This is a genomic window from Geobacillus uzenensis (genome assembly GCF_002217665.1).
GTDB lineage: Bacteria > Bacillota > Bacilli > Bacillales > Anoxybacillaceae > Geobacillus > Geobacillus subterraneus.
Map to the genome: position 1 here is coordinate 115,344 of NZ_NEWL01000001.1, position 57,671 is coordinate 173,014.

The 57,671-nt window shown below is 53.9% G+C and carries 55 protein-coding genes, 1 tRNA gene and 4 pseudogenes (1 of these 60 only partly in view); 55 read left to right on the forward strand and 5 right to left on the reverse strand.

Translation table 11 applies throughout. From position 1 onward, the window contains the following. Positions 1 to 137: 137 nt before the first annotated feature. From B9L21_RS00490 to B9L21_RS17160, 3 genes and pseudogenes are all read right to left on the reverse strand, one after another. Positions 138 to 1,136 (reverse strand): annotated as a pseudogene (locus tag B9L21_RS00490) (IS1634 family transposase); the annotation flags it as partial. A gap of 59 nt (positions 1,137 to 1,195) precedes the next feature. Then, entirely contained in the window at positions 1,196 to 1,996 is an 801-nt protein-coding gene (locus B9L21_RS00495) for an HD-GYP domain-containing protein (RefSeq protein WP_225995600.1), read from the reverse strand. A gap of 222 nt (positions 1,997 to 2,218) precedes the next feature. Next, complete coding sequence (locus B9L21_RS17160) at positions 2,219 to 2,380, reverse strand: hypothetical protein (protein WP_225995601.1); 162 nt, start codon at positions 2,378 to 2,380, stop codon at positions 2,219 to 2,221. A gap of 174 nt (positions 2,381 to 2,554) precedes the next feature. On the opposite strand from B9L21_RS17160, the gene hpf reads away from it, so the two are divergent. The 18 genes and pseudogenes from hpf (at position 2,555) to B9L21_RS00585 (ending at position 19,168) form a co-directional block, all read left to right on the forward strand. Next, entirely contained in the window at positions 2,555 to 3,103 is a 549-nt protein-coding gene (hpf, locus tag B9L21_RS00500; RefSeq protein WP_063164754.1) for a ribosome hibernation-promoting factor, HPF/YfiA family, read from the forward strand. Between the two features lie 82 nt (positions 3,104 to 3,185). Continuing rightward, positions 3,186 to 4,016: a hypothetical protein gene (locus B9L21_RS00505; RefSeq protein WP_063164755.1), complete on the forward strand. Its 831-nt coding sequence runs from the start codon at positions 3,186 to 3,188 to the stop codon at positions 4,014 to 4,016. A gap of 109 nt (positions 4,017 to 4,125) precedes the next feature. Beyond that, a complete protein-coding gene (gene secA, locus B9L21_RS00510) occupies positions 4,126 to 6,639 on the forward strand; it encodes a preprotein translocase subunit SecA (protein ID WP_063164756.1) in 2,514 nt (837 codons plus the stop codon). A 93-nt stretch (positions 6,640 to 6,732) separates the two neighbouring features. Next, a protein-coding gene (gene prfB, locus B9L21_RS00515; RefSeq protein WP_143424826.1) for a peptide chain release factor 2 occupies positions 6,733 to 7,837 on the forward strand; the annotation gives its coding sequence in 2 pieces (ribosomal slippage) (positions 6,733 to 6,807 and positions 6,809 to 7,837; 1,104 coding nt in all). Between the two features lie 114 nt (positions 7,838 to 7,951). Continuing rightward, positions 7,952 to 8,206 (forward strand): hypothetical protein, encoded by a 255-nt coding sequence (locus B9L21_RS00520; protein ID WP_063164758.1) that lies wholly within the window; start codon positions 7,952 to 7,954, stop codon positions 8,204 to 8,206. Further along, positions 8,175 to 8,435: a type II toxin-antitoxin system RelE family toxin gene (locus B9L21_RS00525; protein ID WP_063164759.1), complete on the forward strand. Its 261-nt coding sequence runs from the start codon at positions 8,175 to 8,177 to the stop codon at positions 8,433 to 8,435. Before B9L21_RS00520 ends, B9L21_RS00525 begins: the two co-directional genes overlap by 32 nt. A 135-nt stretch (positions 8,436 to 8,570) precedes the next feature. Continuing rightward, the gene (locus tag B9L21_RS00530; protein WP_063164760.1) at positions 8,571 to 9,434 is read left to right on the forward strand and encodes a YitT family protein; all 864 of its coding nucleotides are present in this window, start codon (positions 8,571 to 8,573) and stop codon (positions 9,432 to 9,434) included. Positions 9,435 to 9,496: 62 nt separating this feature from the next. After that, entirely contained in the window at positions 9,497 to 9,835 is a 339-nt protein-coding gene (gene cccB / locus B9L21_RS00535; RefSeq protein WP_063164761.1) for a cytochrome c551, read from the forward strand. Positions 9,836 to 10,313: 478 nt separating this feature from the next. Further along, the gene (gene ftsE, locus B9L21_RS00540) at positions 10,314 to 11,000 is read left to right on the forward strand and encodes a cell division ATP-binding protein FtsE (protein WP_063164762.1); all 687 of its coding nucleotides are present in this window, start codon (positions 10,314 to 10,316) and stop codon (positions 10,998 to 11,000) included. Next, positions 10,990 to 11,883, forward strand: a complete 894-nt coding sequence (gene ftsX / locus B9L21_RS00545) for a permease-like cell division protein FtsX (protein WP_063164763.1) — start codon at positions 10,990 to 10,992, stop codon at positions 11,881 to 11,883. Before ftsE ends, ftsX begins: the two co-directional genes overlap by 11 nt. A gap of 31 nt (positions 11,884 to 11,914) precedes the next feature. Continuing rightward, positions 11,915 to 13,210, forward strand: a complete 1,296-nt coding sequence (locus B9L21_RS00550; protein ID WP_063164764.1) for a murein hydrolase activator EnvC family protein — start codon at positions 11,915 to 11,917, stop codon at positions 13,208 to 13,210. A 396-nt stretch (positions 13,211 to 13,606) separates the two neighbouring features. Next, the gene (gene merA / locus B9L21_RS00555; protein WP_225995602.1) at positions 13,607 to 15,319 is read left to right on the forward strand and encodes a mercury(II) reductase; all 1,713 of its coding nucleotides are present in this window, start codon (positions 13,607 to 13,609) and stop codon (positions 15,317 to 15,319) included. Continuing rightward, on the forward strand, positions 15,295 to 15,801 hold the full coding sequence (locus B9L21_RS00560; RefSeq protein ID WP_143424827.1) for a TlpA family protein disulfide reductase: 507 nt from the start codon (positions 15,295 to 15,297) through the stop codon (positions 15,799 to 15,801). Before merA ends, B9L21_RS00560 begins: the two co-directional genes overlap by 25 nt. A gap of 11 nt (positions 15,802 to 15,812) precedes the next feature. Then, entirely contained in the window at positions 15,813 to 15,971 is a 159-nt protein-coding gene (locus B9L21_RS18225; protein WP_366663853.1) for a hypothetical protein, read from the forward strand. 44 nt (positions 15,972 to 16,015) lie between these two features. Then, positions 16,016 to 16,273, forward strand: a pseudogene (locus B9L21_RS00570) (MerR family transcriptional regulator); the annotation flags it as partial. Positions 16,274 to 16,358: 85 nt separating this feature from the next. After that, positions 16,359 to 16,791, forward strand: a pseudogene (locus B9L21_RS00575) (DoxX family protein). Next, positions 16,778 to 17,485: a pirin family protein gene (locus B9L21_RS00580; protein WP_063164766.1), complete on the forward strand. Its 708-nt coding sequence runs from the start codon at positions 16,778 to 16,780 to the stop codon at positions 17,483 to 17,485. The pseudogene B9L21_RS00575 and the gene B9L21_RS00580 overlap by 14 nt, the downstream one beginning before the upstream one ends. A 237-nt stretch (positions 17,486 to 17,722) precedes the next feature. Next, positions 17,723 to 19,168, forward strand: coding sequence for a S41 family peptidase (locus tag B9L21_RS00585; protein ID WP_063164767.1), 1,446 nt, complete (start codon positions 17,723 to 17,725; stop codon positions 19,166 to 19,168). Between the two features lie 280 nt (positions 19,169 to 19,448). Here the strand turns inward: B9L21_RS00585 and B9L21_RS00590 are convergent, their stop codons facing one another. Next, positions 19,449 to 19,967, reverse strand: a complete 519-nt coding sequence (locus tag B9L21_RS00590; RefSeq protein WP_063164768.1) for a MerR family transcriptional regulator — start codon at positions 19,965 to 19,967, stop codon at positions 19,449 to 19,451. Positions 19,968 to 20,188: 221 nt separating this feature from the next. Between B9L21_RS00590 and B9L21_RS00595 the strand changes: the two genes are divergently transcribed. The 27 genes and pseudogenes from B9L21_RS00595 (at position 20,189) to B9L21_RS00725 (ending at position 46,998) form a co-directional block, all read left to right on the forward strand. Then, positions 20,189 to 21,361, forward strand: a complete 1,173-nt coding sequence (locus B9L21_RS00595) for a PDZ domain-containing protein (RefSeq protein ID WP_063164769.1) — start codon at positions 20,189 to 20,191, stop codon at positions 21,359 to 21,361. A gap of 14 nt (positions 21,362 to 21,375) precedes the next feature. Further along, on the forward strand, positions 21,376 to 21,597 hold the full coding sequence (locus B9L21_RS00600) for a CsbA family protein (RefSeq protein WP_063164770.1): 222 nt from the start codon (positions 21,376 to 21,378) through the stop codon (positions 21,595 to 21,597). Positions 21,598 to 21,773: 176 nt separating this feature from the next. Beyond that, positions 21,774 to 23,753, forward strand: a complete 1,980-nt coding sequence (uvrB, locus tag B9L21_RS00605) for an excinuclease ABC subunit UvrB (RefSeq protein WP_063164771.1) — start codon at positions 21,774 to 21,776, stop codon at positions 23,751 to 23,753. Positions 23,754 to 23,760: 7 nt separating this feature from the next. Next, complete coding sequence (gene uvrA / locus B9L21_RS00610; protein ID WP_063164772.1) at positions 23,761 to 26,628, forward strand: excinuclease ABC subunit UvrA; 2,868 nt, start codon at positions 23,761 to 23,763, stop codon at positions 26,626 to 26,628. A 129-nt stretch (positions 26,629 to 26,757) separates the two neighbouring features. Then, complete coding sequence (locus B9L21_RS00615; RefSeq protein WP_063167266.1) at positions 26,758 to 27,084, forward strand: DUF4870 domain-containing protein; 327 nt, start codon at positions 26,758 to 26,760, stop codon at positions 27,082 to 27,084. Positions 27,085 to 27,226: 142 nt separating this feature from the next. Further along, positions 27,227 to 27,589 (forward strand): phage holin family protein, encoded by a 363-nt coding sequence (locus B9L21_RS00620; protein WP_063167267.1) that lies wholly within the window; start codon positions 27,227 to 27,229, stop codon positions 27,587 to 27,589. Between the two features lie 111 nt (positions 27,590 to 27,700). Further along, positions 27,701 to 28,639, forward strand: a complete 939-nt coding sequence (hprK, locus tag B9L21_RS00625; protein ID WP_063164773.1) for an HPr(Ser) kinase/phosphatase — start codon at positions 27,701 to 27,703, stop codon at positions 28,637 to 28,639. 213 nt (positions 28,640 to 28,852) lie between these two features. After that, positions 28,853 to 29,662, forward strand: a complete 810-nt coding sequence (lgt, locus tag B9L21_RS00630; protein WP_063164774.1) for a prolipoprotein diacylglyceryl transferase — start codon at positions 28,853 to 28,855, stop codon at positions 29,660 to 29,662. Between the two features lie 44 nt (positions 29,663 to 29,706). Next, positions 29,707 to 30,645: a nucleoside recognition domain-containing protein gene (locus tag B9L21_RS00635; protein WP_063164775.1), complete on the forward strand. Its 939-nt coding sequence runs from the start codon at positions 29,707 to 29,709 to the stop codon at positions 30,643 to 30,645. Next, positions 30,642 to 31,310: a pyrophosphatase PpaX gene (gene ppaX, locus B9L21_RS00640; RefSeq protein ID WP_063164776.1), complete on the forward strand. Its 669-nt coding sequence runs from the start codon at positions 30,642 to 30,644 to the stop codon at positions 31,308 to 31,310. The genes B9L21_RS00635 and ppaX overlap by 4 nt, the downstream gene beginning before the upstream one ends. After that, positions 31,307 to 31,804, forward strand: coding sequence for an acyltransferase (locus B9L21_RS00645; RefSeq protein ID WP_063164777.1), 498 nt, complete (start codon positions 31,307 to 31,309; stop codon positions 31,802 to 31,804). Before ppaX ends, B9L21_RS00645 begins: the two co-directional genes overlap by 4 nt. Positions 31,805 to 32,017: 213 nt before the next feature. Beyond that, positions 32,018 to 32,768, forward strand: a pseudogene (locus tag B9L21_RS18230) (hypothetical protein). A 371-nt stretch (positions 32,769 to 33,139) separates the two neighbouring features. After that, entirely contained in the window at positions 33,140 to 34,324 is a 1,185-nt protein-coding gene (locus tag B9L21_RS00655) for an ATP phosphoribosyltransferase regulatory subunit (protein ID WP_063164779.1), read from the forward strand. Between the two features lie 214 nt (positions 34,325 to 34,538). Continuing rightward, positions 34,539 to 35,162 (forward strand): ATP phosphoribosyltransferase, encoded by a 624-nt coding sequence (gene hisG / locus B9L21_RS00660; RefSeq protein WP_063167268.1) that lies wholly within the window; start codon positions 34,539 to 34,541, stop codon positions 35,160 to 35,162. Between the two features lie 83 nt (positions 35,163 to 35,245). Continuing rightward, complete coding sequence (gene hisD, locus B9L21_RS00665; RefSeq protein WP_063164780.1) at positions 35,246 to 36,529, forward strand: histidinol dehydrogenase; 1,284 nt, start codon at positions 35,246 to 35,248, stop codon at positions 36,527 to 36,529. Then, a complete protein-coding gene (gene hisB / locus B9L21_RS00670; protein WP_063164781.1) occupies positions 36,529 to 37,116 on the forward strand; it encodes an imidazoleglycerol-phosphate dehydratase HisB in 588 nt (195 codons plus the stop codon). The genes hisD and hisB overlap by 1 nt, the downstream gene beginning before the upstream one ends. Positions 37,117 to 37,343: 227 nt before the next feature. Then, positions 37,344 to 37,985, forward strand: coding sequence for an imidazole glycerol phosphate synthase subunit HisH (gene hisH, locus B9L21_RS00675; protein WP_063167269.1), 642 nt, complete (start codon positions 37,344 to 37,346; stop codon positions 37,983 to 37,985). Continuing rightward, positions 37,985 to 38,722: a 1-(5-phosphoribosyl)-5-[(5-phosphoribosylamino)methylideneamino]imidazole-4-carboxamide isomerase gene (gene hisA, locus B9L21_RS00680; protein ID WP_063164782.1), complete on the forward strand. Its 738-nt coding sequence runs from the start codon at positions 37,985 to 37,987 to the stop codon at positions 38,720 to 38,722. Before hisH ends, hisA begins: the two co-directional genes overlap by 1 nt. After that, a complete protein-coding gene (hisF, locus tag B9L21_RS00685) occupies positions 38,719 to 39,477 on the forward strand; it encodes an imidazole glycerol phosphate synthase subunit HisF (protein WP_063164783.1) in 759 nt (252 codons plus the stop codon). The genes hisA and hisF overlap by 4 nt, the downstream gene beginning before the upstream one ends. Further along, a complete protein-coding gene (hisIE, locus tag B9L21_RS00690; RefSeq protein ID WP_063164784.1) occupies positions 39,474 to 40,115 on the forward strand; it encodes a bifunctional phosphoribosyl-AMP cyclohydrolase/phosphoribosyl-ATP diphosphatase HisIE in 642 nt (213 codons plus the stop codon). Before hisF ends, hisIE begins: the two co-directional genes overlap by 4 nt. A 422-nt stretch (positions 40,116 to 40,537) precedes the next feature. After that, positions 40,538 to 42,010, forward strand: a complete 1,473-nt coding sequence (locus tag B9L21_RS00695) for a tetratricopeptide repeat protein (protein ID WP_063164785.1) — start codon at positions 40,538 to 40,540, stop codon at positions 42,008 to 42,010. Positions 42,011 to 42,085: 75 nt separating this feature from the next. Continuing rightward, entirely contained in the window at positions 42,086 to 43,042 is a 957-nt protein-coding gene (gene trxB, locus B9L21_RS00700) for a thioredoxin-disulfide reductase (protein WP_063164786.1), read from the forward strand. A 253-nt stretch (positions 43,043 to 43,295) separates the two neighbouring features. After that, on the forward strand, positions 43,296 to 43,772 hold the full coding sequence (locus B9L21_RS00705) for an NUDIX hydrolase (RefSeq protein WP_063164787.1): 477 nt from the start codon (positions 43,296 to 43,298) through the stop codon (positions 43,770 to 43,772). A gap of 18 nt (positions 43,773 to 43,790) precedes the next feature. Continuing rightward, on the forward strand, positions 43,791 to 44,687 hold the full coding sequence (rapZ, locus tag B9L21_RS00710; RefSeq protein ID WP_063164788.1) for an RNase adapter RapZ: 897 nt from the start codon (positions 43,791 to 43,793) through the stop codon (positions 44,685 to 44,687). Further along, positions 44,684 to 45,637: a gluconeogenesis factor YvcK family protein gene (locus B9L21_RS00715; RefSeq protein WP_063164789.1), complete on the forward strand. Its 954-nt coding sequence runs from the start codon at positions 44,684 to 44,686 to the stop codon at positions 45,635 to 45,637. The genes rapZ and B9L21_RS00715 overlap by 4 nt, the downstream gene beginning before the upstream one ends. Positions 45,638 to 45,763: 126 nt before the next feature. After that, complete coding sequence (gene whiA, locus B9L21_RS00720) at positions 45,764 to 46,726, forward strand: DNA-binding protein WhiA (RefSeq protein WP_063164790.1); 963 nt, start codon at positions 45,764 to 45,766, stop codon at positions 46,724 to 46,726. A 14-nt stretch (positions 46,727 to 46,740) separates the two neighbouring features. Beyond that, a complete protein-coding gene (locus tag B9L21_RS00725; protein ID WP_011232533.1) occupies positions 46,741 to 46,998 on the forward strand; it encodes an HPr family phosphocarrier protein in 258 nt (85 codons plus the stop codon). 126 nt (positions 46,999 to 47,124) lie between these two features. Here B9L21_RS00725 and clpP read toward each other — a convergent pair whose 3' ends face one another. Further along, positions 47,125 to 47,715, reverse strand: a complete 591-nt coding sequence (gene clpP, locus B9L21_RS00730) for an ATP-dependent Clp endopeptidase proteolytic subunit ClpP (protein ID WP_063167270.1) — start codon at positions 47,713 to 47,715, stop codon at positions 47,125 to 47,127. A 344-nt stretch (positions 47,716 to 48,059) separates the two neighbouring features. Between clpP and B9L21_RS00735 the strand changes: the two genes are divergently transcribed. The 10 genes from B9L21_RS00735 to B9L21_RS17815 all read left to right on the forward strand — a co-directional run. Continuing rightward, a tRNA-Arg gene (locus tag B9L21_RS00735) sits at positions 48,060 to 48,131 on the forward strand. A 195-nt stretch (positions 48,132 to 48,326) separates the two neighbouring features. After that, positions 48,327 to 49,634 carry an RNA polymerase factor sigma-54 gene (gene rpoN, locus B9L21_RS00740; protein WP_063164791.1) on the forward strand — a complete coding sequence of 436 codons (1,308 nt, stop codon included), beginning with the start codon at positions 48,327 to 48,329 and terminating at the stop codon, positions 49,632 to 49,634. A gap of 33 nt (positions 49,635 to 49,667) precedes the next feature. After that, on the forward strand, positions 49,668 to 49,913 hold the full coding sequence (locus B9L21_RS00745; protein WP_063164792.1) for a glutaredoxin family protein: 246 nt from the start codon (positions 49,668 to 49,670) through the stop codon (positions 49,911 to 49,913). A gap of 123 nt (positions 49,914 to 50,036) precedes the next feature. Continuing rightward, positions 50,037 to 51,056, forward strand: coding sequence for a sugar-binding transcriptional regulator (locus B9L21_RS00750; RefSeq protein WP_063164793.1), 1,020 nt, complete (start codon positions 50,037 to 50,039; stop codon positions 51,054 to 51,056). 44 nt (positions 51,057 to 51,100) lie between these two features. Then, complete coding sequence (gap, locus tag B9L21_RS00755; RefSeq protein WP_063164794.1) at positions 51,101 to 52,108, forward strand: type I glyceraldehyde-3-phosphate dehydrogenase; 1,008 nt, start codon at positions 51,101 to 51,103, stop codon at positions 52,106 to 52,108. A 121-nt stretch (positions 52,109 to 52,229) separates the two neighbouring features. Continuing rightward, a complete protein-coding gene (locus B9L21_RS00760) occupies positions 52,230 to 53,414 on the forward strand; it encodes a phosphoglycerate kinase (RefSeq protein WP_063164795.1) in 1,185 nt (394 codons plus the stop codon). Positions 53,415 to 53,475: 61 nt separating this feature from the next. Further along, positions 53,476 to 54,237 carry a triose-phosphate isomerase gene (gene tpiA, locus B9L21_RS00765; RefSeq protein ID WP_063164796.1) on the forward strand — a complete coding sequence of 254 codons (762 nt, stop codon included), beginning with the start codon at positions 53,476 to 53,478 and terminating at the stop codon, positions 54,235 to 54,237. Further along, on the forward strand, positions 54,230 to 55,765 hold the full coding sequence (gpmI, locus tag B9L21_RS00770) for a 2,3-bisphosphoglycerate-independent phosphoglycerate mutase (protein ID WP_063164797.1): 1,536 nt from the start codon (positions 54,230 to 54,232) through the stop codon (positions 55,763 to 55,765). The genes tpiA and gpmI overlap by 8 nt, the downstream gene beginning before the upstream one ends. A 26-nt stretch (positions 55,766 to 55,791) precedes the next feature. Then, positions 55,792 to 57,084: a phosphopyruvate hydratase gene (gene eno, locus B9L21_RS00775; RefSeq protein WP_033021489.1), complete on the forward strand. Its 1,293-nt coding sequence runs from the start codon at positions 55,792 to 55,794 to the stop codon at positions 57,082 to 57,084. A gap of 437 nt (positions 57,085 to 57,521) precedes the next feature. Next, positions 57,522 to 57,671 carry the 5' portion of a hypothetical protein gene (locus B9L21_RS17815; RefSeq protein ID WP_225995609.1) on the forward strand. Its footprint extends 21 nt past the window's final position, so 150 of the gene's 171 nt are visible here — the first part of the coding sequence; it begins with the start codon at positions 57,522 to 57,524; the stop codon falls past the right edge of the window.

The window sequence follows — 57,671 nt, forward strand, 5'->3', positions numbered from 1 at the left end:
GTAGTCTAACTCACATTTCGCACCCTAACAAGGTCAAAACAAAGGATTTTTTATTTAGTTTTTCAGAATAACTTTTTGACCAACACGACAAGCGATGGCAATCCTTTTTTTACCATCGCTAGTCGTTCCATATGACGTTACACGTAAATGCTCTCATCCATTCCCAATCCTTGCAGAATCCTTCGCTGCTCGTAGGTGAGCGGTTTTCCTAGCGCGCGTTGGATGCGTCCATCCGGCAGCTTGAGGAGGACGACTTTCACATACTCAAACAACTGAAAAATCGCTTGCCCGGTCGGTCGGGTCAGCTTGCGGCCTCCGGCGCCCTTTAACGGGCGTTCTGGTGTGATGAACTGACGCACCCGGCGCTGAAAGACGCGGTAAATCGCCAAGGCCAAGAGAAATAAATAGCCCAACACCGCCACCCGTTCTGGCTTTTTGACGTAAATCTCGTCGGTGAAGAACGGATCTTTGAGAAAGGAGAAGTTCATTTCCACCGAGATTTGCCCTTTATACAACTTCAAGATTTCTCGAGCATCCATCGTTCGGCCTTTCCATTCCTTCGGAACGGTCGTGACGAGGACAAACCGGGACGCTTTCCGTCTTGCCTGTTCCCATGCCTGTTGGTGGAATTCGACGTCCAGGCGCAAAAGATACAGCGTCTCCACCTCGGGTTCCACCCCTTTTTTCGGCCGGCCGCGCCGTTTTTTCGGGCGCACGATCTCTTCGACCGCGGCCTTGACCCGATGAAACCGGGGGCGAAGGGACGCCTTGAGGGACGCCAAGGCTTGTTCGGCGTCTTCGCGGCAGGAGAAGGGGTGACGCTCCCAACGGGCTTGTTCCTCGCGAAGAAGCTCCGCTTCTTTGACCCGCTCTTTTTCGAGCGTTTTTCCTTTGCGCTGGTCGAGTGCGCTCGATTCGACGACGATCAGCCGAACGGGGTGGCCTTCATACGTCGAGGCCGTTTCCCATACCCGGTACGCCGCGCCGTTTTTCTCGGCCAACGAAAAGGAGTCGCTCCACGCTGGATCGGGTTGGACATCCGCTTCCGCCAGAGCAGCTTTGACGATTCGGAGCGACGATGGGCCTCTCGTGATCAAAAAGGCGTTGGCGGCTTTCGTCTGCGCCAGAGTGTCTTTCATAAATCTCACAAATTTGAACATCCATGGTGGACAAACTCCTTTGCATTCCTTGTGTGTCAAGGATTCATTCCACATCGATGCAAAAAAATCCTCCCGATTTTCGTCGGAAGGGTGCGAAATGTGAGGTCTAACATGCCGCCGGCGGCGGATAAGTATTCGGCCGCTTCGTGCGGAGAATATTGCTTCCGATGGTAGCGCGCCGATGTCAAGGCGTCAAAGACGTCGGCGATGGCGACGATGCGCGCGTATTCGTGAATGTCCTTGCCCGATAAGGCGCGCGGGTAGCCGCTGCCGTCACACCGCTCGTGGTGCTGCAAGGCGCAATGGGCGGAAAAGAGCGAAATGTTGCGCTGGCGCCGCAGCAGTTCGAAGCCGAGGTACGTATGGCGGCGGATGATGTCCTGTTCCTCTTCCGTCAGCGCCCCTTTTTTCCGCCAAAGCCCATCAGGAAGCTGGGTCATGCCGATGTCAAACAGCAGCGCGCCGATGCCAAGGTCGAGCAGCTGCTCGGGGCGGTAGCCTTTGGCGATGCCGATGACGCCCGCGATCGTGGCGACGTTGACCGAATGGTGGAAAAAGTAGCCGCTTGAGATGACCAAGTCGGATAGGTTAATCAACAAGTTCTCCTGTCGGAGCAAATAGTCCAAAATGTCTTTGAACACGTTTTCGTACTCTTTCCCTAAATCGAGCGAGGAGACGCGGCGGAGCAGCTTTTTTTGCTCGATGAGGGCCGTCATCGTGTCGTACACTTTTTTCACCGCCTGCTGGCGTACGGTTGGACTGATGAGCGGGCGCGGGCGGATGTCATATGTTTGCTTGTCATCGATATAAATGTACTGTAGATGAGTATTTTTCATTACAGTAATTTCCATTCCCTAAGAGACAAACAGGGGACCCCTTAGGCGACATGGAGCTGTTTTTTGATCACATCAATGGGAATATCTTGCTTTGCGGCGTCATAGATATTCATGAGACATGAACCTCCTTGTGGGTAGTTGGTAGCACATCTATTCTAACCAAGGAATCGGGTTCATGTCTCCTTTTTTGTTTAGTTTGTAAATTTATGTTAGCAAATTTGCTCATCTACAGTAAATGTATTGAACCCCTTTTTGCGCTAAAGAGCGAATGTAGCTGTTTGTGAGCCGCACGCCGCGCGAGAGCAGCACGCCGCCGTTGGCAGAAAACAGGTCGACCGCGAGCACGTCGCCGCTTTTTGCATGGGAAATATGGACCTTTCTCATTCGTTTACACACTCCGTATGCCTAACATCATAAGAAAAAATGCCTATGCTTATATTACCATATTTTCCTATGATTTTCACAAAATCTTCAAAAATATTTTTGATTGAAGCAGGGGTTTGATGGGTAAGTAAAGAATGTAGGGAGTTATAGTTTGAAAATAAGGAGTGGTCAGCGATGATGTATAACATTCGCGGAGAAAACATCGAAGTAACGCCAGCTTTGCGCGAGTACGTGGAGAAAAAAATCGGGAAACTGGAACGCTACTTTGATGGCACCGATGACGTGCATGTGCACGTTAACTTGAAAGTATACAACGACGGACAAGGCAAAATCGAGGTGACCATTCCGATTCCGCATCTGTTGTTGCGCGCCGAGGAGCGCCACGACGATATGTATGCGGCCATTGATTTAGTAACCGATAAATTGGAGCGGCAAATCCGCAAGCATAAAACGAAAGTCAATCGGAAGCTGCGCGACCGCGAGAAGGAAGTGAAGCTGGCCGCCCCTGTGCCAAACGGCGCTGCTGCGGCGGAGAGCGAAGATGAATTTGAAATCGTGCGCACGAAACATTTCAGCTTAAAACCGATGGACAGCGAGGAAGCGATTTTGCAGATGAATTTGTTAGGACACAATTTCTTTATTTTTACGAACGCCGAAACGAATCGGACCAACATCGTCTACCGCCGCAAAGACGGAAGATACGGATTGATCGAGGCGAATTGAACAACTCTTCTATGCGCATCCCCTGCTTTTTTTGGCAGGGGATGTTATAATATGTGTGAAAAGAGCAAAAGGGGGGAGAACGATGGAGGAACTGTTGCGTCAAATATTGTCCAAGTTGGATAACATGGAAAAAGGATTTTTGGCGTTTCAAGAAGAAACTCGCCAACGGTTCACGCAGATTGATGAACGGTTTACCCGAATTGACGAACGGTTTACCCGAATTGACGAACGGTTTGCGCAGATTGATGAACGGTTTGCGCAGATTGATGAACGGTTTGCCCAGATTGATGAGCGATTTGCCCAGATTGATGAGCGATTTGCCCGTATTGACGAACGGTTTGTCCAGATTGACGGGCGGTTTGCGCAGATTGATGAGCGATTTGCCCAGATTGATGAGCGATTTGCCCAGATTGATGAGCGATTTGCCCAGATTGATGAGCGATTTGCCCAGATTGATGAGCGATTTGCCCGTATTGACGAACGGTTTGTCCAGATTGACGGGCGGTTTGCGCAGATTGATGAGCGATTTGCCCGGATTGACGAATGCTTTGCTCAAATGAATGAGCGTTTTGTGCAGATCGATGGCCGTTTGGCAGACATGAGTGGGCAAATTGGTTCACTGACGACTCGTGTTGAAGCGCTTGAAGGCCGCGTCGATGAAATGAACAAGCGCATTAGCCGCCTTGAACAAGAAACGGGAGAGGTGAAAGTACGATTAGACCGTGTAGAAGCGGAGTTGGCGGAAGTGAAAGAAACGCTTCATCGCGTCGAAACGCAGCTTGTGGATGATGTGCAAATATTGCTTCGCAAAATTCATGAAAAAGTAGAGGAGAAAAGTTTTGAAATTTATGCGCTGAATCGGCGCCTTCACCATGCGGAAGCGGCGATTGAGCAGCTTCAGTCCAAGGCGTGATCCCCTCTCTTGGACATGCCCCTCTCTCAGCCTGTACAACAGTTGTCACTGATCCCTGTAAATGATATGATGAATAAGTAAGTCCATTGAAAAACAAGGAGCGTTTCCTATGCTTGGAGTCTTAAAAAAGGTATTCGACCCGAACAAGCGCCAGTTGGCACGGCTTGAGAAGATCGCAGACCAAGTCGATGCGCTCGGGCCGGAGATGGCGCGATTGTCGGATGAACAGCTGCGGCAAAAGACCGAGGAGTTTAAAGCCCGCTACCGGCAGGGCGAATCGCTGGATGATCTGCTTGTGGAAGCGTTCGCGGTTGTGCGCGAAGGGGCGAAGCGCGTTCTCGGCTTATATCCATATAAAGTACAAATTATGGGCGGTGTCGTCCTCCATGAAGGCGACATCGCCGAGATGAAAACCGGGGAAGGGAAAACGTTGACGGCGACGATGCCGGTCTACTTAAACGCCTTGACTGGGCGCGGGGTGCATGTGGTCACCGTCAACGAATATTTGGCGTCGCGCGACGCGACGGAAATGGGTGAGCTGTACAAGTTTTTAGGATTGACAGTCGGCTTGAATTTAAGCGGCATGTCGCGCGAGGAGAAACAGGCGGCGTACAACGCCGATATTACGTACGGGACGAACAACGAGTTCGGCTTTGACTATTTGCGCGACAACATGGTGCTGTATAAAGAGCACATGGTGCAGCGCCCGCTTTATTTTGCCGTTGTTGACGAGGTTGACTCGATTTTGATCGATGAGGCGCGGACGCCGCTCATCATTTCCGGAACGGCGCAAAAGTCGACGAAGCTGTATGTGCAGGCGAATGCGTTCGTGCGCACGCTCCGCAAAGATGTTGATTATACGTATGATGAAAAATCGAAAAGCGTCCAGCTGACCGAGGAAGGGATGAACAAAGCCGAGCGGGCGTTTGGCATCGACAACCTATTTGATTTGAAACATGTCACGCTCAACCATCATATTCAGCTGGCGCTGCGGGCGCATGTGACGATGCAGCGCGATGTCGATTACGTCGTGCAAGACGGCAAAGTGATCATCGTCGACCCGTTCACCGGGCGCTTGATGCACGGCCGCCGCTACAGCGACGGGCTCCATCAGGCGATCGAGGCGAAGGAAGGCTTGGAGATTCAAAACGAGTCGATGACGCTTGCCACGATTACATTCCAAAACTACTTCCGCATGTATGAAAAATTGGCGGGGATGACCGGGACGGCGAAAACGGAGGAAGAGGAGTTCCGCAACATTTACAACATGCGCGTCGTCGTCATTCCGACAAACCGTCCGGTCATTCGTGAAGACCGTCCTGATTTGATTTACCGGACGATGGAAGGGAAATTCCGCGCGGTCGTTGAGGACATCGCCGCCCGCCATGCGAAAGGGCAGCCGGTGTTGGTCGGCACGGTGGCGATCGAGACGTCGGAGCTATTGTCTGAGATGCTGAAAAAACGAGGCATTCCGCATAACGTCTTAAACGCGAAAAACCATGCGAAAGAGGCGGAGATCATTGCCCAAGCGGGGCAGAAAGGCGCGGTGACGATCGCGACGAACATGGCCGGGCGCGGGACGGACATTAAGCTCGGCGAAGGGGTCAAGGAGCTTGGCGGGTTGGCTGTCATTGGCACGGAGCGGCATGAAAGCCGACGGATCGACAACCAGCTGCGCGGCCGTTCCGGACGCCAAGGCGACCCGGGGGTGTCGCAGTTTTACTTGTCGCTTGAAGACGAGCTGATGCGCCGCTTCGGCTCCGAGAGCTTGATGGCGATGATGGATCGGCTCGGCATGGACGATTCGCAGCCGATTCAAAGCAAAATGGTGACACGGGCGGTCGAGTCGGCGCAAAAACGGGTGGAAGGCAACAACTTTGACGCCCGCAAACAGCTGCTTCAGTACGACGATGTGCTGCGCGAACAGCGGGAAATCATTTATCGCCAGCGCTTTGAGGTCCTTGATGCCGACAATTTGCGCGGCATTGTCGAAAAAATGATCCAGTCAGTCATCGAGCGCGTTGTCAACGCTCATACGCCGAAAGAAGATTTGCCGGAAGAGTGGAACCTAAAAGGGCTCGTTGATTATCTCAATGCCCACTTGCTTCCGGAGGGCGATGTGACGGAAAGCGATTTGCGCGGCAAAGAGCCGGAAGAAATGATCGAGCTCATTTGGAAGAAAGTGAAAGCGCGCTATGATGAAAAAGAAACGCACATTCCGTCCGAGCAAATGCGCGAATTTGAACGGGTCATCGTGCTGCGCGCTGTCGATATGAAATGGATGAACCATATCGATGCGATGGAGCAGCTCCGCCAAGGCATCCATTTGCGCGCTTACGGACAGGTTGATCCGCTCCGCGAATACCAAATGGAAGGCTATGCGATGTTTGAAAACATGATCGCGTCGATCGAAGAGGAAGTCGCGACGTATATGATGAAGGCGGAAATCCATCATAACCTCGAGCGCCAGGAAGTGGCGAAAGGCGAGGCGGTTCACCCGAAAGAAGATGGCGAGGAGCCGAAGAAAAAACCGGTCCGCAAGGCGGTGCGCGTCGGCCGCAACGACCCGTGCCCGTGCGGCAGCGGGAAAAAATATAAACATTGTTGCGGAAGAGCGGTATAACCGTTTATAAATAATTAAGGGAGGCATCGCCTCCCTTTTGAATGGCAAATACAAATCAGGCGCATACGATATTCATGATGAGGTGAGGACAACATGATCGATTTGGTGGAAATTAAGCAAGAGTTAGAGAAAATGGCTAAGCGATTAGCGGAAATCAGGGGGTCTCTTTGACCTCGAAACAAAGCAGGCGCGCATTCGTGAACTAGAAGAGCAAATGGCCGCACCCGGCTTTTGGGATGACCAGAAAGCGGCGCAGGCGGTCATTTCCGAAGCGAATGCGCTCAAAGAACGAGTCGGCGAGTTTGAATCGCTTGAAGAACGGTTTGAGAACTTGGAAGTGACGTACGAGTTGTTGAAAGAGGAGCCGGATGACGAGCTGCAGGCTGAGCTTGTAGCAGAGGCGAAAAAATTGACGAAAGACTTCAGCGCGTTTGAGCTGCAGCTGTTGCTCAATGAGCCGTACGACCAAAATAACGCCATTTTGGAGCTTCACCCGGGCGCGGGCGGCACGGAATCGCAAGACTGGGCGTCGATGCTGCTGCGCATGTACACGCGCTGGGCGGAGAAAAAAGGATTTAAAGTCGAAATGCTTGATTATCTCCCGGGCGAGGAAGCCGGGGTGAAAAGCGTCACTTTGCTCATTAAAGGGCATAACGCGTACGGCTACTTAAAGGCGGAAAAAGGGGTGCACCGGCTTGTGCGCATCTCCCCGTTTGACGCCTCAGGCCGCCGCCATACGTCGTTCGTGTCATGCGAAGTCGTGCCGGAGATGGACGACAACATTGAAATTGAGATTCGTCCGGAAGAGCTGAAAATCGACACGTACCGCTCCAGCGGCGCGGGCGGGCAGCACGTCAACACGACCGACTCGGCGGTGCGCATCACCCACTTGCCGACCGGGATTGTCGTCACGTGCCAGTCGGAGCGGTCGCAAATTAAAAACCGCGAAAAAGCGATGAATATGTTAAAGGCGAAGCTGTATCAAAAGAAAATGGAGGAGCAGCAAGCCGAACTCGCTGAACTGCGCGGCGAGCAAAAAGAAATCGGCTGGGGCAACCAAATCCGCTCCTACGTCTTCCATCCGTACTCGCTCGTGAAAGACCACCGGACGAACGTCGAGGTCGGCAACGTGCAAGCGGTGATGGATGGGGAAATCGATGTGTTCATAGACGCGTATTTGCGCGCGAAGTTGAAGTAAAGGGCGATCATCGGATCGTCCTTTTTCGTTTCAAAAATCATTTTTCTGATTTTGACGCATCTGCATCCCCGTGGTATGCTGAAGGTAACGAAAGGCAAAAGGAGGGCGGTGGCTTTGGCGGTGCGCAAACAAGTGCTTTACGAACTGATTGAACGGTTGGATGAAACGGATCATCAAACAGCGTACGATTTTTTGATGTACTTGCTTGATCAGTCCAGAAAGGAACGAATGGTATGGGAGCGGATTGACGAAACAGATGAAGAAGAAGCGTTGACGGAAGAAGAGCGCCAGCAGTTGCAAAGCGATGAAGGATATATCATCGGAGGAGAAGCCAAGCGTGAATTCGGGCTACAAGTTGATCTACCGTAAGGCCGCAGTCAAATTCATCGCTAGGCAAGAAAAAGAGGTTCAAGAACGGTTGGCCTCTGGGTTGCAAGGTCTGCTAGTGATCCCACCGCAGGGGGATATTAAAAGGTTGAAGGGGCAGGATGGATTATATCGGCTGCGAATCGGAACATATCGTGTGTTATTTCGTATCGATCATGAAGAACGAATCATCTATATTGAGGCGATCGGCAACCGTGGGGATGTGTATTGAGGCTTGTATTTTTTGTTAGGGCGATCATCGGATCGTCCTTTTTTTCTTTAGCATAGCAGATCGCTATCGCGTTAACCGGCTGTCATTTACTTCAAAAAACGGGCATGCTATACTCACAGAGGAAGGTGGGGAAGCATGCGGAGAAAAAGAGACAAAGCGATGTCTCCAGCGGTGGAGGCGGCCTTGGAGTATGTGTACGTGCTTGTTGGTGCAGCGATTGTCGCCGTCGCGTTTAACGTGTTTTTGCTGCCGAATCGGATCGCCTCTGGCGGAGTGAGCGGGATTAGCACGATTGTGGATGCGCTGTTTGGCATCGAGCCCGCCTATGTCCAATGGGCGCTCAACATCCCGCTGTTTATCGCCGGCGTCGTCCTTTTAGGCCGGCAGTTTGGCGTCAAGACGTTTGTCGGAACGGTATTTTTGCCGCTTGTCGTCTATATCACGAAAGGGATGGAGCCGGCGACGGCGAATCCGCTTCTTGGCGCGTTGTTTGGCGGCATCGGCGTCGGGCTTGGCCTCGGTATAGTGTTTCGCGGCCGCGCCTCGACGGGCGGCACCGATTTGGCCGCCCAAATCATCCATAAATATACCGGACTGTCGCTTGGGATGTGCGTCATTTTTATTGACGGCTTGATCGTGTTAACCGCAGCGTTCGTGTTTGATATTGAACGGGCGCTTTATGCCTTGATCGCCTTGTATGTGACAAGCAAAACGATCGACCTCGTCCAAGTCGGGCTCGGCTACTCAAAAATCGCTCTCATCATTACAAAGGAAGAAGAAAAAGTGCGGCGCGCCATTTTGCATGAAATCGACCGCGGGGTGACGCGGCTGCCCGCGTATGGCGGCTATACGGAACATGAACGGCCGGTGTTGATGTGCGTCGTCGCTCAATCGGAGTTCACAAAATTGAAACAAATCGTGCGAACCATTGATCCGACAGCGTTTGTCGTCGTTGCCAACGCCGCTGAAGTGCTTGGAGAGGGATTTCAACGTACGTAAAACGGAAAAAATCGGTTATAATAACGAAAGAAGCGAATTTTTGTTTTTAGGGGGAGTTCATGATGAAGTGGAAATTAGCAACCGTGTTCCTTGGCGCTTCGCTGGCGCTTGCAGCATGCGGCGGCGGTGATGACAACGCCGGGGAGCAAAACGGCGGCAATAACAACGGCGGAGGGGATACCGTTGCTGCTGCTGAGCAAATTTATCAGCAAAACTGTGCATCATGCCACGGTCAAGACCTTTCAGGAGGGGTCGGTCCGAACTTACAAAAAGTAGGAAGCAAATATTCGACAGATGAAATTAAAGATGTCATCGTCAACGGCCGCGGCGCTATGCCTGCAGGGATCATCCAAGGCGAAGACGCCGACAAAGTGGCAGAATGGCTCGCCGCGAAAAAATAAGGCATGAACCAAGCACCGTCCAGTTTCCTTTCAGGAGCTGGGCGGTCTTTTTTGCCGATGTGACAGACGGGCTTACGTTCCCTCCTCCCCCTAACGGACGCTTTTTCCTATAAGGTCGGGATCAGCTGGAAGCTGCACACAATGAAAAGCCGACGTAACGAGATGTCAATATGGCCCGAGAATAGGATCGCTCATTGCCTCACCCACTTTTGATGGCGCGGTTGTCGATGATGCCGACAAGGCCGTTGGGGAAAGGGCTGCAGCGGCTACGGTGTGCAGCGCGGTCGGGAAGTTGCCCCTTCCTCCCACATGTGTATAGAACTTTTCTCCTAGTTTTGCTATTGTCTCCTATTTGAAATATAAATGTAAAATTCGACAGCAAAAAATCGTGTTATAATAAACCTTGCGGAATTTTGCGAGATTCATTCGAAACAGCTCGAGAAATGACAGCAAGCGAGTCGAAACATAGGTGATTATGATGATTGAAATGCAAGATGTGTACAAAACATACCCGAACGGAGTCGTGGCGCTAAACGGCGTCAACGTCCGCATCAAGCAGGGAGAATTCGTCTATGTCGTTGGGCCTAGCGGTGCGGGCAAATCGACATTTATTAAAATGATGTACCGTGAAGAAAAGCCGACGAGCGGTAAAATTATGGTCAACGGCGTCAATCTCGCCAACATAAAAGACAATAAAGTTCCGTTGCTGCGCCGCAACATCGGCGTTGTGTTTCAAGATTTTAAGCTGCTTCCGAAGCTCAACGTCTATGAAAACGTCGCTTTTGCCTTGGAAGTGATTGAAGAATCGCCGAAAGTGATCCGCAAAAAAGTGATGGAAGTACTCGATTTAGTCGGCCTCAAACATAAAGTCCGCTCTTATCCGAACGAACTGTCCGGCGGCGAACAGCAGCGTGTCTCGATCGCCCGCTCGATCGTCAACTCCCCGAAAATCGTGATTGCTGATGAACCGACAGGAAACTTGGACCCCGAAACATCGTGGGACATTATGCAACTGTTTGAGAAAATTAACGATCGGGGCACGACGATTGTGATGGCGACCCATAATAAAGAGATCGTCAATGCCACCCGCCGGCGCGTCATCGCGATCGAAAACGGGAAAATCGTCCGTGACGAAGCGAAGGGGGAATACGGCTATGACGCTTAACACGTTCAAGCGCCACGTTCGGGAGAGCGTAAAAAGCCTCGGCCGCAACGGCTGGATGACGTTTGCATCCGCGAGCGCCGTCACGGTGACGCTATTGCTTGTCGGAGTCTTTTTTGTCGTCATGTTCAACATTAACTATTTTGCAAAAAAAGTGGAAGATGATGTTGAAATTCGCGTCCATATCGATTTGACCGCTGACAGCAAAGAGAAGGATGCGCTGCGCCAGCGAATTGAAGCCATTCCTAACGTCAAAGAAGTTCGCTACTCGTCAAAAGATGAGGAGCTGAAGCGGCTGATTGAGAGCATGGGTGAGGAAGGCTCATCGTTCCGCCTGTTTGAGCAGGACAACCCGTTAAGCGATGTGTACGTCGTGAAGGCCGCTCATCCGCAAGATACCGTCGGCATTGCGAAGCGAATTGAAACATTCCCATCCGTTCATAAAGTCAATTATGGACAAGGGACGGTAGAAAAGCTATTTAATGCGCTTGAAGTCATGCGCAACGTCGGGCTGGTGCTCATTCTCGGCCTGTTGTTTACGGCGATGTTTTTAATTTCCAACACCATTAAAATTACGATTTTTGCCCGTCGCCGCGAAATTGAAATTATGCGGCTCGTCGGGGCGACGAACGGGTTTATCCGCTGGCCGTTTTTCCTCGAAGGGCTATGGCTTGGGGTGCTCGGTTCGATCGTTCCGATTGTTGTGCTGGCGCTCGTCTATTACAATGTGTACCGTCTGTATGAACAGCAATTTTCGCTGCAGCTTTTTGAACTTTTGCCGTTTTCCCCATTCATTTGGCAACTGAGCGTCTTGTTGTTGGCCATTGGTGCCGTGATCGGCGTTTGGGGAAGCGTCATGTCCGTGCGCAAGTTTTTGAAAGTATAAAAATAAGTTTGAGAGGGAGAGGGGACAAGCGATGAAAAAGAAAAAGATGCTGGCACTCGCTGTCGCAGCAGCGCTCGGGTTGGGCGTTCTTCCGCCGGCAGCGGACGCTGTCAGCAATCGCGATATCGAGCAAAAACGGAGCGAAATCGATGCGCTGCGCTCCAAACGGTCGGATGTCGAAGAGAAAATCAGCGAGGCGCAAAAAAATATTGAAACTCTCCAATCGCAGCAAAAACAAGTGGCCAATGACATTGAAAAGCTCAATATCGCCATTGAGGAAACGAGCGGCAAAATTCGCAACGTTAGTGCGGACATCAGTGAAACCGAACAGGCGATCGACAAGCTGAAACAGGAAATTGCCGAGATTCAGGAGCGGATTGAAAAGCGGAATGAGATTTTAAAAGCGCGCCTGCGCTCGCTCCAAGAAAGCGGCGGGGCGATCAGCTACCTGGAAGTGCTGCTTGGCGCCCAAAGCTTCAGCGACTTCATCGACCGTATGAGCGCGGTGACGACGATCATGGAAGCTGACCAGCAAATCATCCGTGAGCAAGAAGCGGATAAAGCGCTCAAAGAGAAAAAAGAAACCGAACTCACGCAAAAGCGGAACAAACTGCAAGCGGACCTGCAGGAGCTAAAACAGCTGCAAGCCCAACTCGCCGCCCAGCTTGAACAGAAAAACCGCTTAATGTCGGATTTGAAGCAAAAAGAGGAAGAAGAGCATGAGCACAAAATGGCGCTTGAAGAGGAAAAAGAGCTGATCGCCAAACAAGAAGCAGCCGTGAAGCAGCAGCTCGCCGAACTGGAGCGGCAAAAACGCGCTGAGGAAGAAGCAGCGAAACAGCGTGGACGTACATATTCACCGCCGGCATCGAAAAGCGGCGGGGAAGCGCCATCCGGCGGCAGCGTCCCGCCGGTATCGAGCGGGGCGTTCACCCGTCCGGCCAACGGACCGATCACGTCCGGTTTCGGTTACCGGTTTGGTGGCACGGACTTCCATCTGGGAGTCGATATTGGCAAGCGGGCTCCGGTCGTTCCGGTCGTTGCCGCCGCCGACGGGGTCGTGTTCCGTTCCTACTATTCTAGCAGCTACGGCAACGTCATTTTCATCAGTCACGTCATTAACGGCCAAGTGTATACGACCGTTTACGCCCATCTCGAGGCGCGGTTGGCGGGAGGAGGACAGCGTGTCCAAAAAGGACAAATCATCGGCTATATGGGCAACACCGGGCAGTCCTTTGGCCCGCACCTTCACTTTGAATTGCATCGCGGCGGGTGGAACGTCGGGAAAACAAATGCGGTCGACCCGCGCAATTATATTGCGTTCTAACACGATTAAATCAATATGTATGCGCAACTTGTCTATCGATTTGCGGTGGACGAGTTGCGCATTTTTTGCAGTGTTGAGGCTGCCTAGAAGGCGGTGATTGATGTGGAAGTGTGCGCAGCATCTGTATTTTCTCAAATCGAGAAACCTTGCTAAGCCTGATCTTTGCTTCTCACCACCACGGTTTGTTTTTTGTTTCACTGATGATGATAGTTGGAAGGCGAGAGCTAACGCGACCGGGCGAAACGGATGGTTGTTCCCCGGGGAAAACGGGAAATGGCCGCGGAGCGTGCTGCGTTCCCTTCCGAATGAATCATGAGAGCGAATGATATGGATTCTTGTGGAAGGTTCGTACAAAATAGGAAAGAGACATTTGGCGGATAAGGAGTGTTTTTCATCATGAAAACGTATCGAATGACCGTTCAAGGCATGACATGTACCGGTTGTGAACGACATGTCGCTGCGGCACTGAACGAGATCGGAGCCAAGCAGATTGACGTCAGCTTCCGGCGTGGGGAAGCGGTATTTGCGCTGCCCGAGGACGCCGACATTGACATGGCGAGACAAGCGGTCAAAAACGCTCATTACGAGCCGGGGGAGGCAGAGGAGATCTCCGCGCCAGCCAGCCCTGCCATCGCTGGCGAAGGAGAGTACGACTACATCATCATTGGTTCTGGCGCGGCAGCCTTTTCCTCGGCGATTGAAGCGGTGAAATACGGGGCGAAAGTCGCCATGGTCGAACGAGGAACCGTCGGGGGGACGTGCGTCAATATCGGCTGCGTGCCATCTAAGACATTGCTTCGGGCCGGGGAAATTTATGCGTTGGCGCGGAATCACCCGTTTCTCGGGCTTCATACATCAGCCGGTCCGGTCGACTTGGCGCCGTTGGTGAAGCAAAAAAATGAATTGGTCAAGCAGCTTCGCCAAGCGAAATACGCCGATTTAATCGGGGAGTACGGGTTCGACTTCATCCAAGGGGAAGCCCGATTTGTCGATGGTCAAACGATTGAAGTCAACGGCCAAACGCTGTCGGCGAAACGGTTTTTGATCGCCACTGGCGCTTCTCCAGCTGTGCCGAACATTCCGGGGCTTCATGAAGTCGACTACTTGACGAGCACGACGTTGCTTGAGTTGAAAAACGTGCCGAAGCGGCTCGCGGTCATCGGTGCCGGATCTATAGGGCTGGAACTCGGGCAGCTGTTCCACCATCTCGGTTCAGAAGTGACGCTGATGCAGCGAAGCCCGCGCCTGTTGAAAGGGTATGACCCGGAAATTTCTGAAGCGGTGACCCAGGCGCTCATAGAACAAGGCATCCGCGTCATCACCGGCGCCTCGTTTGAACGGGTCAAACAAGAAGGAGACACGAAAAACGTGTATGTGAACGTCGATGGCCGCATCGGGGTCATTGAGGCGGATGAACTGCTCGTAGCGGCGGGGCGGACGCCAAATACAGCGGCGTTGAACTTGGAGGCGGCCGGCGTCAAGGTTGGGGCGCGCGGGGAAATTTGGACGGACGAATATACGCGGACGACAAACCCGGCGATTTACGCGGCAGGCGATGTGACGCTCGGCCCTCAGTTCGTCTATGTCGCGGCCCATCAAGGCGCCGTTGCCGCGGCCAATGCCATAGGCGGGCTAAATCAGCGCTGGGATACGGCCGTCGTTCCGGCGGTGACATTCACCCGCCCGGCGGTTGCGACGGTCGGTTTGACTGAGCAGCGGGCAAAAGAAAACGGATATGAGGTGAAAACGTCCGTTCTTCCGCTTGAGGCAGTGCCGCGCGCCATCGTCAACCGGGAAACGACCGGCGTAGTGAAACTCGTCGCCGAGGCGAATACCGGCAAACTGTTAGGCGCTCATGTCGTCGCCGACCATGCCGGTGAGGTCATTTACGCTGCAGCGTTGGCGATTCAATTCGGATTAACGATCGACGACCTTCGTCGCACGTTGGCTCCGTATTTAACGATGGCGGAAGGGCTGAAGCTGGCGGCGCTGACGTTTGACCAAGATGTCTCGAAACTGTCGTGCTGTGCGGGGGAAAGCCTTCGAACGGAGGCCACGGTTTCACGGAGCGTTGGAATCGATTGTTGTTGCGGTTGCAACGAAGCTTAATGGGGAGCGATCCGTTTGGCGGGGTTCTCCTCCTCATCACAGTTTTGGCGGTGGGATGGTTGAGTGTAAACAAGACTGCAACAAGAGAGGACACCATCCACATTCGCGTGAAAGATATTGAGGGAAATACGGTCAACATCAATGACCAAAAGCCAACCGTCCTGTTCTTTATGGCCGCCTGGTGCGTTTCATGCGTTGATATCGAACAGAATTTGAAGGAAGTAGCAAAGGAAAGGAACGTTCAAGTGGTGACCGTCGATGTGGATCCCCAGACGGATGCAAAGGAAGATTTAGCAGCGTTTCAGCGAACGTATGGGGAGGATTGGCCGCATGTGTTTGATGCTGATCTTTCCCTTGTCAAGTTATTTAGGGTGAACTCGCTTGATGGCGTGGCTGGATGCTGTAGCTTGCCCCAAACTGGCGGGATCTCATTGAGAACAAGGAGATTTGCCCAAAATGCTCTGCTGGAGGGTTGCCAATAGACGAAGGGGAGATGAGAAAAGTTTTGAACAAGGATAGTGGGGGCTTGGTTATCGAAAGGGAAGGTTACTTTCGATGCCTTAATTCGCATTGCCCCGTTTCCTTGTTCAGCAGGGTCGATGATATGAGGTTTTGGATGTGGGATATTGTCCCCAATGAACGGTGGAAATAAAAGTACGATGGGAAACTCTAGTAACTTTCAGCGAGGGTGATGATATGGGAACGTATCGCATCGGTAAACTAGCGGAAAAATGCCATGTCAATAAAGAAACGATCCGATACTACGAACGGAAAGGGCTCATTCCAGAAACCGAGCGGACCGAAGGCGGATATCGGTTGTATACGGAAGAAACGATCCGGCGCATCCAGTTCATTAAGCGGCTGCAAGGGCTCGGATTCACCTTGGCGGAAATTCATAAACTGCTTGGCATTGTCGATCGGGACCATGACCGATGCAAAGATATGTCCCATTTTTTTCGCTTGCCTTTTCCCCTTTGATTTTTATATAATTATTTTGAATTCAAGAATTATGTATTAATAGTATTGGGAGAGCGTCATTATGATAAGTCTTGGTTTGCTCGTCATCCGGGTTGTCTTCGGCTTGACATTTGCTGCGCATGGAGCGCAAAAACGGTTCGGATGGTTTAGGGAATATGGGCTGCAAGGAACAGCCGGATGGAGTCGCTCGGGCTGAAGCCCGGGAAAGCGATGGCAGCGGTGGCCGGCTTGAGTGAACAGGCCGACGAGCTGTTGTTTGCGATTGGATTGTTGACGCCGCTGACGGCGCTCTTCATGATTATCCCGATGGCTGTTGCGATCGTGAAGGTACATGGGCCGAACGGGTATTGGGTGACGCAAAACGGTTATGAATAAATATAGCCATTATCACTGTAGCGCTCGGGGTGGCGCTTGCCGGACCAGGGCGGTACGCGCTTGATGCTGTTATGATTTCAATAATGAAGGAAGGAGAGGAAAAGGATGATTCAGATTGACCGGGCTTCATCCCGTTATCATGCCGATTACGGTTGGCTGAAAACGTACCATAGTTTTTCGTTTGGCGAGTATTACGACCCGAACAACATCCAGTTTGGACCGCTGCGGGTGTTAAACGACGATTTCGTCGCACCGCTTGCCGGTTTTGGCGCTCACCCGCACCGGGAGATGGAAATTGTGTCGATCGTGTTGAAAGGGTACTTGCAACATGAAGACAGCACCGGGCATAAGGCCGTAACGACGTTTGGTGGTGTGCAGCGGATGTCTGCCGGCACCGGCATCGTTCACTCGGAAGTGAATCCGTCGGCGACCGAAGAAGTGAACTTTTTGCAGCTTTGGTTTTTGCCGGAAGAACACGGGTTAACGCCTTCGTACGAGCGGACCGAGTTTCCGGTCGAGAAGATGAAAAATGCGCTGCTGCCGGTCGTGGCCAAACAGCCTTCTTCGCCGGGGATTGCTCATATTCACCAAGATGTAACGATTTACTTGTCTGACTTAGAGAGAGGGAACGAACTGACGTTTACCCAGCCAGAGGAACGGAAAATCTTTGTCTTTGTCATTGATGGCGATTTGACATTACAAGGTGATGCTTTATTGCAGACGCGCGATGCAGCCCGCATAACGGAAACGCCGGCGCTTCGCTTGTCGACGAACGAAGGAGCGCGGTTCATGCTCATTGACTTGCCAAACTAAAACGTAAAGGAGGGGCATCTTTCGCCAATGCGGCGGGGATGCCTCTTTTTTCCGTGTCCGTATGAGTTGAGAAATCAAAAACGAGCGTGTAAACTAATAGCAGGGATGGACGGCGGTTCCCCTATGGCGAGAACGGGGAAGCATACTCAGTACAAGCCTGACATATGATGGAGATAAGGGCATGGCACGGCGTTAGGCGGTGCTTTTCCTTTATGTACAGGGTGAGGAGGAAACAACGTGAAAAAAACGACGACGGCCGCATTGATGGCCATATCGATGCTCATCGGGGCCGGCGGGACGTATGCTGGCTTGCAGCTGGCCGGCGGGGCGGAGGACAGTCCGATGTCAGCGGTCATGTCCGCTGAACCGTCCAAAGTAACAAACGATAACGAAGAGATGAAAAAAATCCGCCAGGCGTATGAGCTGATCAAAAGCCGGTACGTGGAAAAGGTCGATGAGGAACAATTGACGGAAGGCGCCATTCAAGGCATGATTGGCACGCTTGATGATCCATATTCCGTCTACATGGATGCGGAAACGACCGAACAGTTTAATGAGTCGCTCGACTCGTCATTTGAAGGGATCGGCGCTGAAGTAAGCATGATCGACGGGAAAGTGACGATCGTCGCGCCGATTAAAAACTCACCGGCAGAAAAAGCGGGACTGAAACCGAACGACCAAATTTTGCGCGTGAACGGGGAAAGCCTTGAAGGGCTCGATTTGTATGAGGCGGTGCTGAAAATCCGCGGCAAAAAAGGGACGACGGTGGAGCTTGAGATTCTCCGCCCAGGCGCGAAACATGTCATGAAAGTCAAAGTCGTCCGTGACGAAATCCCAATCGAAACGGTGTATGAGGCGGTCAAAACGCATGACGGCAAAAAGGCCGGCTACTTGCAAATTACGTCGTTTTCGGAAAACACGGCCGCTGACTTTAAAAAGAAATTGGCGAAGCTTGAAAACGAAAAAATCGACGGGCTTATTATCGACGTACGCGGCAATCCAGGCGGCTATTTGCAAAGCGTCGAGGAAATTTTAAAAGAGCTCGTCCCGAAACAGAAACCGTATGTGCAAATTGAAGAGCGCGATGGCGACAAACAAAAATTTTATTCTGAGTTAACGGTGAAAAAACCGTATCCGATCGTTGTGCTCATCGACCAAGGCAGCGCGTCGGCGTCAGAAATTTTAGCCGGCGCGATGAAGGAAGCAGGCGGCTATAAGCTCGTCGGCGAGACGACGTTCGGCAAAGGGACGGTGCAGCAGGCCATCCCGATGGGCGACGGCAGCAACATTAAGCTGACGCTCTACAAATGGTTGACGCCGGATGGACATTGGATTCATAAAAAAGGAATCAAGCCGGATGTGGCGGTTGCGCAGCCTGAGTTTTTCCACGTCACTCCGCTCCATGTGGAAAAACCGTTCGCGTATGATATGAATGATGAACAAATTGCCAGCGCGCAAAAAATGTTAAAAGGGCTCGGGTTTGACCCGGGTCGTACGGACGGCTACTTCAGCAAAGAAACGGAAACAGCGGTGAAAGCATTCCAAAAAGCAAATCAGCTCCCGGCCACCGGACGGATCGATGAAACGACGGCTGACGTACTGCAAGCGAAAATTATGGAAGCGATCCGCGACCCGAAGCACGACGTACAGTTGAAAGCAGCATTAGATGTGTTATTCCCATAAACAGCGTCGGAGCTCCCAGCCTAGGGGGCTCTTTTCTATGAACATCCCGCGCCGGCGAGCGGTGATTTTCATCCCCGGTTGGAGGGCAAACCATTTTCTATGAGCATGCGCGCACCTTGATCCGTCGCCGTTACGTTTCGGGGAAAGCAAACGTTGCCCATAGAACGTTTCGCCGGACATGCGTCTTTCTTATGCCGCTGTCATGGGGATGTCCGGATGGAGCGCGAACGTTTTTTGCCAAAAAAAAAAACGCCCTGCACAGGGCGGAACGCCTGGGACGTCAAGCAAACAACCCCATCACCCGCCCGAGACCGCGCCGTTTCCGCTTTGGTTCGTCCGGTGTTTCATGGGAGGAAGGCGGCCGATTGTTCAGCTGCTGTTCGAGACGGGCGACAAGCTGCTCGAGGGCGGTGAGGCGGGCAGTGATTTCTTCCATTTCCCGGCGGTGATGAAGAAGCTGAATCGAAACAACGTCATCCGCTTTTTGTTCTAATTGTTGTTCGAGTTGATCAAGGCGCGAGGCTACCCGGGTTAATTGTGGTTCGACATATCCTTGAAACAAAGCGTCAATGGGAACGTTCCGCGGCGGTGTCGAGGGACGGTCAGGTGCCGGAGGCGCTTCGAGTGCCGCGCCTTGTTCAAATTTGACCCGTTCGAGCAAGGCGACTGTTTTTTCATCAAACAAATAGTGGCCAGCTTCGTTTTTCCGCAGCGGAATGTCATATTTCCGCACCCAGCGTTGAACCGTTTTCGGCGAGACTCCAAGTCGGGCGGCGACATCGGCTGTTTTTAATTCCATCGTTCCACTCCTCCTTTTTCATCTTCTGTTATATCCTTTTTCGATCTCCATTGAAAATCCTGCCTAGCCGACAAAACTAGTGCCGATTCGGCAAAGAAAGTGGAAAATGGCGCAAATTCGCCATAAGCGGCAAAAAAGATTACAACAGGCATGGGATTTGTCGTTGCCATTTGGTAGAATAGAAGATAAAGACTCGTGAACGAAGCAAGGGGGGGAAGCGGATGGCAGCATGGGGGTTGGAACTGCTTGAAGGCATCGCGGCCGTATGGCGGCAGCCGCTCCTTTATTATGGCGTCTTTTTAGCGATTGTCGCCGGCTGGCGGCGGATGAAGCGGGAGCGCCGTGACTTTCATGTGCGCATCCATCATCCGTGGCAAGAATGGCGCGGGCTCTGGACATGGGGATGGGCAGCCGGCGCGGTGTTGTCCGCGGCGGCGATCATCGTTGGGATCGCGTTGCCGCGCGAGGCGGTGTGGATGGTGACCGCGCTGACCGTTGTCATCGGCTTAACGATGGAGGCGCGCCTATTGTCGCCGGCGTATACGGTTGGCGGTGCGCTCGTGCTGCTCGGTTTAGCCGGGCCAAGCGGGATGGTGGGCCGCATATTCCCCGATGGCGCAACGGCGGGGACGTCTTTGACTTTGTTGCTTGTGCTGCTGCTGTTGGCGGAAGGATGGCTCATCCTCCGCTCGCGGAACGGGGCCGTCTCACCGCAGCTGGCCAAAAGCAAGCGGGGGATGACAGTCGGCATGCAATGGGCGCAGCGCTTTTGGTTTGTGCCGCTCGTGCTCCCGGTATCCGGCGGTGCGCTGCCGCCGGCCTCGTGGTGGCCGCTTCTTCCGGCCGGGGACGGGTATTCATTTTGGCTTGTGCCGTTTCTTCTCGGCTTTTCGCAACGCCGGCAGCACATCATGCCGCCGGAAGCGGCGCGGGAGGAGGGACGGCGTGTGCTTCGGCTTGCGCTTCTTGTCACTCTGCCGGCTGTTTTTAGCGTGTGGTACGCACCGCTGGCGTTTGTCGCAGGAGTTATGGCGATCGTCGGCCGCGAGTGGATCGCTTTTTCCGGGCACCGCGATGACCGCGCCCGCCCGCCCCGTTTCGCCCGCCATTCGCAAGGGCTGGTGATCGTCGGCGTGCTCCCCGGCTCGAAAGCGGAGAAAATGGGGCTGCAAATCGGAGAAATCATTATGAAAGCGAATGGCGTCCCCGTGCGGACGGAGGCGGAGTTTTACGAAGCGCTGCAGCGCAACCGGGCGTTTTGTAAGCTTGATGTTGTCGGGCATAACGGCGAAGTCCGCTTTGTCCAAGGGGCGTTGTATGAAGATGAGCACCATGAGCTGGGCTTGCTGTTTGTGCGCAATCGGGACGCGTCGGCGTCCGAAGCTGTTTCGTAAAGGAGACTGAGCATATGTGGTTTCTCGCGGCACTCATCATTCCGTGCCTGCTTGTCTTGTTGTTTACCCGGGTGACTTATAACCGATACATCGCGTTGTTATTGACGATCGCGTTGCTTGTCGCTTCGTATGTCAAAGGGTATACGGACGAACTGCATGAAATTGTCGCCGATATTGCATCGACGATCACCGGCTTCTTGTTGGCCGGACGGATGTTGGACAATTTGAAGAAGTGACGGACAGGCGGGCCTCGAAGCGGCCCGCTTTTTCACGTTCTGTACGCAGGCAAACGAAGAGGGAGCAATGGAAATCGCTGCGTTGATTGGCACGAATATCAGTTCGCGTTTTTTGTGCATCTGCCAAGGGGATGTGATACAATGGGGAGAGACGGATCGGAGAGGGAGGAGAAACGGTGGACGACCGTTTTCAATTAGTGTCATCGTATCAACCGCAAGGCGATCAGCCGCAGGCGATTGAACAATTGGTTGACGGTTTAATGCGCGGAGTGAAGCACCAAACGCTGCTCGGGGCGACGGGAACGGGCAAAACGTTCACCATCTCGAACGTCATCGCCCAAGTGAACAAGCCGACGCTTGTGATCGCCCATAACAAAACGCTCGCTGGACAGTTGTACAGCGAGCTGAAGGAGTTTTTCCCGTACAACGCCGTCGAATACTTTGTCAGCTACTACGACTATTATCAGCCGGAAGCGTATGTGCCGCAAACGGATACGTATATTGAAAAAGATGCGAAAATTAACGACGAGATCGATAAATTGCGGCACTCGGCGACATCGGCGCTGTTTGAGCGGCGGGACGTCATCATCGTCGCCAGCGTGTCGTGCATTTACGGCTTAGGGTCGCCGGAAGAATACCGCGAGCTTGTCGTTTCGCTGCGCGTCGGCATGGAGATCGAGCGCAACACGTTGCTGCGGCGGTTGGTCGATATCCAGTACGACCGCAATGATATCGACTTCCGGCGCGGCACGTTTCGCGTCCGCGGCGATGTCGTCGAGATTTTTCCGGCGTCGCGCGATGAGCATTGCATCCGCGTCGAGTTTTTTGGCGATGAAATCGACCGCATTCGCGAAGTCGACGCCTTGACCGGTGAAGTGCTCGGCGAGCGTGAGCACGTCGCCATTTTCCCGGCGTCGCACTTTGTCACGCGCGAGGAGAAAATGCGGCTTGCGATTCAAAACATCGAACAAGAGCTCGAGGAGCGACTTGCCGAGCTGCGCGAACAAGGAAAGCTGTTAGAAGCGCAGCGGCTCGAGCAACGGACGCGCTATGACCTTGAAATGATGCGCGAAATGGGCTTTTGTTCCGGAATCGAAAACTACTCGCGCCATTTGGCGCTCCGACCGCCGGGTTCAACGCCGTATACGCTGCTTGACTATTTTCCGGACGATTTTTTGATCATCATCGATGAATCGCACGTCACGCTGCCGCAGCTGCGCGGCATGTACAACGGCGACCGGGCGCGCAAGCAAGTGCTCGTCGACCATGGCTTTCGCCTGCCGTCGGCGCTCGATAACCGTCCGCTTACCTTTGAAGAGTTCGAGCAAAAAATCAACCAAATTATTTATGTCTCCGCGACGCCGGGGCCGTATGAGCTTGAACATAGCCCGGGTGTGGTTGAACAAATCATCCGCCCGACCGGGCTTCTCGATCCGACGATTGACGTTCGTCCGATCGCCGGGCAAATTGACGATTTGATCGGGGAAATTCGCGAACGCGTTGAGCGGAACGAGCGGACATTGGTGACGACGCTGACGAAAAAAATGGCGGAAGATTTAACGGATTACTTAAAAGAGGCGGGATTGAAAGTCGCCTATTTGCATTCGGAAATTAAAACGCTTGAGCGCATTGAAATCATCCGTGATTTGCGGCTTGGCAAATATGATGTGTTAGTCGGCATCAACTTGCTTCGCGAAGGGCTCGATATTCCGGAAGTGTCGCTTGTCGCCATTTTGGACGCCGACAAAGAAGGATTTTTGCGTTCGGAGCGCTCGCTCATCCAGACGATCGGCCGCGCGGCGCGCAACGCGAACGGCCATGTGATCATGTACGCCGATACGGTGACGAAATCGATGGAAATCGCCATTCAAGAGACGAAGCGGCGCCGGGCGATTCAAGAGGAATACAACCGCAAACATGGCATCGTGCCGCGCACGATCCAAAAGGAGATTCGCGATGTGATCCGCGCGACGTATGCGGCCGAAGAAACGGAAACGTACGAGGCGAAGCCGGCGGCCGCCAGCATGACAAAACAAGAACGGGAAGCGCTCATCCGCCAGCTGGAAGCGGAGATGAAAGAAGCGGCCAAAGCGCTCGACTTCGAGCGGGCCGCCCAGCTGCGCGATGCGATTTTCGAGTTGAAAGCGGAAGGATGATGGCCGGGTGAACGGAACGGATAAAATTATCGTCAAAGGGGCGCGTGCCCATAACTTAAAAAACATTGACGTTGAAATCCCGCGCGGACAGCTCGTTGTGTTGACCGGGTTGTCTGGGTCGGGCAAGTCGTCGTTGGCGTTTGACACGATTTACGCGGAAGGGCAGCGGCGCTACGTCGAGTCGCTATCGGCGTACGCCCGCCAGTTTTTAGGACAGATGGACAAACCGGATGTCGATGCGATCGAAGGGCTGTCGCCGGCCATTTCGATCGACCAAAAAACGACGAGCCGCAACCCGCGCTCCACGGTCGGCACGGTGACGGAAATTTACGATTATTTGCGGCTGCTGTTCGCCCGCATCGGCCGGCCGTTCTGCCCGACGCACGGCATCGAAATTCAATCGCAGACGATCGAGCAAATGGTCGACCGGCTGCTCGCGTACCCGGAGCGGACGAAAATGCAAATTCTTGCTCCGATCGTCTCGGGAAGAAAAGGGACGCATGCGAAAGTGCTTGACGATATCCGCAAGCAAGGGTATGTGCGCGTCCGCATTGACGGCGAGATGCGCGAGTTGACCGAAGACATTGAGCTGGAAAAAAACAAAAAACATTCGATTGATGTCATCGTCGACCGGATCGTGATCAAAGACGGCATCACATCAAGGCTCGCCGATTCGCTGGAGACGGCATTGAAGCTCGCGGACGGCAAAGTGATCGTTGACGTCGTCGGCCAGGAGGAGCTGTTGTTCAGCGAAAAGCACGCCTGCCCGTATTGCGGCTTTTCGATCGGGGAGCTTGAGCCGCGCCTGTTTTCGTTCAACAGCCCGTTTGGCGCCTGTCCGGACTGCGACGGGCTCGGGGTGAAGCTCGAAGTCGATCCGGACCTTATCATCCCGAACGATGAATTGACATTGAAGGAGCACGCCATCGCTCCGTGGGAGCCGCAAAGCTCGCAATATTACCCGCAGCTGCTTGAGGCGGTGTGCCGCCATTACGGCATCCCGATGGACGTGCCGGTAAAAGAGCTGCCAAAAGAGCAGCTGGAGAAGATTTTGTACGGCAGCGGCGGGGAGCCGATTTATTTCCGCTATACGACCGATTTTGGCCAGGTGCGCGAACAATATATCCAGTTTGAAGGCGTCATTCCGAACGTCGAACGCCGTTACCGGGAGACAAGCTCCGATTACATCCGCGAACAAATGGAAAAATATATGGCCGAACAGCCGTGCCCGACGTGCCAAGGCTATCGGCTGAAAAAAGAAAGCCTCGCCGTCTTGGTCGGCGGCAAGCATATCGGCGAAGTGACCGCGATGTCGGTGACCGAAGCGCTCGCCTTTTTTGACGGATTGGAACTGACGGAAAAAGAAGCGCAAATCGCCCGCCTCATTTTGCGTGAAATTCGCGACCGGCTCGGCTTCTTGCAAAACGTCGGCCTCGACTATTTGACGCTCAGCCGCTCAGCGGGCACGCTTTCCGGCGGCGAGGCGCAGCGCATCCGGTTAGCGACGCAAATCGGCTCGCGGCTGACGGGGGTGTTGTACGTGCTCGATGAGCCGTCGATCGGACTGCATCAGCGCGACAACGACCGGCTGATCGCGACGTTAAAAAGCATGCGCGACCTTGGCAATACGCTCATTGTCGTCGAACATGACGAAGATACGATGCTTGCGGCCGACTATTTGATTGACATCGGCCCAGGGGCGGGCATTCACGGCGGCGAGGTCGTCGCGGCCGGCACGCCGGAAGAGGTGATGAATGATCCGAACTCGCTCACCGGTCAATATTTATCCGGGAAAAAATTCATCCCGATCCCGGCCGAACGGCGCCAGCCGGACGGACGGTGGCTCGAGGTCGTCGGCGCCCGCGAGCACAACTTGAAAAACGTCTCGGTGAACATCCCGCTCGGCACGTTCGTCGCTGTCACCGGGGTGTCGGGTTCAGGCAAAAGCACGCTCGTGAACGAGGTGCTTTATAAGGCGCTCGCGCAAAAGCTGCACCGGGCAAAAGCGAAACCGGGGGAACATCGCGACATCCGCGGGCTTGAGCACCTCGACAAAGTGATTGACATCGACCAGTCGCCGATCGGCCGCACCCCGCGGTCGAACCCAGCGACCTACACCGGGGTGTTTGATGACATTCGCGACGTGTTTGCTGCCACGAACGAAGCGAAAGTGCGCGGCTACAAAAAAGGGCGCTTCAGCTTCAACGTCAAAGGCGGGCGCTGCGAGGCGTGCCATGGCGATGGGATCATCAAAATTGAAATGCACTTTTTGCCGGACGTATACGTCCCTTGCGAAGTATGCCACGGCAAACGGTACAACCGCGAGACGCTTGAAGTGACATACAAAGGGAAAACTATCGCCGACGTGCTGGACATGACGGTCGAAGATGCGCTGGACTTTTTCGCTTCGATTCCGAAAATTAAGCGCAAGCTAGAGACGTTGTATGATGTCGGCCTCGGCTATATGAAGCTCGGCCAGCCGGCGACAACGCTCTCCGGCGGCGAGGCGCAGCGCGTCAAGCTCGCTGCCGAGCTGCACCGCCGCTCGAACGGCCGGACGCTCTACATTTTAGACGAGCCGACGACCGGGCTGCACGTCGATGACATCGCCCGTCTGCTTGATGTGCTTCATCGGCTGGTCGACAACGGCGATACGGTGCTTGTCATCGAACACAACTTGGACGTCATTAAAACGGCTGATTACATCATTGACCTAGGTCCGGAAGGCGGCGACCGCGGCGGGCAAATTGTCGCGGCCGGCACGCCGGAACACGTGGCTGGGGTCGAAGCTTCCTACACCGGCCGCTATTTGAAACCGATTTTGGAGCGCGACCGGGCGCGCATGCAGGCGTGGTATGAGGCGGCAAAGGCGTAACGCTTTTGCCGTTTTTTTATCATGTTTGAAGAAAACGGTGAGCGCCACGCCTTTTGTGCCGGCAACAGGAAACTTTTCCCGGCGGTCATCGTATATACAGGTAGAGACACAGGGAAAGGAGATACTGAATTGTCGACCAATAAAGTCCTATCTGCTCTTTGCTATTTCAGCGTCTTTTTCGCGCCGTTCATTTTGCCGATCGTGACGTATTTTGTTGTGGAAGATCCCGAGGTGAAACACCACGCGAAACGGTCGCTCGTCTCTCATTTAATTCCAGCTATTACCATTGGTTTGTTTCTGGCGTTGGCCTTTGTTCCTGTGATGTTTGGTCAATGGGGAGAGGAATCGTTCTTGTTTGGCGGCGGCATCGCCTGGTTCGGGTTTCTCGTTGCCGGATTGGTGAACTTCGTTGTCGTCATTTGGAATGTCATCAAAGGAATTCAAGTGTTAAAATAAAAAAGAGAGGGAATGGGTATGCCTTTTGCGTAAGCGAATCGGCGATGTGCGGGTCATGACGCAATGGTTCGCCTTTTTAGGCAACATCAGAAAGAGGCCGCCGCGGCCTGGAAAACGATCTTACAGCAAAGATGGTGATGCGATGCTCCATTGGTTGATTGGCGTGTTTATTAATACGGTGCTGCTTATGGCGATTGACGGGTATTTTGACGATATTCATTTCAGCGGCATTGGCGCCGCGTTTTTGGCGAGCTTGATTTTGGCGGTGTTAAATGCCGTTGTCCGTCCGGTGCTTATTTTATTGACGCTGCCGGTGACCGTATTGACGCTCGGGTTGTTTTTGTTTGTCATTAACGCCATCACGCTCATGATGACAGCGGGGCTCATGGGCGATGCGTTTCAAATTGGAGGGTTCGGCACGGCGCTGCTCGCATCGATCGTCTTGTCGTTTTTCCACCTGCTCGTGCAAAAAGCGATTATCGAGCCGCTGCGCGATCGGTCGTAATGGAGACGGGATGGACCGTCTCCATTTTGTTTCCCCCGATGTTTTCCATTCAACGTTGAAACAAAACGTGCTACAATGGAAAAAGATGAAGAAAGGGGAGAACGGCCGATTATGCCAAAAGTGCGGACAAAAGACATCATCGAACAGTTCCAGCTTGAGCTCGTCAGCGGCGCCGAGGGCATTTACCGCCCGATTACAACAAGCGACTTGTCGCGGCCGGGAATTGAGATGGCCGGCTATTTCGCCTATTATCCGGCAGAGCGGCTGCAGCTGCTGGGGCGAACCGAGCTGTCGTTTTACGAAACGCTGACTCCGGAAGAAAAACGGGCGCGAATGGAGCGGCTTTGTACCGATATTACGCCTGGGATTATCGTTTCCCGGGGGCTTGAGGTGCCGCCCGAACTGATCGAAGCGTCTGAGCGCCAGTCGGTGCCGGTGATGCGCTCGACAATGAAAACAACCCGGCTCTCGAGCCGGTTGACCAACTATTTGGAAAGCAAGCTTGCTCCGACAACGGCGGTGCACGGCGTGCTCGTCGATGTGTACGGCGTCGGCGTATTGATCACAGGCAAAAGCGGCGTCGGCAAAAGTGAAACGGCGCTGGAGCTCGTCAAACGCGGCCATCGGTTGGTCGCCGATGACTGCGTCGAAATCCGCCAAGAAGATGAAGATACATTGATCGGCAGCGCGCCGGAGCTGATTGAGCATTTGCTTGAAATTCGCGGCCTCGGCATTATTAATATGATGACGCTGTTCGGCGCGGGGGCGGTGCGGACGCATAAGCGCATTTCGCTCGTCGTCGACTTGGAGCTTTGGGATCCGGAGAAGCAGTACGATCGGCTCGGGTTGGAAGAAGAGAAAGTGAAAATTTTGGATACCGAATTGCCGAAATTAACGATTCCGGTCCGCCCAGGGCGCAACTTGGCGGTCATCGTCGAAGTGGCGGCGATGAACTTCCGGCTGAAGCGGCTCGGGGTCAACGCGGCTGAGGAGTTTTCGGCGCGATTGAGCGATGCGATTGAAGACGGAGAGCATGATGAAAGCCGGTAATGTTCTTTGGTTTCTGTCGCCGTTGATTTCTAACAATTCAAAACACTAAACGTTTCTCAACAGAAAAATGCCTTTTTAAGCTGTCTATTTGATTCAATCACCGGCCCTTTCAGATGAACAAGGAAATTCCGATCAGGATGGCCATTGACAGAAGATCGAGCGATGGCAGCGAGGCTGCGTCGGCCATCCGTCACCGCAAAGGAGGCGTTCAAGATGGAACCGGCCATTGCGCCGTTGGACCGTGTGTTTTTGCATTTGGGACCGATTACGATTTATTGGTATGGTGTCATTATCGGCACAGGCGTTTTGATCGGGTTGTGGCTGGCAACGCGCGAATCGGTGCGACGCGGCTTGCCGAAAGAGACGTTTGTCGATTTGGTGCTGTTTGCTGTGCCGATTGCCATTGTCTGCGCGCGGGCGTACTACGTGCTGTTTGAATGGGACTATTATTCAAAGCATTTGTCCGAGATTCCAAAAGTTTGGCAAGGCGGCCTCGCCATTCACGGCGGTTTGATCGGGGCGGTGGCGACGGGCGCGGTGTTCGCCCGCGCGCGCGGGCTGTCGTTTTGGAAGCTCGCCGATATTGCCGCACCAAGCATCATTTTAGGGCAGGCGATCGGGCGCTGGGGCAATTTTATGAACCAAGAGGCGCACGGCGGTCCGGTGTCACGTGAGTTTCTGGAAAACTTGCATTTGCCGGATTGGATCATTAACCAAATGTATATTGACGGCCAATATTGGCACCCAACGTTTTTATATGAATCGCTTTGGAACGTCGCCGGCTTTTGCCTCCTGCTTTGGCTGCGGCGCGTCAATTTGCGGCGCGGCGAGCTGTTTTTGTCGTACTTGATTTGGTACTCGCTCGGCCGCTTTTGGATTGAGGGAATGCGCACAGATAGCTTAATGCTTACCGAACATTTGCGCATGGCGCAAGTGATGTCCATTGCCCTCATTGTTTTTGCCGTCGCCTTGTGGATCGTGCGCCGGGTGAAAGGATGGGCAAACGAACGGTATGCGGATTGAAGAGATCCGTTGGGCGGAGAAGATAAGCAAAGGAGAGAGGAGATATGATTGGAACGTTGCAGCGCGGCGTCATCGCCGGGCTGAAGACGTCATGGGCGCTCGGCAAAATCATTTTTCCAGTGACGCTCATTCTGGCGTTGTTGCAGCCGACGCCGCTTTTTTCATGGCTCATTGACCTTGTGACTCCCTTAATGAAATGGTTTGGCTTATCCGGCGATGCGGCCGTGCCGCTTGTGCTCGGCAATTTGCTTGGTCTGTACGCGGCGATTGGCGCGATGCTGACGATCGAGTTTACAGTGAAAGAAGTATTGATTTTGGCGATCATGCTTTCTTTTTCCCATAACTTGATCGTCGAGTCATCGGTCGCCTCACGCACGGGCATGAGTGTGACGCTCATGGTTATCGTGCGCATCGGGCTCGCCGTTGTATCCGGGTTGCTGATCGCCCATTTATGGGACGGGGGGCAGGAAATCGCCCAATACGGCTTTATGCCGAAGGAAGATGCGCCGCCGGTCGGCTGGGTGGCGATCGCGTTGGCGGCGTTGAACAAAGCGGCGACCGGCATCGTGCAGCTGGTCGCGATTGTCATTCCGCTAATGACGGTCATTCAAGTATTGAAAGAACGCCACTGGATTGAGGCGTTTTCGCGCTGGATGGCACCGGTGACCAAGATGCTTGGCATGAGCCCGAACACGTCGCTCACCCTTGCCGCCGGCTTTGTGTTCGGCCTCGCGTATGGCGCTGGCGTCATGATTCAAGCCGCAAAAGAAGACGGCGTCTCCAAACGCGACTTAACGTTGGCGTTCATTTTTCTCGTCTCATGCCATGCGGTGGTGGAGGATACCCTCATTTTCATTCCGCTTGGCATTCCGGTATGGCCGCTGCTGGTCATCCGCTTAGTGACGGCCGTATTGCTGACGATGGCGGTGGCGTTTCTTTGGCGCCGCCTTGAACAACCGAAAAGAAAGGAAGCCGCTTCATGATGATTCGCACGATTTTATTTGACCTTGATGGAACGTTGATTGATACGAATGAGCTCATCATCCAGTCGTTTTTGCATACGCTGGAGAAGTATTATCCGGGCCGCTACGGGCGTGAGGACGTCTTGCCGTTCATCGGCCCGTCGCTGTACGAGACGTTCAGCTCGCTCAATCCGGAGCGGGTCGAGGAGATGGTGAAGACGTACCGCACGTTCAACCATGCCCGCCATGACGAATTGATCCGCGAGTTTGACACCGTGTATGAGACGATTGAAACGCTGCACCGCCATGGATTTCGCCTTGGCGTCGTGACGACGAAAATGCATGACACGGCGCTCATGGGCTTGCGGAAAACGCGGCTTGAGCCGTTTTTCTCATGTGTCATCGGTCTTGATGACGTCAACCGCCCCAAACCGGACCCTGAACCGATTCATAAGGCGCTTGAGGCGCTTCAGTCGAAACCAGACGAAGCGCTCATGGTCGGCGACAACTACCACGACATTTTGGCCGGCAAAAACGCCGGCGTCAAAACGGCCGGCGTTGCCTGGGCGATTAAAGGCCGCGGGTATTTGGAACAATATGAACCGGACTATATGTTGGAAAAAATGAGCGATTTGCTGGCCATTGTCGGCATCAACGAACGGAAGGAGGAAGCGTCCTCCCGGTGAGACGAACGACCAAATACCCCGTCCACGGGGCGAACTCGCTCTGGCAATTGTACCGCACTGTCTCGTTTTGGAAAGTGCTGAAAAACGTCATCGTGATCCAAATCGGGCGCTACACGCCGTTTTTGCCGCTGAAAAACTGGCTGTACCGCACGTTTCTCGGCATGAAAATCGGCGAACAAACGGCGCTCGCCTTTATGGTCATGCCGGATATTCTCTTCCCGGAAAAAATCCGCATCGGCCGCAACTGCGTCATCGGCTACAATACGACGATTCTCGCCCACGAATATTTAGTGGACGAATACCGCCTCGGCGATGTGGTAATCGGCGATGAGGTGATGATCGGCGCCAATTCGACCATTTTGCCCGGCGTGGTGATCGGCGACCGCGCCGTCGTCGCCGCCGGCACCATCGTCCATCAAGACGTCCCGCCCGGAGCCATGGTCGCCGGCTGCCCGATGCGCATCGTCCGCACGAACGAACCGCCTTCCGAGTAACGGGGGCGGGTTTTTGTTTGCGGAGAGAAAAGATTCTGAAAAAATGGTAAAATGAATGAACAAACTATTTTTATCTTAATTAGGCGAGAAGACTCCCACTTCAACGAAGCGAAGCGGAGTAAGTGGGAGATGAATCACCTTAACTATATTTTGCTGAAAATAGGATAGATTCAGTAAAATATAGTATCATATAGTTAGATGGGAGGTGAAAACATGTATTTTTGTATCAAACAACAGCTAAATGGTTTGACCAAAGAAGAATACTTGACTCTTCGAGAACTGTGCCATATTGCCAAGAACATGTACAACGTCGGATTGTACAATGTCAGACAATACTATTTTGAACACAAGGAATTTCTTAATTATGAGAAAAACTATCATCTTGCCAAAACTAACGAAAACTATAAGCTGTTAAACAGCAACATGGCACAGCAAATTTTAAAAAAGGTCGATAACGATTCCGCCTGTGTTGCTGGACAAAAAGATTAAGCAGATTGAAATCATTCCTAAGCATCATGCCAGGTTCTTTGAGATTCAGTACAAATATGAAATGCCTGAAGATCAAAGAGAATTAAACGACCAAAAAGCACTGGCTGTTGCTGGACAAAAAGATTAAGCAGATTGAAATCATTCCTAAGCATCATGCCAGGTTCTTTGAGATTCAGTACAAATATGAAATGCCTGAAGATCAAAGAGAATTAAACGACCAAAAAGCACTGGCCATTGCTGTATTGAAAATCAAATTGGCAAACTTGTCATTGGCTATGCGGAAACATGGCAACGCAATATTAATCTAGGAAAAAAGACAAATCAAAACTTTGTCAATATTCCTCTCGGTAACATAAAAGAAAAATTAGAATATCTTTGTGAATTTTACGGCATTGAATTCTTGAAACAGGAAGAATTGAGTGTCTTATGCTCTAGCGGCGAAGTGGACACGCCTCAAAGAATAAGGATTGCTTGAAGCAGTCAAACTTCTTTGGAAGCCCCCACTTCAAATTTTCGCTAGAAAATTAAGTGGGGGTAGTTCACGAAGTAAGAGTTCTCTGTTCCACGACGAAGGTTCTCTTTCGTATCCGGAAGCATGACTTCTTGTCGCTTCTACATATTCGACGATTCGGAGTTTTTTTGTGCCTTGGAGATTTCGTGAGCAGCCGTATGCACAAGGTGGAGCGAAATGGACAGGCGTTTCTTCGTCTGGAAGAGTCCTTATCCATTTTATTGCGGATGGCGCGTTTCCTCTTGACGCTGTGGACGCAAAGGAGTAAACTACTAATAACTTCACTTCTCTACCATATTAGCAAACTAAAGCATTTTGATAAAGGGCGTGGGAACATGGCAAAAAAGCTGTTCATGTTTGAAAAACCGTTAGGCATGCGCGATACGCTGCCGTTTTTATATGAAATGAAAAAGCAAGTGCGCTCGGTGATGGCGGAAGAAATCGAGCGCTGGGGCTATGAGTTTATCGAGACGCCGACGCTTGAGTATTATGAAACGGTCGGGGCGGCGTCGGCCATTGACGATCATCGGTTGTTTAAGCTCTTGGACCAGCAAGGGCATACGCTCGTATTGCGGCCCGATATGACGGCGCCGATCGCCCGGGTGGCGGCGTCAAGGCTGTATGAAGACGGCAATCCGCTCCGGTTGGCGTACAACGCCAATGTGTTTCGCGCGCAGCAGCGCGAAGGCGGGCGGCCGGCGGAGTTTGAGCAGATCGGCGTCGAGCTGATCGGCGATGGCACGGTGGCGGCCGATGCCGAGGTGATCAGCCTGATGGCCGCGCTGCTGAAGCGCGTAGGGCTTGGCCGCTTTTCGGTGGCGGTCGGCCATATCGGCTATGTGAACGCGTTGTTTTTGGAGATTCTAGGGAATGAAGAGCGGGCGAGTGTGCTGCGCCGCTTCTTATATGAAAAAAATTATGTCGGCTACCGCGAGCATGTGAAGTCGCTGCCGCTTTCGTCCATTGATCAAAAACGTCTTCTCGATCTTCTTTCCTTGCGCGGCGGCTGCGAGGCGATCGAGGCGGCAAAAGCGCTGGCTTCGAGCGGGGAAGGACAGCGAGCTGCTGATGAGTTGGCCGCGCTGTTAGCAGCGCTCGAGACGTACGGGGTGACTGAGACGGTAAAACTCGATATGGCGTTGGTCAGCCATATGAGCTATTACACCGGCATTTTGTTTGAAGTGTACGCCGAGCAAGTGGGATTCCCGATCGGCAATGGCGGGCGGTATGATGAGTTGTTGGCGAAGTTTTCCCGCCCGGCGCCGGCGACGGGGTTTGGGCTGCGCGTTGATCGGCTGATTGAGGCGATTGGCGAGACGGATGTGCGCGAGGAGATCGAGTGCATCGTCTTTAGCCAAGAGCGGTTGGCGGAGGCGGTCGAGCTCGCCGAGGCGAAACGGGCGGAAGGACGCCGCGTCGTCTTGCAGCACATCGCCGGCATTCGCGATATTGACGCCTACAGCCAGCGCTACCGGTCGATCGTGTATTTGCTTGGCCGAAGCGGGCGCGACGGGCAATGAATGGCGCAAAAAACGAGGATCGATCCATGCGCGGCGGGACGGAGCGAACGGGAACGATCAGAACGGCTGCAGATGATACAGGAGACGGAACGGTCAAGGCAACGAGAAGCACTTGGCCGCGCTAGTTAGGGCCGGGGAGAACGGCGTGGCGAAAAAGCGCCAACGGGGCTGGGGCGCTGCGTTTGCACATGACGACAAGCAGGGAGGAAGAGCGATGCTGACGATTGCGATGCCGAAAGGGCGCATTTTTGAAGAGGCGGTCGAGCTGCTGCGCCGGGCGGACTATGCGCTGCCGCCGGAGTTTGACGAATCGCGCAAGCTCGTCATTGACGTGGCCGAGGAAAAGATGCGCTTTATTTTGGCGAAACCGATGGATGTGGTGACGTATGTGGAACACGGGGTAGCGGATTTAGGCATAGCGGGAAAAGATGTCTTAATGGAGGAAGAACGGAACGTCTATGAGCTGCTCGATTTGCACATCAGCCGCTGCTATTTGGCGGTCGCGGGGCTGCCTGGCGTTGCGATGAATGAAATTGCGCCAAGGGTGGCGACGAAATATCCGAACATCGCGTCGACGTATTTTCGCGAACAAGGGGAACAAGTAGAAATCATCCGCCTGAACGGCTCGATTGAACTCGCTCCGCTGATCGGCCTAGCCGACCGGATTGTCGATATTGTCTCGACAGGGAGGACGTTGAAAGAAAACGGGCTTGTCGAGCTTGAGCGGATCGCTGACGTGACGTCGCGCCTCATCGTCAATCCGGCGAGCTATCGGTTAAACGGTGAGGAGATCGAGCGGCTGGTCGATCGGCTCGCATCGGTCATTCCCGAACGGTGAGGCAAACGGAACGGTGCGCAGACGAGGGACGCGGAAGACGGAGGAAACGTCCAAAAAGACATCGGATGGAAAGGAGAAAAGCCATGAAAATCGAACGAATCCAAGGCGGCGTCTCGCTAAGGCGCACGATTGAAAGCGGAACGGACGAGCAGCGCCGCGCGGTGCTTGATATTATCGCCGCGGTGCGCGCCCGGGGCGATGCGGCGCTGAAAGAATATACGGAACGGTTTGACGGCGTCAAGCTGGATTCGCTGCGGGTGACGAAAGCGGAAATGGAACGCGCGCATGCGTCCATGAGCGCGGAGATGCTGGAGATCATTCGCGAAGCGGCGGCCCACATTCGCGCCTATCATGAGCGGCAAAAGCGCCAATCATGGTGGATGACGAACGAAGACGGCACGATTCTCGGGCAAAAGGTGACGCCGCTTGATGCGGTCGGGCTGTATGTACCGGGCGGGACGGCCGCCTATCCGTCGTCCGTGCTGATGAACGTCATTCCCGCACAAGTGGCGGGAGTGGAGCGGATTGTCATCACCTCGCCGCCAAACAAAGACGGCACGCTCCCGGATGGCGTGCTGGCGGCGGCGCATGAACTTGGGGTGACGGAAATTTACAAAGTTGGCGGCGCGCAGGCGATCGCGGCGCTGGCGTATGGAACGGAAACGATCCGGCCGGTCGATAAAATTTTCGGACCGGGCAACATTTATGTGGCGTTGGCGAAACGGGAAGTGTTCGGGCATGTAGCGATCGACATGATCGCCGGGCCGAGCGAAATTGTCGTATTGGCCGATGAGACGGCGCATGCGGATGAAATCGCGGCGGATTTGTTGTCACAGGCCGAGCATGACGTGCGGGCGTCAGCCATTTTGGTGACGCCGTCGATGAAACTCGCTTTAGCGGTGGCGAGCGAGGTGGAACGGCAGCTTGAGACGCTGCCGCGCCGCGAGATCGCCCAAGCGGCGCTGGAAACCTACGGGGCCATTTATGTGACCGAGACGCTTGATGAGGCCGTTGAGGCGGTCAATGAGCTGGCGCCCGAGCATTTGGAAGTGATGACGGCGGATCCGATGGCGCTATTAGGGAAGCTTCGCCATGCCGGGGCGATGTTTTTCGGCCGCTTCAGCTCCGAGCCGGTCGGCGACTATTTTGCCGGGCCGAACCACGTGCTGCCGACGAACGGCACGGCGAGATTCTCAAGCGGCTTGAGCGTCGATGAGTTTGTGAAAAAATCAAGCGTGATCGTTTACAGTGAAGCCGCATTGAAACAACATGGCGACAAAATCGCCGCGTTTGCCCGCCTCGAGGGGTTGGAGGCGCACGCACGCGCGGTTGAGATGCGGCTGAAACGGGAAAGAGGGGAACGATAATGGCGAGAGAGGCGACGATCGCAAGAACGACGAAGGAGACAAGCATTCAGCTGGCGTTTTCGCTAGACGGTGAAGGGAAGACGGAGCTCGAGACCGGGGTGCCGTTTTTGACCCATATGCTTGATTTGTTTGCGAAACACGGCCAGTTTGACTTGTTTGTTGACGCGAAAGGCGATACGCATATTGACGATCACCATACGACCGAAGATATCGGCATTTGCCTCGGTCAGGCGATCAAAGAAGCGCTCGGCGACAAAAAAGGAATCAAGCGGTACGGCCACGCGTTTGTACCGATGGATGATGCGCTGGCGCAAGTCGTGATCGACTTGAGCAACCGCCCGCATTTGGAATTTCGCGGCGAATTTCCGGCGGCGAAAGTCGGCACGTTCGATGTCGAGCTCATTCATGAGTTTTTATGGAAACTGGCGCTGGAGGCGCGGATGAACTTGCATGTCATCGTCCATTATGGGCGCAATACGCACCATATGATCGAAGCGGTGTTTAAAGCGCTCGGACGGGCGCTCGATGAAGCGACGATGGTCGACCCGCGCGTCAAAGGCGTCCCGTCGACGAAAGGGATGCTCTAACCGATCGAGGGGGCGCTTCCTGCGGGGAAAGTTCCGCGGGTGCAGAGAAGACGGACGGATCGAGGGGGCGCCCCCTGTGGGGAAAGTTCCGCGGGCGCAGGGAAGGCGGCCGGTCGCCAAGGAGAGGGTTGCGGGTTGCGCATGAAAGGAGCGCCGTGAAAAGCATGCCGCCATACCGTTGTTCATTGAACAAGGGGATGGCATGGATCAGCGAAGAAAGGAATGGGATGACGATGATCGGGATCATCGATTATGGCATGGGCAACTTATACAGCGTCAGCAAAGCGCTCGAGCGGCTCGGCTGCCCGTATATCGTGAGCGGTGACAACGAGGAGCTGGCGCAGGCGCGCGGGCTCATTTTGCCCGGCGTCGGTTCGTTCCGCGATGCGATGCACATTTTGCGTGAAACCGGGCTGGCCGATTTCATCCGCGCGGCGGCTGAAAACGGCACGCCGTTGCTCGGCATTTGTTTAGGGATGCAGTTGTTGTTTGACGAAAGCGAGGAAAACGGGCCGACAAAAGGGCTCGGGCTGCTTCGCGGCCGCGTCGTCCGCTTTCCGGGCGTGACGGACGACGGCGAGCCGTACAAAGTGCCGCACATGGGCTGGAATCAGCTTCGCTTTCATCGTCCGTCGCCGCTTCTTGACGGTGTCGAGGAAGGGCATGTGTATTTTGTCCATTCGTATTACGTCGTCCCGGGTGACGAAGAGGTCGTGCTCGCCAGCAGCGAGTACGATGTCGACGTCCCAGCGGTCGTCGGGCGCGGCCACGTGTTTGGCACACAGTTTCACCCGGAAAAAAGCGGCGCGGTCGGCATGCACATCTTACGCAACTATGTCGGCATCGCCACAGGAAGGGAGAATGGTTGATGGCATCGTTTACGATTTATCCGGCGATCGATATGCGCGGCGGCAAATGTGTCCGCCTGCTGCAAGGCGATTACAATAAAGAAACGGTGTACGGCGATTCGCCGGTCGCGATGGCCGAACAGTTCGCCGCCCAAGGGGCGGAGTGGATTCATATGGTCGATTTAGATGGGGCGAAAGAAGGGCGGCGCGTCAACGACCGGTTTGTGATTGAAGCGGCCCGCCAGCTTTCGGTGAACGTCCAAGTCGGCGGCGGCATTCGCACCGAGGACGATGTCGCCTACTATTTGGAGCGCGGCGTCGCCCGCGTCATTTTAGGAAGCGCGGCGATTGCCGACCCGCCGTTTGTGAAAAAGATGCTACAAACATACGGCCGCCGCATCGTGATCGGCATTGATGCCCGCGATGGCTTTGTGGCGACAGAAGGCTGGCTTGCGACATCCAATGTAAAAGCGGAAGAGCTCGGAAGGATGCTTGCCGAGGCGGGGGCGGAGACGTTTATTTTCACCGATATTGCCACCGACGGCACGCTGTCGGGGCCAAACATCGCTGCGGCGGTCCGTTTGGCGGAGGCGACGGGAAAAGAAGTGATTGCCTCTGGAGGCGTGCGCTCGCTTGATGATTTGCGCGCCCTTCGCGAATACGCCGGTCAAGGCATCGGCGGGGCGATCGTCGGCAAGGCGCTGTACACCAACCAATTTACGCTCGCGGAAGCGGTAAAGGCGGTGAACGAGCGGTGATTACGAAACGCATCATCCCGTGCTTGGACGTAAAAGACGGCCGCGTTGTCAAAGGGGTGCAGTTTGTGCAGCTGCGCGATGCCGGCGACCCGGTCGAGCTGGCGAAGGCGTACGATGAGCAAGGGGCGGACGAGCTCGTGTTTTTGGACATTTCCGCCTCGCACGAAGGGCGGAAAACGATGGTCGATGTCGTCGAGCGCGTCGCCGCCCAGCTCGCCATTCCGTTTACGGTCGGCGGGGGGATTCATTCGCTTGACGATATGAAACGCATGTTGCGCGCGGGCGCGGACAAAGTGTCGCTCAATACGGCCGCGGTGCTTCACCCGTCATTAGTGACCGAAGGGGCGGACTTTTTCGGCTCGCAGTGCATCGTCGTCGCGATTGATGCGAAATACGATGACACGCTTCAGTCATGGCGCGTCTATACGCACGGCGGCCGCAACGCAACAGAATGGGAAGTCGTCGCCTGGGCGAACGAGGCGGTGCGCCTTGGCGCCGGGGAGATTTTGCTGACGAGCATGGATGCCGACGGCGGGAAAAACGGTTTTGACCTCGAGTTGACGCGGCGGGTGAGCGAAGCGGTCCCGGTTCCGGTCATCGCCTCGGGCGGCGCCGGCAAGGCCGAGCATTTTTGGGAAGCGTTCGAAAAAGGAAAAGCAGACGCGGCGCTGGCGGCGTCGATTTTCCATTACAAAGAGACATCGGTCGGTCAAGTGAAGGCGTACTTAAAAGAGAGAGGGGTCAACGTTCGATGAGAACGGACATTCGCTTTGACGACAACGGGCTGGTGCCCGCGATCGTTCAAGATGCACAAAGCAAAGAAGTGCTCATGCTCGCCTATATGAACCAAGAGTCGCTCGAAAAAACGCTCGAGACGGGGGAAACGTGGTTTTACAGCCGCTCGCGCCAAGCGTTATGGCATAAAGGGGCGACGTCGGGAAACGTGCAGCGGGTGGTCGACATCCGCTACGACTGCGACGCCGACACGCTCCTCGTGTTGGTGGAGCCGGCGGGTCCGGCGTGCCATACGGGGACGTATTCGTGCTTTTCCCGCTCGCTTGACGGCGCAGCGCGCACGCCGGCGGCCGACCGGTTCGCGATTTTGCATGAGCTGGAACAAATCATCGCCCAGCGCGACGCCGAACGGCCGGAAGGAGCGTATACGACGTATTTGTTTGAAAAAGGCGTCGATAAAATTTTGAAAAAGGTCGGCGAAGAAGCGGCCGAAGTGATCATCGCGGCGAAAAACCGAAGCCACGAGGAGCTGAAATGGGAAGCGGCCGATTTGTTGTACCATTTGCTTGTGCTTTTGCGCGAGCAAAAACTGCCGCTTGACGCGGTGCTGGCGACGCTTGCTGAGCGGCATGCGCAAAAAACAAAAGCGAAAGGGTGACGAGCGAACGGGAGGACCGTTCGCTTTTGGAATGAAAAGAGGATGCCCGTCACACAGCTGCTGGATCCATAGTCTGTTTCCATAAGCGGTGTGCATGGGCATCCTTTTTGATCGTGCAAAAGTTTATTGCATGGTCGGTGGCTGTTTATAAGAAGAGCGGATAGGGAAACCAAGCCGATGGTCAGCTCCCGATGCCATTGCCGTTGCCAGGTGCGCCGCCTTTGTCATCCGCTGAATGATTGGTCGGTCAGGCCGAGGCGCAGCCGGCGCATGCCGTTTCATCGACTAGTATCGCATCACGAACATTCGCGCCGTTCGATGATCGGATTGGCAGGCGCGTTAGGTTGAAAGTTTTTTGCTTGTTTCCGCCGCCAGTGTGGTATACTGTTGTTCGACGAATGTTACGGACGACGGAGGACAGAATGGGAAAACAACTGAAGCGATCATCACGAAAAGCAATGATTGTACCGTTTATCCAAAGTGCGGATTATTTTTTTAAAAAAGGGATGAAGGCATACGAGCGGGGCGACCTCCATAAAGCGAGGAAATATTTGGAACGCGCTGTCCGGCTCGATGAGCGCGATGCATCGTTCGCCTTGCAGCTGGCTCTTGTGTTGTCCGAGCTTGGCGAATATCAATTTTCCAATCAATGGTTGATCAAAATTCTTCATGATTTAGATGAAACGATGTATGATTGCTTTTATTTTTTGGCGAACAATTTGGCCTGTCTTGGCTTGTTCCGTGAAGCGGCGAAATATGCGGAACAGTATTTGACATATGAACCGGACGGGGAGTTCGCTGATGACGCCGCTGATTTGTTGGAGCTGCTCAAACTCGACCGCCACGATGTAAGCGAAGAGCAAGAGCAGCTGATCACCATGCAGGAGCGGGCCCAGCATTTGCTTGAGCAAGAGCAGTTTGCCGAAGCGATCGAGGCGTTAGAGGCGATCGTTTCCCGATACCCGGAATTTTGGTCGGCGCACAACAATTTGGCGCTTGCCTATTTTTACAGCGGCGACGTGGAGAAGGCGAAGCAAAAGCTGCTTGACGTGCTGAGGCGCGATCCCGGCAATTTGCATGCGCTTTGCAACGCGCTCGTTTTCGCCTATCACTTGCATGACCAAGAACAGGTGGCTGCTCTTTGCGAGATGTTGGCTTCCCTCTACCCGTTTTTCCGCGAACACCAATATAAGCTTGGGGCTACTTTTGCTCTTGTCGGGCGGTTCGACTCGGCGTTTCGCTGGTTGTATCGCCTGTATAAAAACGGTTTTGAGGGTGACGGCCCCTTTTACTACTGGCTCGCTTACGCCGCGTATCATACCGGGCATGAATCGTTAGCCCGGCAAGTATGGGAAACGCTCACTGCCCTTCATCCAGAAAAGCGCGGCGAGGAGCCGTGGGCCGCTCCGACGCTGCTCGATGAAGCGCTTCTCCGCATTGTTCAGCTGTTTGAGGGGGAGGAGCTGGCTGACCGGCTGTCTGGATTGTATTTGTTCAGCCGCTCGCCGCAAGCGGAAAAGACCGCGTTGGCGCTCGCTGTCTGCCGCCTCTTGCCGGCCGATCCGCGTCTGCGCCCGTTTATCGATTCGTTTTTGTTCGGGCTGGATGACGGGCGATCCGCTTGGGCGGCGAAGATCGGCCGCATGATCGATGTGCTTTTGGCAAATAATGAGGAAAAGGAGGCGCTCTGCCGCTTCGCCTTCGCCGTGGCTGTTCACCCGTCAGCCCAAGGTGAACCGTTTGCGAACGGCGCTGCATGGGCGGCAGCGATCGAATATGTTTGGCGCCAGCAGCAAGGGGAACATGTGACGCAAAAAGGGATGGCGGCGAAATACGGCGTTTCCGCGGCGACCGTGCAAAAGTACGTGCAAAAAGTGCGCCGACTATGGTCGTGAGCAAATCAATAGACGCCGTACACGGACTTTTATACGATGGAGATGGAGTGATTATCGAGCGAAGGAGTGGACGTTGTGGCAGACGAAAAAATCTATGACGTCATTATTGCCGGAGCCGGGCCGGCGGGGCTGACGGCGGCTGTGTATACGTCACGCGCCAATTTGTCGACGCTCATGATCGAGCGCGGCGTGCCGGGCGGGCAAATGGTCAATACGGAGGAAGTCGAGAACTACCCGGGATTTGAAACGATTTTAGGGCCGGAATTGGCGACAAAAATGTTTGAACATGCGAAAAAGTTCGGAGCGGAATACGCCTACGGCGATGTCAAAGAAATTATCGACGGCGAGGCGTATAAAACGGTCGTTGTCGGCGACAAAGAGTATAAAGCGCGCGCGGTGATTATCGCCACCGGCGCCGAATACAAAAAGCTCGGCGTGCCAGGGGAAGCGGAGCTTGGCGGCCGCGGCGTTTCGTATTGTGCAGTTTGCGACGGGGCATTTTTCAAAGGAAAAGACTTGGTCGTCGTCGGCGGCGGCGACTCGGCGGTCGAAGAAGGCGTCTATTTGACCCGTTTTGCCAATAAAGTGACGATCGTTCACCGCCGCGATCAACTGCGGGCGCAAAAAATTTTGCAAGACCGGGCGTTTGCCAATGAAAAAGTCGATTTTATTTGGAATCATACAGTGAAACAAATCAATGAAAAGGATGGCAAAGTCGGCAGCGTGACGCTCGTCCATACCGAGACCGGGGAAGAGCGCGAATTCCCGTGCGACGGCGTCTTTATTTACATCGGGATGGTGCCGCTCTCCAAGCCGTTTGTCAATCTTGGTATCACGAACGAAAACGGTTATATTGTCACGAACGAGAAAATGGAAACGAAAGTGCCGGGCATTTTCGCTGCCGGTGATGTGCGGGAAAAAACGCTCCGGCAAATCGTCACGGCGACCGGCGACGGCAGCATCGCCGCGCAAAGTGCCCAACATTACGTCGAGGAACTGAAAGAAAAATTGAATACGCAAGGGGTTAGCTGAGCCGGTAATCAAACCGCAACGAAACCGTAATGGTTATTTAATCCAGCTGTAACACGAATGCAACACAGTTGTCGTATGCTATAAGTAAGTAATTGACCCCCTTTTATATAGATCTTTATGGATTGGCGTGGGCGTTTTCCCACGCTTCTTTTTTGTCCCTTGGCGCTTCGTTTCCGACGGTTTGTCGGCGGGAGTGGCTTAACTATTTATGGATTTATGGTAAAATGGAAATGATGATGGATGTGTTTGTGCCATGTTTGGGGTGAAGAAATTGCAACGGGTAACGAATTGCGTATTATATAAAGACGGCCGGGTGTTGCTTTTGCAGAAGCCGAAACGGGGCTGGTGGGTCGCCCCGGGCGGCAAAATGGAGCCCGGCGAGACGGTGCGTGAAGCGTGCATTCGCGAATATCGGGAAGAGACGGGCATTTATTTAAAACACCCGCAGCTGAAAGGGGTGTTTACCGTCGTGATCAAAGACGGGGAGCGAACGGTGTCTGAATGGATGATGTTTACCTTTTTCGCGGAGGACTTTATCGGTGAAAATGTCGCGTCTTCCGAAGAGGGAACGCTCGCTTGGCACGATGTCGAGACGCTTTCGGCGCTGCCAATGGCCCCAGGTGACTACCATATTTTAGACTACGCCTTAAAAGGTCAAGGAATGATGTACGGCGCATTTGTGTATACGGAGGAATTTGAGCTGCTTTCGTATCGCCTTGATCCGAGTTAACGGAGAGGAGAGAAGGAGATGGGGCAAAACGGGACGGTGCAACCGATCCAGCTCGTGATTATTACCGGCATGTCCGGAGCGGGGAAAACGGTGGCGATTCAAAGTTTTGAAGATCTCGGCTTTTTTTGCGTTGACAATTTGCCGCCGACGCTATTGCCGAAGTTTTTGGAGCTTGTGAAAGAGTCCGGGAATAAAATGAATAAAGTCGCGCTCGTCATGGACTTGCGCAGCCGCGACTTTTTTGATCATTTGTTCGCCGCGTTGGACGAATTGTCCGAGCAGGCGTGGATCGTGCCGCAAATTTTGTTTTTGGACGCACAAGACTCGACGCTTGTCGCCCGCTACAAAGAAACGCGGCGGACGCACCCGCTCGCGCCGAACGAACCGCCGCTTGAAGGGATCCGCCTCGAGCGGAAGTTGCTTGAAGAAATCAAAGGGCGGGCGCAAATCATTTATGATACGACCGGACTCAAGCCGCGCGAGCTGCGCGAAAAAATTGTCCGCCAGTTTTCGTCGCATGCGCAGTCTGGGTTTACGGTCAACGTCATGTCGTTCGGATTTAAGTACGGCATCCCGATAGACGCTGATTTAGTGTTTGATGTCCGTTTTTTGCCGAACCCGCATTATATTGAGCACATGCGCCCGAAAACCGGGCTTGATGACGAAGTGTCATCGTATGTGCTAAAATGGGGAGAAACACAAAAATTTTTAGAAAAGTTGCTTGACTTGTTGGCGTTTATGCTGCCATATTACCAGCGCGAGGGGAAAAGCCAGCTGGTGATTGCCATCGGCTGCACGGGCGGGCAGCACCGCTCGGTGGCGCTGGCGGAATACATCGCCCGCCATTTTTCTGCCGATTATAAAACGGTTGTCTCGCACCGGGACATGGAGAGGAGAAAGGAAGCGCATCGATGAGGGACGAACAAGCAGCCAAAATGGTTGTCATCGGCGGCGGCACCGGGCTTCCTGTCTTGTTGCGGGGGCTGAAGCAATACGAGCTCGACTTGACCGCTATTGTCACTGTCGCCGATGACGGGGGAAGTTCCGGGCGGCTGCGCGATGAGCTGCGCGTCCCGCCGCCTGGGGATGTCCGCAACGTGCTGGCGGCGCTGTCTGATGTCGAACCGCTCATTGTCGAGCTGTTTCAACATCGCTTTCAAAACGGCAACGGCTTATCCGGCCATTCGCTCGGCAATTTAATTTTAGCGGCGCTCACCTCGATCACCGGCGATTTTATGAAGGCGATCCGTGAAATGAGCAAAGTGCTGAACGTGCACGGCCAAGTGCTGCCGGCGGCGAACAAAAGTGTCGTTTTGCATGCTGAAATGGAAGATGGTTCGATTGTGTCCGGCGAATCCAAAATTCCGAATGCGGGAAAAAAAATTAAGAGAGTGTTTTTAACCCCGGAAGATATTGAACCGCTGCCGGAGACGATCGCCGCCATCCGCCGTGCCGATTTGATCGTCATCGGACCGGGAAGCCTGTATACGAGCATTTTGCCGAATTTGCTTGTGCCGAAAATCGGGCAGGAAGTATGCAAAGCAAAGGCGAAAAAAGTATATATATGCAACATTATGACCCAAGCCGGCGAGACGCCGCACTATACGGTGAGCGATCATGTGAAGGCGCTTCACAGCCACCTTGGCCGCCCGTTTTTAGATGCGGTGATCGTCAACAGCGGGGCGATTCCGGAAGCGATTCGCCGCCGTTACGAGGAGGAGCGGGCCGAGCCGGTGCGTGACGACAGCAGCGGACTTCACATCCAAGTCATTCGCGAGGATATTGTTACGTATGAAGATGGGGTCATTCGTCATAATACAGCGAAAGTCGCCGCTCTTCTTCTTGGGCTGCTTTCCCGCCGCTAGGCACGTGCGAAGCGGTTTGGGGAGACATAAGGATGAAGCGCCGGAGTAAGGCGGCGGCAGATGGCCGCGCCGAGGTTTCGACACCTCCAACCGGCCGATGCGGGGAATGAATGGAGGTGGAGCGACGTGTCCTTTGCGTCAGAAACGAAAAAAGAATTGACCAATCTCGAAGTGAAACGCTGTTGCCTGCGGGCAGAGCTGTCGGCGCTGTTGCGCATGAACGGTTCGCTGTCGTTTTCCGGCGGGCGGATGACGGTCGATGTCCAAACGGAAAACGCGGCGATTGCCCGGCGCATTTATACGCTGCTGAAAAAAGGGTATGATGTCGCCGTTGAGCTGTTTGTCCGCAAAAAAATGCGTTTGAAGAAAAATAACGTATATATCGTGCGCATTACCGACGGTGCGGCTCCGTTGCTTCGCGAGCTTTATATTTGGAACGGCGATTTTTCGTTCGTCCACGATATTTCTCCGGAGCTCGTCAAGAAAAAGTGCTGCAAGCGTTCGTATTTGCGCGGCGCATTTTTGGCGGGCGGCTCGGTCAACAACCCGGAAACGTCCTCATATCATTTAGAGATTTTTTCGCTGTATGAGGAACATAATCGGTCGCTATGTGAATTAATGAACAGTCACTTTTTTTTAAATGCAAAAACGTTGGAACGGAAAAAGGGGTTTATTACGTATTTAAAAGAGGCGGAAAAAATCGCGGAGTTTTTAAATATTGTCGGCGCTCACCAGGCGCTGCTCCGCTTTGAAGACATTCGCATCGTCCGCGACATGCGCAACTCCGTCAATCGGCTTGTCAATTGTGAGACGGCCAATCTAAACAAAACGATCGGCGCTGCGCTCCGCCAAGTGGAAAACATCCGCTACATCGATGAAACGATCGGCCTTGATTCACTGCCGGCGAAGCTGCGCGAAATTGCCCGACTCCGCATCGAGCACCAAGATGTCACCTTAAAGGAGCTCGGTGAGATGGTCACGGGCGCAAAAATCAGCAAATCCGGCATCAACCACCGGCTGCGCAAAATTGATGAGATCGCGGAGCGGCTGCGGGCTGGAAAGCCGGTCGATTTCCATAAATCGCTGTAAAGGGGAGATGGAGAATGGTGGAAAAACAAGTGGAAGTGAAATTAAAAACCGGGCTGCAGGCGCGCCCGGCGGCGTTGTTCGTCCAAGAAGCGAACCGTTTTTCCGCTGATGTGTTTTTGGAAAAAGACGGAAAACGGGTCAACGCGAAAAGCATTATGGGCTTGATGAGCCTCGCCATCGGCCATGGAGCGGTGATCACGCTCATTGCCGACGGTCCGGATGAGCAAGAAGCGATCGAAAAGCTCGCCGCCTATGTGCAAAAGGAAAAGTAAAGCAGCGTGTGGGGCTGGCGGGGAAAGGAATGGAAAAGGCTGCTCCGTTTTTGTCGGAAGCAGCCTTTTTTCGTCAATGTCGGTGCAGGCGCAGCTCTATAGCGGTTCTGCCAACGTGTGCATGCCTTATTTTTCATCAGCGCGCGTCAGCACGCGGTCAATGATGCCGTATTCCATTGCTTTTTGCGCGGTCATAAAGTTGTCGCGGTCCGTATCGCGCTCGATCACTTCGATCGGCTGGCCGGTGTTTTCCGATAAAATGCGGTTCAATTTGTCGCGCAAGAACAAAATGCGCTTCGCTGCGATTTCGATTTCCGTCGCTTGCCCTTGGGCGCCGCCGAGCGGTTGGTGGATCATGATTTCACTGTTTGGCAAGGCGAACCGTTTCCCTTTCGCACCGGCGGCAAGCAAAAACGCCCCCATGGAAGCGGCCATGCCGATGCAAATTGTCGATACGTCCGGTTTGATGAACTGCATCGTGTCGTAAATCGCCAGGCCAGCTGTGATCGAGCCGCCCGGGCTGTTAATGTAAAGAGAGATGTCTTTTTCCGGGTCTTCCGCCGCCAAAAACAACAGCTGCGACACGATCGAGTTCGCCACTTGGTCGTCGATCGGGCTGCCAAGGAAAATAATGCGGTCTTTCAGCAGCCGTGAATAAATGTCGTACGCCCGCTCCCCGCGGTTCGTCTGTTCGATGACAGTCGGGATTAAATACATGCCAAACGCCTCCTTTTCCATCATAAGGATCTCTATGTACGCCTTAATCATACATGAATGGTCAATGAAGGTCAAACAAAACGCCTTCTCCCATTCATCTATATACATATTCGCGAACAGCGGCGGACATCCCTCTTTTCATCATAACCGCTTTTTCAGTTTTTAAACCACTGTTTCTCCTGCTGCCTTTGTTGGCGATGGCGGCAAAAAGGATAAACATGGCGCGAGGAATAGCTGTCCAATTTTTCCTCTTTTTTATTTCATTTTTCCTCTTGCATTTTGGTGTGATCCTGCTATAATAGAACATGCAACGGAACGAAGCAGCAAAAACAACAGCATATGATGCCCTCGTAGTGTAGTGGATAGCACGAGAGATTCCGGTTCTCTTAGCGTGGGTTCGAATCCTGCCGAGGGCGCTAAGCGTATAGGATCTATCATTTTTCAGTACGACCGCGTTTGCGGTCGTTTTTCGTTTTGATCGCTACATAGGGTCAGAAGAAGGGGGTGTTTTTAGTTCCCTTCGTCCGTTTGCCTGCAGGCAGCCGTCAAAAATTTCTCCTACCTCCTCCCCTTCCCGTCGTGTACAATAAAAAGAAAAGGGGGGCGTGACGATGAGGGCGGAGTTAAGGCAGGAGCAGCGGCTGCAGTTGTCGCTGACGAAAGAACTCGTGCAGGCGATTGAATTGCTGCAGTATTCCGCGATGGATTTGGAAGCGTTTTTATATGAGCGGTCGTTGGAAAACCCGTTTTTGGAAATTCGCCGCAGCCGGGTGCGGCAGCGGGCTCATCGGGCCGAACGGGATCAAAAGCAGTGGCTGGAGAACATCGGGGCCCGGCAGGAGACGCTCGTTGGCCATTTGCTTTCTCAGCTGCCTTCGCTCAAGCTGGCCGACCGGGATGAGCGCATCGTTCGCTGTCTCATCGCTTCGCTTGATGAGGACGGCTATTTGCGTGTCCCGCTCATTGAGCTGGCGGCGCAATTTTCTGCGTCGGAACGGGAGATGGAGCGGGGGCTGCGCCTCGTTCAGTCGCTCGACCCGCCGGGAGTTGGGGCGCGTGATTTGGCCGAGTGCCTTCGTTTGCAGCTGGAGCGCCTTCCGGAGCGCGACGAGCTGGCGGAAAGGATCGTCCGCTACCATTTTGTCCCCTTTGCGGAAAAGTCGTGGAAAACGCTGGCCAAGCAGCTTGGCGTCGGCCTTGGCGAGCTGCAGCGCGTCTTTGAGCTCATTCGCTCGCTCGAGCCGCGGCCGGGCATTCACTATTCGAGCGACAAGCCGCCTTTGGTGGTGCCGGATGTGATCGTCGCCAGGGGGGCGGATGGGGACTGGATGGTCGTTTACAATGATGACATCTATCCGGAGCTTGGTTGGAACCGGGGGTACGAGCAGCGCATTGCCGCATCCGGCGACCGGCAGGCCGAACAGTTTATCAAAGAAAAATACCGGCAGTTTGCGTGGCTTGCGAAAAGCCTTGAACAGCGCAAGCAGACGCTGCTTCAGCTAATGGCGGTCATCGTGGAACGCCAGCGCCCGTGCTTGGAATTCGGGCTTTCCGCGCTCAAACCGATGACGATGCGCGAGGTGGCCGAGGAACTGGGGGTGCACGAATCGACGGTGAGCCGTGCGGTGCGCCATAAATATGCGCAAACGCCGTTCGGCACGATCGAACTGCGCCGCTTTTTTTCGAGCGCGGCTACCGCCGATGCGACAGATGAGGCCGCTTCGTCGACTCAAGTGAAAGCGATCATCCAAGAGTTGATCGCAGCCGAAGATCCGCAGGCGCCGCTTTCCGACCAGCAGCTCGCCGATTTGCTTCACGAGCGGCACGGCATCGCCATCTCGCGGCGAACGGTGGCGAAATACCGCGAGCAGCTGCGCATTCCGTCCTCGGCGAAGCGGAAGCAATACACGAATTTGTAAATCATGCATAAGATGGAAGAGAGGAAGAAACTGATGCACATCCGTTTGTATACAAAAACGAACTGCCCGCTTTGTGAAAAAGCCAAGGCGGTGTTGATGGAGCTGCAGGCGGACGTTCCGTTTACGATCGAAGAGTTGGATATTTATGAAGATGATGCGCTGCTTGAAAAATACCAGTTGATGATTCCGGTGGTGGAACTCAACGGCGAAGAAATCGGTTACGGGATGATTGAAAAAGAAACGGTGAGAAAGCGGTTGCGGCAGGCGCAAAAAAGTTGAACACCACCTTTCCTCCTGCTATAATGAAAATGGCGCGGGAGGAATTTTTTATCGACTGGCGGGACATAATATGTCACACCGGGACGTATGATGTCCCTGAGTTCGATCGGGGAGAAAGGGCCGATGCAACCGTTATTAGAGGCACAAAAAAAATTATTGCCTGACTTGCTTGACGTTATGCAAAAACGATATCAAATTTTGCATTCCATTTCACTTATGGCGCCGATCGGGAGGCGGGCGCTGGCGGCGAGCCTCGGCATGAGCGAGCGGGTGCTTCGATCGGAAACCGAGTTTTTGAAAGGGCAAAACTTGCTTTCCGCCGATGTGTCAGGCATGCGGTTAACAGAGGAAGGGCAGGCGCTGCTTCACACGCTTAATGACTTGATGCGGGAAGCGCTTGGGCTCAAGGAATTGGAAACGGCGCTGAAACAGCAGTTGAACGTGGCCCGCGTGGTGGTGGTCGCCGGGGATAGCGACCGTTCTCCTTGGGTAAAAAAAGAAATGGGAAGAGCGTGTGTCGCCTGCATGAAAGAGCATCTCCGGCCTGGAGATATTGTCGCTGTAGCTGGCGGAACGACGATGGCAGCGGTCGCAGAGATGATGACACCGGATGCGAAGCTGCATGATGTGCTGTTCGTGCCGGCGCGCGGCGGGCTTGGTGAAGATGTTGAAAACCAAGCGAACACGATTTGCGCCAAAATGGCGGAAAAAGCGTCCGGACGTTATCGGTTGCTGCATGTGCCTGACCAGCTGAGCGGTGAGGCATACGCATCGCTCATTGAAGAACCGGCGGTGAAAGAAGTGCTTGAGCTCATTCAGTCGTGCCGCATGGTCGTCCATGGCATCGGCGAAGCGGTGACGATGGCGAAACGGCGGAAGACGCCGCCTGCGGAGATGGAAAACATCATCGCCCGCCATGCGGTCGCGGAAGCGTTTGGTTATTATTTCAACGAACATGGCGATGTCGTTCACAAAGTGAAAACGGTCGGCATTCAGCTTGAAAACCTCCCGCATGTTGAACATGTCATCGCCGTCGCTGGAGGCGCCTCGAAGGCGAAAGCCATTCGGGCGTACATAAAGCGGGCGCCGCATTCGCTCTTGGTGACGGACGAAGGCGCCGCCAAAGCGTTAGTAGGGGAGTAACGTCCCTTGCCGATACAATTATCCATTGCAAGGAGGAAAACACGATGACAGTAAAAATTGGGATTAACGGATTTGGCCGCATCGGGCGCAACGTGTTCCGCGCGGCGTTGAAAAACCCGAACATCGAAGTGGTGGCGGTCAACGATCTAACCGATGCCAACACGCTTGCGCATTTGCTGAAATACGACTCTGTCCATGGCCAGCTTGATGCCGAAGTGTCGGTCAATGGCAACAACTTGGTCGTCAACGGCAAAGAAATTATCGTCAAAGCGGAACGCGACCCAGCGCAATTAGCATGGAACGAGATTGGCGTTGAGATCGTCGTCGAATCGACTGGCCGCTTCACGAAACGTGAAGACGCCGCGAAACATTTGGAAGCTGGCGCGAAAAAAGTCATTATTTCCGCTCCTGCAACGAACGAAGACATTACGATCGTCATGGGGGTCAACCAAGACAAATACGATCCGAAAAACCATCATGTGATCTCGAACGCTTCGTGCACGACGAACTGCTTGGCGCCGTTTGCGAAAGTGCTGCACGAAAAATTCGGCATCGTTCGCGGCATGATGACGACCGTTCACTCGTATACGAACGACCAACAAATTTTGGACTTGCCGCATAAAGATTTGCGCCGGGCCCGCGCTGCGGCAGAATCGATCATCCCGACGACAACGGGCGCAGCCAAAGCTGTCGCACTCGTTCTGCCGGAACTGAAAGGCAAATTAAACGGCATGGCGATGCGCGTACCGACGCCGAACGTATCGGTCGTTGACTTGGTCGCTGAACTGGAAAAAGAAGTGACGGTCGAAGAAGTGAACGCGGCGTTGAAAGCGGCCGCGGAAGGTGAGTTAAAAGGCATTTTAGCTTACAACGAAGAGCCGCTCGTCTCGCGCGACTACAACGGCAACCCGGCGTCGTCGACGATCGACGCGCTGTCGACGATGGTGCTCGAAGGCAAAATGGTGAAAGTCGTTTCGTGGTATGACAACGAAACGGGTTATTCGCACCGCGTTGTCGATTTGGCTGCCTACATTGCTTCCAAAGGACTATAAGGCCAGCTTGGCATTGAGTTTTCCATTCATTCAAGTCTATAATAGGAAAATGGAGGGGAGCGGGGAAATGATCCCCACTCCTTTTCCTTTGCCAAAACTGTGACCAAAGGGGGCCAGAACGATGAACAAGAAGACGATCCGCGACGTTGAGGTGAGAGGGAAGCGCGTCTTTTGCCGCGTCGATTTTAACGTGCCGATGGAAGCGGGCGCGATTACTGATGACACGCGCATTCGCGCGGCGCTGCCGACGATTGCGTATTTGATCGAACATGGGGCGAAAGTCATTTTAGCGAGCCACCTCGGACGCCCGAAAGGAAAAGTCGTCGAGGAGCTTCGTCTCGATGCAGTCGCTAAACGGCTTGGCGAATTGCTTGGGCGCCCGGTCGTGAAAACGGACGAAGCGGTCGGCGATGAAGTGAAGGCAGCGGTCGCTAACTTACATGAAGGCGATGTGCTCTTGCTCGAGAACGTCCGTTTTTACCCTGGCGAAGAGAAAAACGATCCGGAACTTGCCCGGGCGTTTGCGGAACTGGCCGACCTGTACGTAAATGATGCGTTTGGCGCCGCCCACCGCGCTCACGCGTCAACGGAAGGGATCGCCCATCACTTGCCAGCGGTTGCTGGGTTTTTAATGGAAAAAGAAATTGAAGTGCTCGGCAAGGCGCTCTCGAATCCGGATCGCCCGTTTACGGCCATCATCGGCGGCGCGAAAGTGAAAGACAAAATCGGCGTCATCGACAACTTGCTCGATAAAGTCGACAACTTGATCATCGGCGGCGGGCTGGCGTATACGTTTGTGAAAGCGCTCGGCCATGACGTCGGCAAGTCGCTGCTTGAAGAAGATAAAATCGAGCTCGCGAAATCGTTTATGGAAAAAGCGAAAGAAAAAGGCGTCCGTTTTTACATGCCGGTTGACGTTGTCGTCGCGGATCGGTTCGCCAACGACGCCAATACGAAAGTCGTGCCGATTGACGCGATTCCAAGCGATTGGGAGGCGCTTGACATCGGTCCGCAAACGCGGGAATTGTACCGCGATGTCATTCGCCAGTCCAAGCTTGTCGTTTGGAACGGCCCGATGGGCGTCTTTGAAATGGAGACGTTCGCCCATGGGACGAGAACAGTCGCCGAAGCGCTCGCTGAAGCTGCGGATACATACTCAGTGATCGGCGGCGGGGACTCGGCTGCGGCAGTTGAAAAATTCGGCTTGGCGGACAAAATGGACCATATTTCCACGGGCGGCGGCGCCTCGCTTGAGTTTATGGAAGGCAAGCAGCTGCCAGGGGTCGTGGCGTTAAACGACAAATGACCGATCGCGCCCAATGGGGCGAATGGCGGCGGACGCCGCTTAGCGAAAGGAAAGGTGAACGATGAGAAAACCGATCATTGCAGGCAACTGGAAAATGCATAAAACGTTGGCGGAAGCCGTTCAGTTTGTCGAGGAAGTGAAAGGGCTTGTACCGCCGAGAGCGGAAGTCGATTCCGTCATTTGTGCGCCGTTTTTGTTTTTGGAGCGGTTAGTGCAAAATACAAACGGCACCGATTTGCAAATCGGGGCGCAAAACATGCATTTTGCCGACCAAGGGGCGTACACCGGCGAAGTGAGCCCGGTCATGCTCAAAGACCTCGGCGTTACGTATGTCATCCTCGGCCATTCCGAGCGCCGGCAAATGTTTGCCGAGACGGATGAGACGGTGAACAAAAAAGTGTTGGCCGCTTTCACCCGCGGTCTTGTGCCGATCATTTGCTGCGGAGAGACGCTCGAAGAACGGGAAGCCGGGCAGACGAATGCCGTCGTCGCTTCACAAGTGGAAAAAGCGCTCGCGGGATTGACGCCGGACCAAGTGAAGGCAGCGGTTATCGCATACGAGCCGATTTGGGCGATCGGCACGGGCAAATCGTCAACCGCTGAAGACGCGAATGAGGTTTGCGGCCATATTCGTTCGGTCGTGTCCCGCCTGTTCGGCAGCGATGCGGCAGAAGCGATCCGCATCCAATACGGCGGCAGCGTCAAGCCGGACAACATCCGCGATTTTCTGGCTCAAGAGCATATTGACGGCGCGTTAGTCGGCGGCGCGAGCCTCGAGCCGGCTTCGTTCCTGCAGCTCGTGGAGGCGGGGCGCCATGAGTAAAAAACCGGTTGCCCTCATCATTTTGGACGGGTTTGCGCTGCGCGAGGAAACGTACGGCAATGCGGTCGCCCAAGCGAAGAAGCCGAACTTTGACCGCTATTGGAACGAGTATCCGCATGCGACATTGAAAGCGTGCGGCGAGGCGGTCGGGCTGCCGGAAGGGCAAATGGGCAACTCGGAAGTCGGACACTTGAACATCGGGGCCGGCCGCATTGTCTACCAAAGCTTGACGCGGGTGAACATCGCCATTCGCGAAGGCGAGTTTGACCGCAATGAAACGTTTTTGGCGGCGATGAACCATGTGAAAGAGCATGGGACGAGCTTGCATTTGTTTGGCTTGCTTTCCGACGGTGGGGTGCACAGCCATATTCATCATTTGTACGCCCTTCTGCGTTTAGCGGCGAAAGAAGGCGTGAAGCGCGTGTACATCCACGGCTTTTTGGACGGCCGCGACGTCGGCCCGCAAACGGCGCCGCAATACATCAAAGAACTGCAGGAAAAAATCAAGGAATATGGCGTCGGCGAAATCGCGACGTTATCGGGCCGCTACTACTCGATGGACCGCGACAAGCGGTGGGACCGCGTGGAAAAAGCGTATCAGGCGATGGTGTACGGCGAAGGCCCGACGTACCGCGATCCGCTCGAGTGCATTGAAGATTCGTACAAGCATGGCATTTACGACGAATTCGTCCTGCCGTCGGTCATCGTCCGTGAAGACGGCCGGCCGGTGGCGACGATTCAAGACAACGACGCGATCATTTTTTACAACTTCCGCCCCGATCGGGCGATCCAAATTTCGAACACGTTCACGAACGAAGATTTCCGTGAGTTTGATCGCGGCCCGAGGCATCCAAAAAATTTGTTTTTTGTCTGCTTGACGCATTTCAGTGAAACGGTGAAAGGGTACGTGGCGTTCAAGCCGACGAACCTCGACAACACGCTTGGCGAAGTGTTGTCGCAGCACGGCTTGCGCCAATTGCGCATCGCCGAGACGGAAAAATATCCGCACGTGACGTTTTTCATGAGCGGCGGCCGTGAAGAGAAGTTTCCGGGCGAAGACCGGATTTTGATCAACTCGCCGAAAGTGGCAACGTACGACTTAAAGCCGGAAATGAGCGCGTATGAAGTGACGGACGCGCTGCTTAAGGAAATTGAAGCCGATAAATATGACGCGATTATTTTGAACTACGCCAACCCGGATATGGTCGGCCATTCGGGCAAGCTCGAACCGACGATCAAAGCGGTGGAAGCCGTTGACGAGTGCCTCGGCAAAGTGGTCGATGCCATTTTGGCCAAAGGCGGCATCGCGATCATCACCGCCGACCACGGCAACGCCGATGAAGTGTTGACGCCAGATGGCAAGCCGCAAACGGCCCACACGACGAATCCGGTGCCGGTGATTGTCACTAAACATGGCATCGAGCTGCGCAAAGACGGCATTTTAGGCGATTTGGCGCCGACGATGCTCGATTTGCTTGGCTTGCCGCAGCCGAAAGAAATGACCGGAAACACGTTAATCTTGAAATAACAACCATCAAAAAGGAGAGTGTCGATATGTCTGCGATTATTGATGTGTATGCGCGTGAAGTGCTCGACTCGCGCGGCAACCCAACCGTAGAAGTAGAAGTATACACGGAAGACGGCGGCTTCGGCCGGGCGCTCGTGCCAAGCGGCGCCTCAACCGGGGAATATGAAGCCGTTGAACTGCGTGACGGCGACAAAAACCGCTACCTCGGCAAAGGGGTATTAAAAGCGGTGGAGAACGTCAACGAAGTGATCGCACCGGAGATCATCGGCTTAGAAGTCACCGACCAAGTGGCGATCGACCGCGCGTTGATTGAACTTGACGGCACGGAAAACAAAGGGAAACTTGGCGCGAACGCCATTTTAGGCGTGTCGCTCGCCGTCGCCCGCGCGGCAGCGGACGAACTCGGCCTGCCGCTGTACCAATACTTGGGCGGCTTTAACGCCAAAACGCTGCCGGTGCCAATGATGAACATTTTAAACGGCGGCGCGCATGCGGACAACAACGTTGACATTCAAGAATTCATGATCATGCCGGTCGGTGCGGAAAGCTTCCGCGAAGCGCTGCGCATGGGCGCGGAAATTTTCCACAGCTTAAAAGCGGTGCTAAAAGCAAAAGGCTACAACACGGCAGTCGGTGACGAAGGCGGCTTCGCCCCGAACTTGAAATCGAACGAAGAAGCGCTGCAAACGATCATCGAAGCGATCGAAAAAGCCGGCTACAAACCGGGCGAACAAGTGATGCTCGCGATGGACGTCGCGTCGTCCGAGCTGTACAACAAAGAAGACGGCAAATACCACCTCGAAGGCGAAGGCGTCGTCAAAACGTCGGAAGAAATGGTCGCTTGGTATGAGGAGCTCGTCTCGAAATATCCGATCATCTCGATCGAAGACGGGCTCGATGAAAACGACTGGGAAGGCCATAAACTGCTCACCGAGCGGCTCGGCCGCAAAGTGCAGCTCGTCGGCGACGATTTGTTTGTGACGAACACGAAAAAATTGGCCGAAGGCATTGAAAAAGGCGTCGGCAACTCGATCTTAATTAAAGTCAACCAAATCGGCACGCTGACGGAAACGTTCGATGCCATCGAAATGGCGAAACGCGCCGGCTACACGGCGGTCATCTCGCACCGCTCCGGCGAAACGGAAGACAGCACGATCGCCGACATCGCGGTGGCGACAAACGCCGGCCAAATCAAAACCGGAGCGCCGTCGCGCACGGACCGCGTCGCGAAATACAACCAATTGCTTCGCATTGAGGACGAGCTCGGCCACACGGCTATTTACCAAGGCATTCGTTCGTTTTACAATTTGAAAAAATAACCGCTAACGGAATCATGACAGGCACCTTTCGGCTGTTTGCCAAGAAAGGTGCTTTTTCTTTGTTTTGGCTGTTGAGTATGTAGTTATTTCATGATGGCCGAAAAACAGAGGTGACAAGCTTTTTTCCAGCGGTTAAAACTCAGGGAAAAACCGTGAGGGATAAACTTTTGGCAATAGCAAACGAATGAGAGCGGGGCGGGTTTTTATAGTTATCTTTAAGGATTTAAATAAAGGACTGTAGATGAGCAATTTCCATTACAATATTTTCCGTTAACAAAGAGATCAACCTACAGTTTATCTTAATTAGGCGAGAAGACTCTCACTTCAACGAAGCGAAGCGGAGTAAGTGGGAGATGAATCGCCTTAACTATATTTTGCTGAAAATAGGATAGATTCAGTAAAATATAGTATCATATAGTTAGATGGGAGGTGAAAACATGTATTTTTGTATCAAACAACAGCTAAATGGTTTGACCAAAGAAGAATACTTGACTCTTCGAGAACTCAATGGCGCATTAAACATCTTAAAGAAAAGTAAAGCTGTAGACCTGAGTGTCTTATGCTCTAGCGGCGAAGTGGACACGCCT

What these genes read in the sequence shown, in the direction of transcription:
- B9L21_RS00495 (WP_225995600.1), bottom strand. Translation starts at nt 1,996, where the DNA reads ATGAAAAATACTCATCTACAGTACATTTATATCGATGACAAGCAAACA.
- B9L21_RS17160 (WP_225995601.1), bottom strand. Translation starts at nt 2,380, where the DNA reads ATGAGAAAGGTCCATATTTCCCATGCAAAAAGCGGCGACGTGCTCGCG.
- hpf (WP_063164754.1), top strand. Translation starts at nt 2,555, where the DNA reads ATGATGTATAACATTCGCGGAGAAAACATCGAAGTAACGCCAGCTTTG.
- B9L21_RS00505 (WP_063164755.1), top strand. Translation starts at nt 3,186, where the DNA reads ATGGAGGAACTGTTGCGTCAAATATTGTCCAAGTTGGATAACATGGAA.
- secA (WP_063164756.1), top strand. Translation starts at nt 4,126, where the DNA reads ATGCTTGGAGTCTTAAAAAAGGTATTCGACCCGAACAAGCGCCAGTTG.
- B9L21_RS00530 (WP_063164760.1), top strand. Translation starts at nt 8,571, where the DNA reads ATGCGGAGAAAAAGAGACAAAGCGATGTCTCCAGCGGTGGAGGCGGCC.
- cccB (WP_063164761.1), top strand. Translation starts at nt 9,497, where the DNA reads ATGAAGTGGAAATTAGCAACCGTGTTCCTTGGCGCTTCGCTGGCGCTT.
- ftsE (WP_063164762.1), top strand. Translation starts at nt 10,314, where the DNA reads ATGATTGAAATGCAAGATGTGTACAAAACATACCCGAACGGAGTCGTG.
- ftsX (WP_063164763.1), top strand. Translation starts at nt 10,990, where the DNA reads ATGACGCTTAACACGTTCAAGCGCCACGTTCGGGAGAGCGTAAAAAGC.
- B9L21_RS00550 (WP_063164764.1), top strand. Translation starts at nt 11,915, where the DNA reads ATGAAAAAGAAAAAGATGCTGGCACTCGCTGTCGCAGCAGCGCTCGGG.
- merA (WP_225995602.1), top strand. Translation starts at nt 13,607, where the DNA reads ATGAAAACGTATCGAATGACCGTTCAAGGCATGACATGTACCGGTTGT.
- B9L21_RS18225 (WP_366663853.1), top strand. Translation starts at nt 15,813, where the DNA reads ATGAGAAAAGTTTTGAACAAGGATAGTGGGGGCTTGGTTATCGAAAGG.
- B9L21_RS00580 (WP_063164766.1), top strand. Translation starts at nt 16,778, where the DNA reads ATGATTCAGATTGACCGGGCTTCATCCCGTTATCATGCCGATTACGGT.
- B9L21_RS00590 (WP_063164768.1), bottom strand. Translation starts at nt 19,967, where the DNA reads ATGGAATTAAAAACAGCCGATGTCGCCGCCCGACTTGGAGTCTCGCCG.
- B9L21_RS00595 (WP_063164769.1), top strand. Translation starts at nt 20,189, where the DNA reads ATGGCAGCATGGGGGTTGGAACTGCTTGAAGGCATCGCGGCCGTATGG.
- B9L21_RS00600 (WP_063164770.1), top strand. Translation starts at nt 21,376, where the DNA reads ATGTGGTTTCTCGCGGCACTCATCATTCCGTGCCTGCTTGTCTTGTTG.
- B9L21_RS00620 (WP_063167267.1), top strand. Translation starts at nt 27,227, where the DNA reads ATGCTCCATTGGTTGATTGGCGTGTTTATTAATACGGTGCTGCTTATG.
- hprK (WP_063164773.1), top strand. Translation starts at nt 27,701, where the DNA reads ATGCCAAAAGTGCGGACAAAAGACATCATCGAACAGTTCCAGCTTGAG.
- lgt (WP_063164774.1), top strand. Translation starts at nt 28,853, where the DNA reads ATGGAACCGGCCATTGCGCCGTTGGACCGTGTGTTTTTGCATTTGGGA.
- B9L21_RS00635 (WP_063164775.1), top strand. Translation starts at nt 29,707, where the DNA reads ATGATTGGAACGTTGCAGCGCGGCGTCATCGCCGGGCTGAAGACGTCA.
- ppaX (WP_063164776.1), top strand. Translation starts at nt 30,642, where the DNA reads ATGATGATTCGCACGATTTTATTTGACCTTGATGGAACGTTGATTGAT.
- B9L21_RS00655 (WP_063164779.1), top strand. Translation starts at nt 33,140, where the DNA reads ATGGCAAAAAAGCTGTTCATGTTTGAAAAACCGTTAGGCATGCGCGAT.
- hisG (WP_063167268.1), top strand. Translation starts at nt 34,539, where the DNA reads ATGCTGACGATTGCGATGCCGAAAGGGCGCATTTTTGAAGAGGCGGTC.
- hisD (WP_063164780.1), top strand. Translation starts at nt 35,246, where the DNA reads ATGAAAATCGAACGAATCCAAGGCGGCGTCTCGCTAAGGCGCACGATT.
- hisB (WP_063164781.1), top strand. Translation starts at nt 36,529, where the DNA reads ATGGCGAGAGAGGCGACGATCGCAAGAACGACGAAGGAGACAAGCATT.
- hisH (WP_063167269.1), top strand. Translation starts at nt 37,344, where the DNA reads ATGACGATGATCGGGATCATCGATTATGGCATGGGCAACTTATACAGC.
- hisA (WP_063164782.1), top strand. Translation starts at nt 37,985, where the DNA reads ATGGCATCGTTTACGATTTATCCGGCGATCGATATGCGCGGCGGCAAA.
- hisIE (WP_063164784.1), top strand. Translation starts at nt 39,474, where the DNA reads ATGAGAACGGACATTCGCTTTGACGACAACGGGCTGGTGCCCGCGATC.
- B9L21_RS00695 (WP_063164785.1), top strand. Translation starts at nt 40,538, where the DNA reads ATGGGAAAACAACTGAAGCGATCATCACGAAAAGCAATGATTGTACCG.
- B9L21_RS00705 (WP_063164787.1), top strand. Translation starts at nt 43,296, where the DNA reads ATGTTTGGGGTGAAGAAATTGCAACGGGTAACGAATTGCGTATTATAT.
- rapZ (WP_063164788.1), top strand. Translation starts at nt 43,791, where the DNA reads ATGGGGCAAAACGGGACGGTGCAACCGATCCAGCTCGTGATTATTACC.
- B9L21_RS00715 (WP_063164789.1), top strand. Translation starts at nt 44,684, where the DNA reads ATGAGGGACGAACAAGCAGCCAAAATGGTTGTCATCGGCGGCGGCACC.
- B9L21_RS00725 (WP_011232533.1), top strand. Translation starts at nt 46,741, where the DNA reads ATGGTGGAAAAACAAGTGGAAGTGAAATTAAAAACCGGGCTGCAGGCG.
- clpP (WP_063167270.1), bottom strand. Translation starts at nt 47,715, where the DNA reads ATGTATTTAATCCCGACTGTCATCGAACAGACGAACCGCGGGGAGCGG.
- rpoN (WP_063164791.1), top strand. Translation starts at nt 48,327, where the DNA reads ATGAGGGCGGAGTTAAGGCAGGAGCAGCGGCTGCAGTTGTCGCTGACG.
- B9L21_RS00745 (WP_063164792.1), top strand. Translation starts at nt 49,668, where the DNA reads ATGCACATCCGTTTGTATACAAAAACGAACTGCCCGCTTTGTGAAAAA.
- B9L21_RS00750 (WP_063164793.1), top strand. Translation starts at nt 50,037, where the DNA reads ATGCAACCGTTATTAGAGGCACAAAAAAAATTATTGCCTGACTTGCTT.
- gap (WP_063164794.1), top strand. Translation starts at nt 51,101, where the DNA reads ATGACAGTAAAAATTGGGATTAACGGATTTGGCCGCATCGGGCGCAAC.
- B9L21_RS00760 (WP_063164795.1), top strand. Translation starts at nt 52,230, where the DNA reads ATGAACAAGAAGACGATCCGCGACGTTGAGGTGAGAGGGAAGCGCGTC.
- tpiA (WP_063164796.1), top strand. Translation starts at nt 53,476, where the DNA reads ATGAGAAAACCGATCATTGCAGGCAACTGGAAAATGCATAAAACGTTG.
- gpmI (WP_063164797.1), top strand. Translation starts at nt 54,230, where the DNA reads ATGAGTAAAAAACCGGTTGCCCTCATCATTTTGGACGGGTTTGCGCTG.
- eno (WP_033021489.1), top strand. Translation starts at nt 55,792, where the DNA reads ATGTCTGCGATTATTGATGTGTATGCGCGTGAAGTGCTCGACTCGCGC.